The sequence below is a fragment of the Phycobacter azelaicus genome (assembly GCF_014884385.1).
In the GTDB taxonomy this organism is placed as follows: Bacteria; Pseudomonadota; Alphaproteobacteria; order Rhodobacterales; family Rhodobacteraceae; genus Phycobacter; species Phycobacter azelaicus.
The window spans coordinates 1,022,101-1,078,704 of sequence record NZ_WKFH01000003.1 but is presented as its reverse complement, the minus strand read 5'-3'; the positions used below and the strand labels follow the sequence as shown (position 1 = coordinate 1,078,704).

General features: G+C 59.1%; 55 protein-coding genes and 1 pseudogene (2 of these 56 cut by a window edge). 20 read left to right on the top strand and 36 right to left on the bottom strand.

Features of this window, described 5'->3' with window-relative positions; translation table 11 throughout:
• The 4 genes and pseudogenes from INS80_RS19395 to msrA all read right to left on the bottom strand — a co-directional run.
• On the bottom strand, window positions 1–209 hold the 5' end (the start) of the coding sequence (locus tag INS80_RS19395) for an EAL domain-containing protein (protein ID WP_255430520.1). Its footprint begins 325 nt before the window's first position; only the first 209 of its 534 coding nucleotides appear in the window; it begins with the start codon at window positions 207–209; its stop codon lies beyond the left edge, outside the window.
• Window positions 210–247: 38 nt separating this feature from the next.
• Window positions 248–1,840: pseudogene (locus INS80_RS06210) on the bottom strand (diguanylate cyclase domain-containing protein); the annotation flags it as partial.
• Window positions 1,841–2,047: 207 nt separating this feature from the next.
• Window positions 2,048–2,749 (bottom strand): substrate-binding periplasmic protein, encoded by a 702-nt coding sequence (locus tag INS80_RS06205; protein WP_192964806.1) that lies wholly within the window; start codon window positions 2,747–2,749, stop codon window positions 2,048–2,050.
• Window positions 2,750–3,011: 262 nt separating this feature from the next.
• Window positions 3,012–3,677 carry a peptide-methionine (S)-S-oxide reductase MsrA gene (gene msrA, locus INS80_RS06200; RefSeq protein WP_192964805.1) on the bottom strand — a complete coding sequence of 222 codons (666 nt, stop codon included), beginning with the start codon at window positions 3,675–3,677 and terminating at the stop codon, window positions 3,012–3,014.
• Between the two features lie 141 nt (window positions 3,678–3,818).
• Here msrA and INS80_RS06195 point away from each other — a divergent pair, with 141 nt between their 5' ends.
• Window positions 3,819–4,727, top strand: coding sequence for a D-amino acid aminotransferase (locus tag INS80_RS06195; RefSeq protein ID WP_192964804.1), 909 nt, complete (start codon window positions 3,819–3,821; stop codon window positions 4,725–4,727).
• Window positions 4,727–5,440: a sulfotransferase-like domain-containing protein gene (locus tag INS80_RS06190; RefSeq protein ID WP_192964803.1), complete on the top strand. Its 714-nt coding sequence runs from the start codon at window positions 4,727–4,729 to the stop codon at window positions 5,438–5,440. The genes INS80_RS06195 and INS80_RS06190 overlap by 1 nt, the downstream gene beginning before the upstream one ends.
• Before the next feature lie 22 nt (window positions 5,441–5,462).
• Here the strand turns inward: INS80_RS06190 and INS80_RS06185 are convergent, their stop codons facing one another.
• From INS80_RS06185 to INS80_RS06175, 3 genes are all read right to left on the bottom strand, one after another.
• Window positions 5,463–5,747: an SCP2 sterol-binding domain-containing protein gene (locus INS80_RS06185; RefSeq protein ID WP_192964802.1), complete on the bottom strand. Its 285-nt coding sequence runs from the start codon at window positions 5,745–5,747 to the stop codon at window positions 5,463–5,465.
• Window positions 5,748–5,827: 80 nt separating this feature from the next.
• The gene (locus tag INS80_RS06180) at window positions 5,828–6,292 is read right to left on the bottom strand and encodes a DUF1810 domain-containing protein (RefSeq protein ID WP_369411374.1); all 465 of its coding nucleotides are present in this window, start codon (window positions 6,290–6,292) and stop codon (window positions 5,828–5,830) included.
• Window positions 6,289–7,515: an argininosuccinate synthase gene (locus INS80_RS06175; protein WP_192964801.1), complete on the bottom strand. Its 1,227-nt coding sequence runs from the start codon at window positions 7,513–7,515 to the stop codon at window positions 6,289–6,291. Before INS80_RS06175 ends, INS80_RS06180 begins: the two co-directional genes overlap by 4 nt.
• Window positions 7,516–7,652: 137 nt before the next feature.
• Between INS80_RS06175 and INS80_RS06170 the strand changes: the two genes are divergently transcribed.
• Window positions 7,653–8,411 carry a hypothetical protein gene (locus tag INS80_RS06170; protein ID WP_192964800.1) on the top strand — a complete coding sequence of 253 codons (759 nt, stop codon included), beginning with the start codon at window positions 7,653–7,655 and terminating at the stop codon, window positions 8,409–8,411.
• 71 nt (window positions 8,412–8,482) lie between these two features.
• The gene (gene ilvA / locus INS80_RS06165) at window positions 8,483–9,721 is read left to right on the top strand and encodes a threonine ammonia-lyase IlvA (protein WP_192964799.1); all 1,239 of its coding nucleotides are present in this window, start codon (window positions 8,483–8,485) and stop codon (window positions 9,719–9,721) included.
• A 15-nt stretch (window positions 9,722–9,736) separates the two neighbouring features.
• On the opposite strand, the gene INS80_RS06160 is transcribed toward ilvA, so the two are convergent.
• Window positions 9,737–10,060, bottom strand: a complete 324-nt coding sequence (locus tag INS80_RS06160; protein ID WP_192964798.1) for an Hpt domain-containing protein — start codon at window positions 10,058–10,060, stop codon at window positions 9,737–9,739.
• 213 nt (window positions 10,061–10,273) lie between these two features.
• Between INS80_RS06160 and INS80_RS06155 the strand changes: the two genes are divergently transcribed.
• Entirely contained in the window at window positions 10,274–11,506 is a 1,233-nt protein-coding gene (locus tag INS80_RS06155) for a PP2C family protein-serine/threonine phosphatase (RefSeq protein WP_439650933.1), read from the top strand.
• Between the two features lie 183 nt (window positions 11,507–11,689).
• Here the strand turns inward: INS80_RS06155 and INS80_RS06150 are convergent, their stop codons facing one another.
• Window positions 11,690–12,127, bottom strand: coding sequence for an NUDIX hydrolase (locus INS80_RS06150; protein ID WP_192964796.1), 438 nt, complete (start codon window positions 12,125–12,127; stop codon window positions 11,690–11,692).
• Window positions 12,128–12,203: 76 nt separating this feature from the next.
• Here INS80_RS06150 and hslO point away from each other — a divergent pair, with 76 nt between their 5' ends.
• From hslO to INS80_RS06110, 8 genes are all read left to right on the top strand, one after another.
• Window positions 12,204–13,187 carry an Hsp33 family molecular chaperone HslO gene (hslO, locus tag INS80_RS06145; protein WP_192964795.1) on the top strand — a complete coding sequence of 328 codons (984 nt, stop codon included), beginning with the start codon at window positions 12,204–12,206 and terminating at the stop codon, window positions 13,185–13,187.
• Between the two features lie 26 nt (window positions 13,188–13,213).
• Window positions 13,214–13,825, top strand: a complete 612-nt coding sequence (locus tag INS80_RS06140) for a CoA pyrophosphatase (RefSeq protein WP_192964794.1) — start codon at window positions 13,214–13,216, stop codon at window positions 13,823–13,825.
• Window positions 13,825–14,988 carry a CCA tRNA nucleotidyltransferase gene (locus INS80_RS06135; RefSeq protein ID WP_192964793.1) on the top strand — a complete coding sequence of 388 codons (1,164 nt, stop codon included), beginning with the start codon at window positions 13,825–13,827 and terminating at the stop codon, window positions 14,986–14,988. The genes INS80_RS06140 and INS80_RS06135 overlap by 1 nt, the downstream gene beginning before the upstream one ends.
• Before the next feature lie 219 nt (window positions 14,989–15,207).
• The gene (locus tag INS80_RS06130; RefSeq protein WP_192964792.1) at window positions 15,208–17,052 is read left to right on the top strand and encodes an ABC transporter ATP-binding protein; all 1,845 of its coding nucleotides are present in this window, start codon (window positions 15,208–15,210) and stop codon (window positions 17,050–17,052) included.
• Window positions 17,046–18,899, top strand: coding sequence for an ABC transporter ATP-binding protein (locus INS80_RS06125; RefSeq protein ID WP_192964791.1), 1,854 nt, complete (start codon window positions 17,046–17,048; stop codon window positions 18,897–18,899). The genes INS80_RS06130 and INS80_RS06125 overlap by 7 nt, the downstream gene beginning before the upstream one ends.
• Window positions 18,900–18,967: 68 nt before the next feature.
• Window positions 18,968–20,215, top strand: a complete 1,248-nt coding sequence (locus INS80_RS06120; RefSeq protein ID WP_192964790.1) for a class I SAM-dependent RNA methyltransferase — start codon at window positions 18,968–18,970, stop codon at window positions 20,213–20,215.
• 30 nt (window positions 20,216–20,245) lie between these two features.
• Complete coding sequence (locus INS80_RS06115) at window positions 20,246–21,037, top strand: ion transporter (RefSeq protein ID WP_192964789.1); 792 nt, start codon at window positions 20,246–20,248, stop codon at window positions 21,035–21,037.
• Between the two features lie 62 nt (window positions 21,038–21,099).
• Window positions 21,100–21,618 (top strand): L,D-transpeptidase family protein, encoded by a 519-nt coding sequence (locus tag INS80_RS06110; RefSeq protein ID WP_192964788.1) that lies wholly within the window; start codon window positions 21,100–21,102, stop codon window positions 21,616–21,618.
• Window positions 21,619–21,695: 77 nt separating this feature from the next.
• Here the strand turns inward: INS80_RS06110 and dalA are convergent, their stop codons facing one another.
• A complete protein-coding gene (gene dalA / locus INS80_RS06105) occupies window positions 21,696–22,190 on the bottom strand; it encodes a divisome-associated lipoprotein DalA (RefSeq protein WP_192964787.1) in 495 nt (164 codons plus the stop codon).
• Between the two features lie 166 nt (window positions 22,191–22,356).
• On the opposite strand from dalA, the gene INS80_RS06100 reads away from it, so the two are divergent.
• Both INS80_RS06100 and INS80_RS06095 read left to right on the top strand, forming a co-directional pair.
• Complete coding sequence (locus INS80_RS06100; RefSeq protein ID WP_192964786.1) at window positions 22,357–22,974, top strand: L,D-transpeptidase; 618 nt, start codon at window positions 22,357–22,359, stop codon at window positions 22,972–22,974.
• A gap of 138 nt (window positions 22,975–23,112) precedes the next feature.
• On the top strand, window positions 23,113–23,295 hold the full coding sequence (locus INS80_RS06095; RefSeq protein ID WP_065272066.1) for a hypothetical protein: 183 nt from the start codon (window positions 23,113–23,115) through the stop codon (window positions 23,293–23,295).
• Window positions 23,296–23,384: 89 nt separating this feature from the next.
• Here INS80_RS06095 and INS80_RS06090 read toward each other — a convergent pair whose 3' ends face one another.
• The 4 genes from INS80_RS06090 to INS80_RS06075 all read right to left on the bottom strand — a co-directional run bounded on the left by INS80_RS06090 (window position 23,385) and on the right by INS80_RS06075 (window position 29,313).
• Window positions 23,385–26,387 (bottom strand): aminotransferase class III-fold pyridoxal phosphate-dependent enzyme, encoded by a 3,003-nt coding sequence (locus tag INS80_RS06090; RefSeq protein WP_192964785.1) that lies wholly within the window; start codon window positions 26,385–26,387, stop codon window positions 23,385–23,387.
• A gap of 157 nt (window positions 26,388–26,544) precedes the next feature.
• Window positions 26,545–26,937 carry a hypothetical protein gene (locus tag INS80_RS06085; RefSeq protein ID WP_192964784.1) on the bottom strand — a complete coding sequence of 131 codons (393 nt, stop codon included), beginning with the start codon at window positions 26,935–26,937 and terminating at the stop codon, window positions 26,545–26,547.
• A gap of 348 nt (window positions 26,938–27,285) precedes the next feature.
• Window positions 27,286–28,347 carry a ferrochelatase gene (gene hemH, locus INS80_RS06080; protein ID WP_192964783.1) on the bottom strand — a complete coding sequence of 354 codons (1,062 nt, stop codon included), beginning with the start codon at window positions 28,345–28,347 and terminating at the stop codon, window positions 27,286–27,288.
• A gap of 123 nt (window positions 28,348–28,470) precedes the next feature.
• A complete protein-coding gene (locus INS80_RS06075; RefSeq protein WP_192964782.1) occupies window positions 28,471–29,313 on the bottom strand; it encodes a methyltransferase domain-containing protein in 843 nt (280 codons plus the stop codon).
• A 14-nt stretch (window positions 29,314–29,327) separates the two neighbouring features.
• Here INS80_RS06075 and INS80_RS06070 point away from each other — a divergent pair, with 14 nt between their 5' ends.
• Entirely contained in the window at window positions 29,328–30,089 is a 762-nt protein-coding gene (locus INS80_RS06070; protein ID WP_192964781.1) for a ComF family protein, read from the top strand.
• A 102-nt stretch (window positions 30,090–30,191) separates the two neighbouring features.
• On the opposite strand, the gene INS80_RS06065 is transcribed toward INS80_RS06070, so the two are convergent.
• From INS80_RS06065 to INS80_RS06035, 7 genes are all read right to left on the bottom strand, one after another.
• Window positions 30,192–31,154, bottom strand: a complete 963-nt coding sequence (locus tag INS80_RS06065) for a pirin family protein (RefSeq protein WP_192964780.1) — start codon at window positions 31,152–31,154, stop codon at window positions 30,192–30,194.
• Between the two features lie 417 nt (window positions 31,155–31,571).
• A complete protein-coding gene (locus INS80_RS06060; RefSeq protein WP_192964779.1) occupies window positions 31,572–32,045 on the bottom strand; it encodes a hypothetical protein in 474 nt (157 codons plus the stop codon).
• Between the two features lie 26 nt (window positions 32,046–32,071).
• Window positions 32,072–32,878 carry a hypothetical protein gene (locus tag INS80_RS06055; RefSeq protein WP_192964778.1) on the bottom strand — a complete coding sequence of 269 codons (807 nt, stop codon included), beginning with the start codon at window positions 32,876–32,878 and terminating at the stop codon, window positions 32,072–32,074.
• 223 nt (window positions 32,879–33,101) lie between these two features.
• Window positions 33,102–33,860, bottom strand: a complete 759-nt coding sequence (locus tag INS80_RS06050; protein ID WP_192964777.1) for a proteasome-type protease — start codon at window positions 33,858–33,860, stop codon at window positions 33,102–33,104.
• A 29-nt stretch (window positions 33,861–33,889) separates the two neighbouring features.
• Window positions 33,890–34,693, bottom strand: a complete 804-nt coding sequence (locus INS80_RS06045) for a transglutaminase family protein (RefSeq protein ID WP_192964776.1) — start codon at window positions 34,691–34,693, stop codon at window positions 33,890–33,892.
• Between the two features lie 3 nt (window positions 34,694–34,696).
• Complete coding sequence (locus INS80_RS06040) at window positions 34,697–35,632, bottom strand: alpha-E domain-containing protein (RefSeq protein WP_192964775.1); 936 nt, start codon at window positions 35,630–35,632, stop codon at window positions 34,697–34,699.
• Window positions 35,632–37,065: a circularly permuted type 2 ATP-grasp protein gene (locus tag INS80_RS06035; RefSeq protein WP_192964774.1), complete on the bottom strand. Its 1,434-nt coding sequence runs from the start codon at window positions 37,063–37,065 to the stop codon at window positions 35,632–35,634. Before INS80_RS06035 ends, INS80_RS06040 begins: the two co-directional genes overlap by 1 nt.
• Window positions 37,066–37,297: 232 nt before the next feature.
• On the opposite strand from INS80_RS06035, the gene INS80_RS06030 reads away from it, so the two are divergent.
• Window positions 37,298–38,296 (top strand): aldo/keto reductase, encoded by a 999-nt coding sequence (locus tag INS80_RS06030; protein ID WP_192964773.1) that lies wholly within the window; start codon window positions 37,298–37,300, stop codon window positions 38,294–38,296.
• Window positions 38,297–38,364: 68 nt separating this feature from the next.
• Here the strand turns inward: INS80_RS06030 and INS80_RS06025 are convergent, their stop codons facing one another.
• From INS80_RS06025 to INS80_RS05990, 8 genes are all read right to left on the bottom strand, one after another.
• Window positions 38,365–39,186, bottom strand: a complete 822-nt coding sequence (locus INS80_RS06025) for an ABC transporter permease (protein ID WP_192964772.1) — start codon at window positions 39,184–39,186, stop codon at window positions 38,365–38,367.
• A complete protein-coding gene (locus tag INS80_RS06020) occupies window positions 39,179–39,946 on the bottom strand; it encodes an ABC transporter ATP-binding protein (protein ID WP_192964771.1) in 768 nt (255 codons plus the stop codon). The genes INS80_RS06025 and INS80_RS06020 overlap by 8 nt, the downstream gene beginning before the upstream one ends.
• 65 nt (window positions 39,947–40,011) lie before the next feature.
• Window positions 40,012–41,034: an ABC transporter substrate-binding protein gene (locus INS80_RS06015; protein WP_192964770.1), complete on the bottom strand. Its 1,023-nt coding sequence runs from the start codon at window positions 41,032–41,034 to the stop codon at window positions 40,012–40,014.
• A gap of 51 nt (window positions 41,035–41,085) precedes the next feature.
• A complete protein-coding gene (locus INS80_RS06010; RefSeq protein WP_369411373.1) occupies window positions 41,086–41,766 on the bottom strand; it encodes a GntR family transcriptional regulator in 681 nt (226 codons plus the stop codon).
• A gap of 161 nt (window positions 41,767–41,927) precedes the next feature.
• Window positions 41,928–43,349, bottom strand: coding sequence for a Hint domain-containing protein (locus INS80_RS06005; protein ID WP_192964769.1), 1,422 nt, complete (start codon window positions 43,347–43,349; stop codon window positions 41,928–41,930).
• Window positions 43,350–43,560: 211 nt separating this feature from the next.
• Entirely contained in the window at window positions 43,561–44,436 is an 876-nt protein-coding gene (locus INS80_RS06000; protein ID WP_192964768.1) for an ABC transporter six-transmembrane domain-containing protein, read from the bottom strand.
• The gene (locus INS80_RS05995) at window positions 44,430–47,561 is read right to left on the bottom strand and encodes an efflux RND transporter permease subunit (RefSeq protein WP_192964767.1); all 3,132 of its coding nucleotides are present in this window, start codon (window positions 47,559–47,561) and stop codon (window positions 44,430–44,432) included. The genes INS80_RS06000 and INS80_RS05995 overlap by 7 nt, the downstream gene beginning before the upstream one ends.
• A 3-nt stretch (window positions 47,562–47,564) precedes the next feature.
• The gene (locus INS80_RS05990; protein ID WP_192964766.1) at window positions 47,565–48,716 is read right to left on the bottom strand and encodes an efflux RND transporter periplasmic adaptor subunit; all 1,152 of its coding nucleotides are present in this window, start codon (window positions 48,714–48,716) and stop codon (window positions 47,565–47,567) included.
• Window positions 48,717–48,819: 103 nt separating this feature from the next.
• Between INS80_RS05990 and INS80_RS05985 the strand changes: the two genes are divergently transcribed.
• The gene (locus INS80_RS05985; protein WP_192964765.1) at window positions 48,820–49,443 is read left to right on the top strand and encodes a TetR/AcrR family transcriptional regulator; all 624 of its coding nucleotides are present in this window, start codon (window positions 48,820–48,822) and stop codon (window positions 49,441–49,443) included.
• Window positions 49,444–50,031: 588 nt separating this feature from the next.
• Window positions 50,032–51,192: a nucleotide sugar dehydrogenase gene (locus INS80_RS05980; RefSeq protein ID WP_192964764.1), complete on the top strand. Its 1,161-nt coding sequence runs from the start codon at window positions 50,032–50,034 to the stop codon at window positions 51,190–51,192.
• A 90-nt stretch (window positions 51,193–51,282) separates the two neighbouring features.
• Here INS80_RS05980 and INS80_RS05975 read toward each other — a convergent pair whose 3' ends face one another.
• The 7 genes from INS80_RS05975 to INS80_RS05945 are packed head-to-tail and all read right to left on the bottom strand — an operon-like array spanning window position 51,283 to window position 56,186.
• Entirely contained in the window at window positions 51,283–51,615 is a 333-nt protein-coding gene (locus tag INS80_RS05975) for a DUF8776 family protein (protein WP_192964763.1), read from the bottom strand.
• 2 nt (window positions 51,616–51,617) lie between these two features.
• Entirely contained in the window at window positions 51,618–52,004 is a 387-nt protein-coding gene (locus tag INS80_RS05970) for a response regulator (RefSeq protein WP_192964762.1), read from the bottom strand.
• A 33-nt stretch (window positions 52,005–52,037) separates the two neighbouring features.
• The gene (locus INS80_RS05965; RefSeq protein ID WP_192964761.1) at window positions 52,038–52,904 is read right to left on the bottom strand and encodes a CheR family methyltransferase; all 867 of its coding nucleotides are present in this window, start codon (window positions 52,902–52,904) and stop codon (window positions 52,038–52,040) included.
• Entirely contained in the window at window positions 52,901–53,389 is a 489-nt protein-coding gene (locus INS80_RS05960) for a chemotaxis protein CheW (RefSeq protein WP_192964760.1), read from the bottom strand. Before INS80_RS05960 ends, INS80_RS05965 begins: the two co-directional genes overlap by 4 nt.
• Window positions 53,373–55,526, bottom strand: a complete 2,154-nt coding sequence (locus tag INS80_RS05955) for a chemotaxis protein CheA (protein WP_192964759.1) — start codon at window positions 55,524–55,526, stop codon at window positions 53,373–53,375. The genes INS80_RS05960 and INS80_RS05955 overlap by 17 nt, the downstream gene beginning before the upstream one ends.
• A gap of 1 nt (window position 55,527) precedes the next feature.
• Window positions 55,528–55,902, bottom strand: coding sequence for a response regulator (locus INS80_RS05950; protein ID WP_192964758.1), 375 nt, complete (start codon window positions 55,900–55,902; stop codon window positions 55,528–55,530).
• The gene (locus INS80_RS05945; protein WP_192964757.1) at window positions 55,899–56,186 is read right to left on the bottom strand and encodes an STAS domain-containing protein; all 288 of its coding nucleotides are present in this window, start codon (window positions 56,184–56,186) and stop codon (window positions 55,899–55,901) included. The genes INS80_RS05950 and INS80_RS05945 overlap by 4 nt, the downstream gene beginning before the upstream one ends.
• Window positions 56,187–56,596: 410 nt before the next feature.
• Between INS80_RS05945 and INS80_RS05940 the strand changes: the two genes are divergently transcribed.
• Window positions 56,597–56,604, top strand: the start of a protein-coding gene (locus INS80_RS05940; protein WP_192964756.1) for a methyl-accepting chemotaxis protein. The gene runs 2,332 nt beyond the window's last position; the window shows 8 of its 2,340 coding nt (coding positions 1–8); the start codon lies at window positions 56,597–56,599; its stop codon lies off the right edge, out of view.

Here is a 56,604-nt window from a genome sequence, read left to right as displayed (position 1 = left end):
AGCGCGACGGTCACGCCAAGACGTTGCAGGGCTTCGATCTCGCGTAGGGCGGATTGTCCGCTGGACAGAACCACGGTTTCGGTGATTTCCGCTTCAACGGCGCTGGCGGGGCAACCGGTTTCATAAAGGCAGTCGTTGACGAATTCATCCACCTGCGAGCCGAACAGCTTGGGGGAAAGATTGACGGCGACACGGCCCTTGAAGCCCATATCGTGCCAGCGCGCCGCGGCGGTGGAGCCTGGGTCATGATCTGATATGTCAACTCCCGAATCAAACCGCATTCCTCGGCCACCGGGATGAATTCGGCGGGCGACACGCTGCCCAGATGTCGGTGGTGCCAGCGCGCGAGGGTTTCGAATCCGATGATCTCTCCTGTGCGCAGGTCGGTCTGGACCTGATAAACGGGTCGTATCCCGTCTTCATTGAGCGCCGCGCGCAGCTCCCGTTCCAGCAGCGCTTTGCGTTTGATGGCGGTTTCCAGATCGTTGTGAAAAACCTCTACCCTGCCGCGTCCGCTGTTCTTGGCCTCATACAGCGCAAGGTCGGCGCAGCGGATCCCGTCGGCGGCCCTGACGTTCTTGCCTCCAATCGTGGCAATACCCGCGCTCATACCGGTGTGCAGCACATTGCCGGAAATCGTCAAAGGCTTGGACAGATCGTACACAAGCGAGTTGGCAATATTGGTCAGGCGTTCTTCGCTCGCGGCGCCTTTGACGATGATCGCGAACTCGTCGCCGCCCAACCGTGCCGCCAAGGCTCCTGTCGAGGTGCTGGCGGAGAATTTTTCTGCAACAACCTTGAGAAGGGCATCGCCGGTCGGATGACCCAGGGTGTCGTTGATGGTCTTGAAATGGTCGAGGTCGGCCAGAAGTACTGATACCTGGTCGCCAGCCTCAAGCCAGCTTGCCAGAGTTTGTTCCAGAAGTCGCCGATTGGGCAGGCTGGTCAGGCTGTCATGCTCTGCCATGTATTTCACGCGCGCCGCCTGACGTGCCTGATCGCTATGATCTGTCGCCAGAAGAAGCGTGCCGAGGTAAAGCCCATCTTCATCGCGGATCGGCCCGCCCCTGACCAAAAGGTTCAACTCCTCGCCGCTGTTGAAATGTGTGACGCTTGCTTCGGCCGCGAAATCTTCATTGGCGGTGACGCGCTCCTCAACCTGCTCGGCAACATCGTCTGGCAGCCACGAGCGGAAGTTCAGCTTGTCTCCAACACGGGCATCGGCAAAGAAAATTGAGGCATTGGCATTGGTAAAGACCACGGTCCCGGTTTCATCTGTCACGATTACGCCATCACGGGTGGATTTCAGCGCACGGTGGATCCGATTGCGTTCGCGCCGCGCCGCTTCTGTGCTTTGAGCGCGCAGATCAGCCATTTCGATCTCGTTGCGGCGCATCTGTTCAAGCGCCTGGGCTAGCAAGCCGACCTCGTCCTGGCGCTGTTGGTACGGGATGGAGATATCAAGGCGACCGTTGCGCAGGTCGGAGACCGCCTCACCAATTTCTCCCAATGGTTTGGACAGCCGTGACAGCACAAAATATGCAGTGCCGGAGACCAGCACGAAAATGATCAGTGAGATCAGAATATGATGCCCCGTCGCCTCTATGAGCGGGGCCGAGATATGCGCAATCGGAATGACGAGGTTGAGATGACCAAGCAACTCGGTCTCAGTGCCCAGAGTGTAGGTTATCGGGTGGCTTTTGTAGACATCCCCTTCGGTGGGGATGTAGTCTGGCGCCGTGGTGGATGCGATCACAGTGCCATCTGACGCGACCAACTCTGCGTGCCCCACGTGGGCCACCTCGACGATCTGCTTCAGCGTCTCTTCCACCTGTGGCATATCGAAGTCCCAGATGGACTGGGACAGGGTGCTTGCGGCCAGACCAGCCATCATTTTGGCACGTTCGTGCAGGCCTTGTGTCAGATGCACCCGGTGATCAAACGCTTCATACGCCAGACCTGCGGCCAGGATCAGGAAGACAGGCGCCAGAACTCCCACAAGGATGCGGGAACGGAGGTTTTTGGGTCCAGATAACCTCATTCCGTTTTACCCCGACAATCCATAACGTGCGAGGATTTCGGCGTAGCGACCAGAGGCCTTGAGCCGCTCAATCCCTTCCGCAAGTTGCCGGGCATAAACCTGGGAGCTTTCCAGGGCCGGAGAAAAGGCGATGAACAGATCGGTCGTGTCGCTATTGGGCATGATCTCGACCGCATCCGCGATGCCCAGTTGCGCTACGGCATATTCCAGCACCGATCTTTCATCGATCGTCAGATCGATGCGCCCGGCGATTAGTTTCTGCAGGTTGCGCTTGAGCGCACTGTCCCCTCCAATCAGCTGCACGCGGGTTGGATCCCGTTCATGCTCGTCGGCGTAGGCCTTTATCATGGACTGGTATTCGTAGTCCACGATAGCGCCAATCCGCAGACCTTCGAGGTCCTCAAAGGTGGAGATCTCGCGCGCCTCACCTTTGCGGAAGACCAGGGTTTCCTGATACCCTGCCATGGGAGAACCAAAAACGAGGTCAGGGGACTCGTCCTGATCCGTGCCGATCACGCCATTGACCTCACCGTTGCGGGTTTTTTCGAGGCTCCGGCCCCAGGTCAGCGTTTGATAGCGAACCTCGTGATCGTAGAACGCCAGTGCTTCCTGCGCCAGTTCGACCATGAAGCCGGGGCGGTCGCTGTTCGGCTCGCAATTGAACGGGCACCAGACATCAGCGCGCAGTTCGATCGTGTCAGCGCGCACGCCTGTGCACGGCACTGACAGAACTGTCAGGCCAAGGATCAAGTTGAGGACGCGAAAGAGACCTGAGTTGAACATCTACCTGTACCACTGAAACCGAACACATCTCAGGGTGAACAAGATCGGTTAATTGAATCTCAGCGCGGCGGCCAAAGCCCCGAAAAACTAGACCAAAATCCCAAGGTTTATCGCAACAAGTTTAGTAGAAATCGGCAAGACCGGCCCGCGAGCTGGAAGCGGTCTTGCCGGGCGGGTGCAGACCCTCTCAATAACCGGCTGCAAAAGGTGCTGCTGTCCCCCATAGTTGCCGCACACGTGCATCGCGGCCACAAGCCTGCCTGTAGCGCTTATAGGCTGCTGCCTGCCGTTTGGGACCAAAGCGGGTGAAGACCAGCTTGTCTCCCTTGTAGTAATCCTGGTGGTAGTCTTCTGCCGGATAAAACACGCTTTCCTCCAGAATCGGCGTCACAACGGGCTGTCCAAGCTCTTGCTGAGCCATGGTTTTTGATTTCTGTGCGAGGGACCTTTGCTGCCCGTCCGAGACAAAGATGGCGGTGCGGTAGCTATCGCCGCGATCGCAGAACTGACCGCCTGTATCCGTGGGATCGACCGAGCGGAAGAACAGGTTCAGCAGCGTCGCGCGGCTGACTTTAGCAGGGTCAAAATGGATTTGAACCGCCTCATAGTGGCCGGTGCCGCCCCGCGTCACCTCTTTGTAAGTGGGGTTTTGCGTCGTTCCCCCAGTATAACCTGAGACAGCCTCGATCACGCCCGGCACCGATTCGAAATCGCTTTCCACACACCAGAAGCAGCCCCCTGCGACGGTCAACACTTCGGTGTCTGCTGCCTGCGCCTCATGGCCGCGCACAAGGCCCGCCGTCAGGATGAGGATGGCCAGGGAAACCTGTTTGATCTGATGCAGTGTCTTCATCATAGCCTCCGTTTTCTTCAGCCTGCCGTCCGCCTCCTTATTGCTCAAGTCCGTGTCATCAAATGTCACGCAGAGGTGAGTGCAAGTTATCACTTGGAAATTGGATCCAATCTGGCTAGCGTGCCGCAAAAGGAGGGTCCGATGACTGAAAAAATGAGTACCCATCAGGCCGAAGAAGACCTGCGCAACGAAGAGATCCTCATCTATGTGAATGGTCGCATCGTGCCCAAGGCCGAGGCCACCGTCAGCGTCTATGACAGCGGTTTCATGCTGGGCGATGGCGTCTGGGAAGGCTTGCGGCTTTACAACGGAACCTGGGCCTTCATCGACGAGCATCTCAATCGTCTGTTCGAGGCGGCCAAGGCCATTGATCTGGACATTGGCCTCACCCCAGAAGGCGTCAAACAGGCGGTGCTCGACACGCAAAAGGCCAATGGCATGACCACGGACGCCCATGCCCGGCTGATGGTGACGCGCGGTCCGAAAACGCGGCCCTTCCAGCACCCGAGCCTGTCGCAGCAGGGTCCGACCATGGTGATCATCATGGAGCATTCGCGCCCCAACCTGCCGCGCCCGATCAACCTGGCCACGGTGCCCCATATCCGGGGCCTGCCGATGAGCCAGGATCCCAAGCTGAATTCTCATTCCAAACTGAACTGCATCCTGGCCTGTATCGCCGCTGAAAAGGCCGGTGCGGACGAGGGGCTGATGCTGGATGTGAACGGCTTTGTGAACACCACCAACGCCTGCAACTTCTTCATTGTGCGCGGCGGGGAGGTTTGGACCTCGACCGGAGATTACTGCATGAATGGGATCACCCGGCAAAAGGTGATCGATCTCTGCCGTGCCAATGACATTCCGGTGTTCGAGCGTAATTACTCCTTGGTCGATACCTATGGCGCGGATGAGGCCTTTTTGACCGGCACCTTCGGGGCTCAGACGCCGGTGGGGATGATCGACGGGCGCCAGATCGGCACGGGCGAGATGGGCCCTATGACCAAACGGATCCGGGCGCTTTACAAGGCATTGATCGAAAAGGAGTGCGCCTGATGCGGATTGCAATGTGGTCGGGGCCGCGGAACCTGTCGACGGCGATGATGTATGCCTTTGGCAACAGGGGCGATTGCGCGGTGGTGGATGAGCCGTTCTATGCCGCCTATCTGAAGATGACCGGGCTGGACCATCCCATGCGGGAGGAGATCCTGGAGAGCCAGAGCCAGGATCCGAACGCGGTCGCCGATATGCTGCTTGGCCCCATACCGGCGGCAAAACCGGTCTATTATCAAAAGCATATGAGCCAGCACATGATTCCCGGAATGCCGCGCGACTGGATGCGGGATGTGACCAATGTCTTCCTGATCCGCCACCCGGCGCGGGTCATCGCCTCTTATGCGGCGAAACGCGAAAACCCGACGCTGGACGATATCGGGTTTCGCCAGCAAGCCGAGCTGTATGATCTCTGCCGCAGCTGGGGGCAGTCGCCAGTGGTGGTGGACAGTCATGACATCCGCCACGATCCCGCCGCCAAGCTGGAACAGATGTGCGAGGCGATCGGTCTGCCTTATTCGCCGAAAATGTTGTCCTGGCCCAAGGGCGGTCACAAGGACGACGGCGTCTGGGCCGAGGTCTGGTACGGTGCGGTCTGGACCTCTACCGGATTCGCAGGCCCCGAAGGCGATCTGCCCGAGGTGCCTGAGCACCTGCAACCGGTGCTGGATGCCGCGATGCCTTACTACGAGCAGCTTAAGGCGGCGAAAATCTGAAGCCGCCAACCGGGCAGGCTGGTTATCCGATCAGCTTGCCCAGTTTCATCGCGACGCCCATGTCACCAGTGATCTTTATCTTGCCCATCATCACGGCGGTCATCGGGTTCAATTTGCCGGTCAGCAGCTTTTTCAGGTTCTCCTGCGACAGGCGCAGGGTGCAGTCCGTCTCGCGGTCTTCGGTGGTTGCGGTGCCATCGGCCAGAACGATGACACCATCCTCGCCGCAGTCGAATTTCAGCGAGCCGTCAAAGCTTTTGCCGGACAGGCCGGACTGGATACCGGCGGCGATGTCTTGAAGGGCCATCAGGGGATCTCCTCTTGCTTGACCTTCGGGTAAAGCAAGTGACACGCGCTGGGCAAGCATGACCACGCGGGAGGTGGGCCTCAGGTGTTTGCCAGTGCTTCAATCGTGAGCGGGCAGGGGGTGCCGCCGTAAAAGGCGTCGATCACCTGCTTGAACGCATCGGGCGCATCCGGCACGGCGGCAAATAGCGTCATGGAAGAGCGCAGTTTCTTGGCGTCCACCTTGCCAAGGATCTCAGCCGCGTCCTGCCCCTGATGGGACAGCATAAGCCCGGCGACCTCTGCCAAGCGCGGACCCAGAACCTCGTGACCGAGGTAGGCTTTGGCCTCGGCCAGGTCTTCAATCCCGTATAGCTGCGCCATGTGAGATTTGCCAAGCTCGGCCAGTTGCGGGAAGACGAACCACATCCAGTGGCTCGTCTTTTTACCCGCAGAAAGCTCGCTCCGGACATCGGACCAGACCGTGTCCTGGGCTTCGACGAACATCTCCAGCTCTTCTTCGAAATCGTCCTCGAAGTCGCCGTCTATGTCGTAATCGTCGCTCACTTCTTCAGGCGGCGCTCGCGCGCGGCCAGCAGTTTCAGGCGCAGGGCGTTGAGCTGGATAAAGCCTGCGGCATCTTCCTGGTTGTAGGCGCCGGCGTCCTCTTCAAAGGTCACATGGGCCTCGGAATAGAGCGAGTGTTCAGAGTCGCGTGCCACAACAAAGGCCGACCCTTTGTAAAGCTTCAGAGTCACGGTGCCGGTGACATGCTCCTGGCTCTTGTCGATCAGGGCCTGCAACATTTCACGCTCGGGGCTGTACCAGAAGCCGTTGTAGATCAGCTCGGCATAGCGGGGCATGATCGAATCCTTCAGGTGACCTGCGCCGCTGTCCAGGGTGATCTGCTCGATGCCGCGGTGCGCGGCCAGCAGGATGGTGCCGCCGGGGGTTTCATAGATGCCGCGGGATTTCATGCCGACAAAGCGATTTTCCACGAAGTCGAGGCGGCCAATACCGTGCTTGCGGCCGTATTCGTTCAGCGCGGTCAGGATGGTGGCCGGGCTCATCGCCTCGCCGTTGATCGAGACTGCATCGCCCTGCTCGAAACCGATAGTGATCACTTCGGGTGTATCCGGCGCGTCCTCGGGGCTGACGGTGCGCTGGTAGACGTAATCCGGTGCCTGCTCGGCGGGATCTTCCAGCACCTTGCCTTCGGAGGAGGTGTGCAGCAGGTTCGCATCGACCGAGAAGGGCGCCTCGCCGCGCTTGTCCTTGGCAATCGGGATCTGGTTCTTTTCGGCAAACTCCAAGAGGCGCGTGCGCGAGGTGAGGTCCCATTCCCGCCAGGGCGCGATCACCTTGATGTCGGGGTTCAGCGCGTAAGCCGCGAGTTCGAAGCGCACCTGGTCGTTGCCCTTGCCGGTGGCGCCATGGGCGACAGCATCGGCGCCGGTTTCGGCGGCGATTTCCACTAGACGTTTGGAGATCAGCGGGCGCGCGATCGAGGTGCCCAGCAGGTACTCGCCTTCATAAAGCGCATTGGCGCGGAACATCGGGAAGACGAAGTCCTTCACGAACTCTTCGCGCACGTCTTCGATGTAGATGTTTTCCGGCTTGATGCCCAGCATCTCGGCCTTCTTGCGGGCAGGCTCCAGCTCTTCGCCCTGGCCCAGATCGGCGGTAAAGGTCACCACCTCGCAGCCATATTCGGTCTGCAGCCATTTCAGGATGATCGACGTATCAAGGCCGCCAGAGTAGGCCAGCACAACTTTCTTGGGCGCGGACATGGGTTTTCCTCTTGATCAGAACGTCTGCGGCGTAACGGGTTTTGCCGGCAAGGGCAAGGTTCGCCGGGTTTTCCTTGTCTTGCCGCCCGCAAAACGTGCATTAACGCTGCGATGACTATTTACAGGAGATATTGCCCGTGACCGGCTGGAAGCTATTTTCGCATTCGATTGGAATGATCAGCAGGAACTTTCAACAAGCCGTACAGATCTTCCTTGTGCCGCTGGTTCTCATCGCCGTGGTGATATTTGCCATGGTTGGTCAGATGGCAAGCGAACTGACGATGCATGGAAATGGAACCACCGTGCCAATCGGCATGGTTGGGCCGGGGATATTACTGCAGATCTTTTTGCTCTCACTGGTCGTCGCCCTGATTAGCATGTGGGGTGTTGTGGCGTGGCACCGCTATGTGCTGCTCGAAGAAATGCCGAAAGGGTGGATCCCGCGGCTCAACCCGTCAAACATGCTTATGTATCTGTTGCGCAGCCTTCAGCTGATGCTTGTCTCTATGATCTGCATACTTCCGGTTGCGTTCATCGGTTCTGCAATCATGCAGGCTGGGGGCGTGATCGGTGCACTTCTGATGGCGTTCTGTTTCGTTGCTGTTTTGGTATTTGTCAGCCGAATGGTGCTGGTCTTGCCAGCGGCGGCAATCGGGGCGTCCTTCGGGCTTGGTGAGGCTTTGCGCGCAACAAAAGGCCAGTGGCCGACCTTCCTTGCCGTGGGATTTTTCATATTCCTTGCAAATGTCGCCGCGTCTGTAATTCTTCTTGGTCTGTCGTCGATTCCATGGCTGATGAGCGTTGTCCAACTCGGCTTTTCGGCCGTGCTAAGCCTGCTGAACATCAGCATCCTGACGACCCTCTACGGCTATTTTGTGGAAAAGCGCCCGATCTGATTTCCGGTATTCTTTTGCATGCTTTGCGCCCGCCCCTTGCCTTGGGGGCGGGCTTGGGCCACTGAAAGGGTATGAGCGATTTTCAGACCCGGTTCAAAGATGCCGCCCGCGCCGCCGAGGCGGCCATGCGCGAGGTGTTTCCCGCGACGCCCCTGCAGCGCAATGTCCACCTCTCGGAGCGGTTCGAGGCGGATATCTACCTCAAGCGTGAGGACCTGAGCCCGGTCCGTTCCTACAAGATCCGCGGTGCCTTGAACGCCATGCGCAAGCAGCCCGATCAGGAACTGTTCGTCTGCGCCTCGGCTGGCAATCACGCACAGGGCGTGGCCTTCATGTGCAAGCATATGAACAAGCGCGGCGTGATCTTCATGCCGGTCACAACGCCGCAGCAGAAGATCCAGAAGACCCGCATGTTCGGCGGCGACAATATCGAGGTGCACCTGACCGGGGACTATTTCGATGACACGCTGGCCGCCGCGCAGGCGTGGTGCGCGCGCGAGGGCGGGCATTTCCTGTCGCCCTTTGACGACAGTGACGTGATCGAAGGGCAGGCCTCCATCGCGGTGGAGATCGAGGAACAATTCGGCGGCACGCCGGACCATGTGATTCTGCCGGTGGGCGGGGGTGGCATGTCCTCGGGCGTTGCGACCTTCTTTGGCGATGCGGTGCATTGCCTGTTTGTCGAACCCAATGGCGGGGCGTGCCTGCGCGCGGCCATCGCGGCGGGGCATCCGGTTGCGCTCGATAAGGTCGATACCTTTGTCGATGGCGCGGCGGTGGGCACCATCGGGGCGCAGCCTTTTGATCTGCTGAAACACATTCCCTTGCCGGATGTGATCACCATCTCCGAAGACCGCATCTGCTCTACCATCATCGAGATGCTGAATGTCGAAGGCATCGTGCTGGAGCCCGCCGGTGCGCTGGCGGTCGAGGCGCTGAATGATGTGCGATCCTGGATCCGGGGGAAAAGCGTGGTCTGTGTGACCTCGGGCGGAAATTTCGATTTCGAGCGCCTGCCAGAGGTCAAGGAACGGGCGCTGCGCTATTCGGGGATCAAAAAATATTTCCTGTTGCGCCTGCCCCAGCGGCCTGGCGCGCTGAAGGAGTTCCTGAACATCCTCGGTCCCGAGGATGATATCGCCCGGTTCGAGTATCTGAAGAAATCAGCGCGCAATTTTGGCTCGGTCCTGATCGGGATCGAAACCAAGCGGCCAGAGAATTTCGCTGCGCTGTTTTCGCGTCTTGATGCAGCGGGGATGACCTATACGGACATCACCAATGACGAAACACTGGCGCAGTTCCTGATCTAGGCTCTTTAGACGTATTCAGGCCAGGGCTGGAAGCTTGGCAAGAAACTCGGCCTTGGATTGCTCGTAGGAGACGAATACGGCGTCGAGGTCAACCGAAGCGGCCGCCCCGGCAGCAGAGTCACGCTCGCCTTTCATGCAAAGGACAGAAAAGTCGTCAAAGCCAAGGTTCATGGCGCTGCCTTTCAGAAAGTGCAGATCCTGCTCAAGCGCGCTACGATCTCCGGTGCGCAGCTTGCCGATGACACCTTCCACCTCTTCCAGGAACAGTTCCACGACTTCGTCGAAGTCCTCTTCACCAACTTCTTCGCGGAGTTCTTTGACACGTAGCCAATCGATCATGGCAAAAGTTCCCGGTTTTCTTTGCTTCGTAAGTATTTCATAAGGCCCAACCCGTAAATTTTGAGTGAAGCGATGGTGTGTTTCAAATTTTAGGTTTCACGTCCCATTAAAGAACCGGCTTGATACTGTTCCCATTGCGAGCCAATTCGTTGCTAGTGTATGAGGTATCGATAGTTGCTGCCAGACAGTCCAGTGGACCATGAGGAAAACGCCATGAGCGGCTCGATCAACCGTGTTCTGGTTGTCGATGACAGTCGGCTTCAGCGCCGGATCCTTGTCGCGTCCCTGAAAAAATGGGGTTTCAACGTCCTGGAGGCCGAGAGCGGCGAACAGGCGATGGAAATCTGTTTGGCTGATCCACCCGACCTGATCCTCAGCGACTGGATGATGCCGGGGATGAACGGTATCGAATTCTGTCGGGCGTTTCGCAAGCAATCTACTGATAACTATAGCTATTTTATCCTCCTGACCTCAAAGAGCGAAAAGAATGAGGTGGCTGAAGGGCTAGATGCGGGGGCAGATGATTTTCTGACCAAACCCGTGAGCTCGGACGAGTTGCGGGCCCGGATTTCTGCGGGTGAACGGATCCTGCGCATGCAGCGGGAGCTTTCAGAGAAAAATCGTATCGTCTCGGAGACCTTGGGCGAATTGCAACGGGTCTATGATGCAATCGACAAGGATCTGATTCAGGCCCGGAAAATTCAGGAATCACTTGTCCCGGAGTTGTCAAAGAAATTCGGCTCCTCGACCGTCAGTCTCCTGCTCAAGCCCTGCGGCCATATTGGTGGCGATCTGGTGGGCATGTTCTGTCCCGGGGTCAACAGAATCGGGTTCTACTCGGTGGATGTGTCCGGCCACGGGATCACTTCGGCGATGATGACTGCGCGACTGGGCGGGTATTTGTCTTCGACATATTTTGATCAGAACGTGGGCATGGAGAAGCGATTCAATCGGTTTTATGCCCTGCGTCCACCGGAAGAGGTCGCCAGCCTGCTGAATGCGCGTCTGATCGCTGACACCGGCATCGAAGAATATTTCACCATGGCCTATTGCACCGTCGATCTGCGCAGTGGGGTTTTGAAGATGGTGCAGGCGGGGCATCCACATCCGCTGCTCTTGCGCAAGGACGGTAGCGCGGAATTCATCGGCAAAGGCGGCGTACCTGTCGGTCTGGTGCCTGATATCGGCTACAGTCAGGAAGAGTTGGTTCTCGAAAAAGGCGACAGGTTGCTGCTTTATTCCGACGGTTTCACCGAGGCGCGTCTTGAAAGCGGTGAAATGCTGGAAGCGGAGGGGCTTCTTGAATTGGTCAAGAAGTGCGACGGTCGTCAGAGCGGTAAGGAGTTCCTTGACGACCTTTATTGGAACCTGACCCAGATGTTGTCGCAGGAACATGGCCTTGAGGATGACGTCTCGGCCACGCTGTTCGAATATGAAGGCCCCTGAGCAGCGCTTTTCGACTGAACCTCTCGGCCGATACCTAGGTGCTTGAACGAAATACTCCTGCGAATGGCGCGATGATCAAGGACCTTTTCCTCTTATTGGACCAGGCTGCACGCTGTTGCGTGCAGCGGTTGCACCGGATGCTTTCGTAGGACGATCGCTGCCGACGCCCAAGGCGGTGGAGTGTTAGGCGAAAAGCTGCTCTGCGAAATGACGGTCACCGGGGTTGCCAAGATGATGCACGGCTTCCTGAGTCGTCATCCACAGCGCTTCGTGACCTGCTTCTGTCGGCGGGCCGAGACGGCGCAACGGGCGGGCCATGTAGATATGGCACAGCTTTTCAGCCCAAAGATCATACTCCGGCATAAAGACGAACCGGCGAAAGGCGCCGAGCCTGCGCGGACGGCCGATGCTCCAGCCGGTTTCCTCAAATACCTCACGGTGCAGGGCCGGAATGGGTGCTTCCCCCGGATCTATCCCGCCTCCGGGCAGCTGGATGTCCGGCCCCGGATCCATCTGGCAGGTCAAAAGCAGCCTACCATCCCGCGGCAACAGCGCGTAGATCCCCGGCCGCAACCTGTAATCCCGCCCTGCCTCTGGCGGCTCACCAAATCGCCTGATCACTTGCGCCCCCTTCACTCCAAATGGGAAAACCCTATATAGGCTCGATATGCCAACCTCCGGCGTGTAAGGAAACCCCATGACTCTTGGTTCGAAAATCGCGTGGGACGATACGGTCCTGCCCTTCCAGCTTGATGCCTCCGACATGCGGGGTCGCGTCGCGCGTCTTGATGGCGTGCTCGACGGTATTCTGAAACAGCATGACTACCCGCCCCAGGTCGAAGCGCTGGTGGCCGAGATGGCCCTGCTGACCGCTCTGATCGGGCAGACGATCAAGCTGCAGTGGAAACTGTCGCTGCAGGTGCAGTCCAAGGGCGCCGTGCGGATGATCGCAACTGACTACTACGCCCCCCAGGCCGAGGGCGAACCGGCCAAGATCCGCGCCTATGCCAGCTACGACGCCGCACGGCTGACACCGGGGCTGCCCTTTGATCAGGTGGGCGAGGGGTATTTTGCGATCATGATCGACCAAGGCAAGGACATGCAGCCCTACCAGGGGATCACGCCTTTGGCGGGTGGATCGCTGTCCTCCTGTGCCGAAGCCTATTTTGCCCAGTCCGAGCAGCTGCCGACGCGGTTCAGCCTCAGCTTTGGTAAATCCTCCGAGCCGGGCGTCGCGGAACATTGGCGCGCGGGCGGCGTGATGCTGCAGCACATGCCAAAGGCCTCCCCCTTTGCCGCTGAACTCCAGGGGCGTGGCGATATTCTGAATGCCGATGATCTGGTCTCGGGTGACACGCAGGAGAACTGGAATCGGGTCAACATGCTCTTGGAGACGGTCGAGGATCTGGAGCTGATTGGCCCGACCGTCACCCCGACCGATCTGCTGGTGCGCCTGTTCCACGAGGAGGGCCCACGCGTATTTGATGCGCAGCCGGTGGAATTCGGCTGCACCTGTTCTGAAGAGCGCGTGCGCAACAGCCTGTCGATCTACTCGGCCAAGGATCTGGAGAAGATGACGACCGAGGATGGTCGGGTTACCGCCGATTGCCAATTCTGCGGGGCCCATTACGATCTTGACCCAAAGACGCTGGGCTTTGATGCAGAAAACCCGCCGACGTAACGCCCGACAACCGAACAGGCCCACAGATGTATGACACCCCCGAGGAGCTGACAGGCCGCCTGCGCCGGGCCATCGTGACCGGGCAGGGCGATGGCTCCTCGGATTTCGACCTCAACCCTGAGTTCGAGTTGCCACCGGGGCGCAAGCTGCGCCCAGCGGGAGTTCTGGTGCCGATCTCTCTGGTTGGGTCTAAGCCACACCTGATCCTGACGAAACGCTCCTCTGCGCTGAAACACCATCCGGGCCAGATCGCCTTTCCCGGCGGCAAGGTGGACGAGGGCGACCGGGATGTGACCCACGCCGCCCTGCGTGAAGCCTGGGAGGAAATCGGCCTGCCGCAGGACCTGCCAGAAGTGATCGGCCATCTGCCGACCCATGAGACCGTCACCAGCTTTCAGGTGACCCCGGTGGTGGCCGTTCTGCGCTCCGAGTTCGAGATCCGTCCAGAGGCGGGAGAAGTGGATGAGGTCTTTTCTGTGCCGCTGTCCCACGTGCTTGATCCTCGAAATTATATTGTCGAATCCCGCCGCTGGCGGGGGACACGGCGCCGGTACTACACCGTGCCTTTTGGCCCCTATTACATCTGGGGTGCCACTGCACGAATGCTGCGCCAGTTCGCGGATCGGATGGGGGCGTGATGCGGATCGACCAGCCCTGGCTTTCTGCACCAGAGACTCAAGCCGTTTTTGCGGCCCTGACAGCCGATGGAGCGGACGCCTTTGTTGTGGGGGGCTGCGTGCGCAATGCGCTTCTGGGGGTGGCTGTTTCAGATATAGACATCGCGACTAATGCAACGCCTGAGACTGTGCTTGACCTGGCAAAGAAGGCCGGGATCCGCGCGGTTCCAACCGGGATCGAGCATGGCACCGTTACCCTGATCGAAGGCGGTATCCCGCATGAGGTCACCACCTTTCGCAAGGATGTCGCCACCGATGGCCGCCGCGCGGTCGTGGCTTTTGCAACCGACATTGCCGAGGATGCCGCGCGGCGCGATTTTACGGTGAACGCGCTCTATGCGCGCCCAGATGGCAGTATTGTCGACCCGCTGGGCGGCATGCAGGATCTGAAAGCGCGTCGCATCCGTTTCATTGGCACTGCCCAAGACCGTATCCGAGAGGATTACTTGCGTTCGCTGCGCTATTTCCGCTTTCATGCCTGGTATGGGGATCAGGAGGCAGGTTTTGACCCAGATGCCTTGGCGGCGATCGCGGCCAATTTGGATGGGCTGGAACGGCTCTCACGTGAACGTGTAGGGGCCGAGCTGCTGAAACTCCTTGGCGCGCCCGACCCGGCACCCGCGATTTCCGTGATGCGGCAGACTGGGGTATTGGGGCAGATCCTGCCGGGGTCCGAGGACCGCGCGCTGGCGCCGCTGATCCATCTCGAGGAGGAGGCCGGTCTGAAACCTGATCCGATCCGGCGTCTGGCGAGCATCAGTGGCGGTGCGGATCTGCAAGGCGCCCTGAGACTCAGCAAGGAACAGGTGCGCAAGCTGGATCGTATTTATGAGGCCGCGACGGGTACGATGGGTGCGGGCGAGCTAGGCTATCGTCTTGGGGCAGAGCAGGGGTGCGATGCGCTGCTGCTGCGCGCGGCGCTGATGGAGCAACCGCTTGAGACTGCGGCTCTGGAAGAGGTGGGCCAAGGGGCGTCCCAGACCCTCCCGGTGGCGGCGCGGGATCTGATGCCGGACCTGAGCGGCGCTGCGCTAGGCGCTGCACTAAAACGGCTGGAGGCTGAGTGGATCGCATCGGATTTTGCCCTTGATCGCAGGGCGCTTTTGAATCTGCTGAGTGACTGAGGAACCGCAAAGTTACATATTGAGACATCAAGGGGTGACAAAGCCGATTTGCACCGGAATCCCTGTGTCCGAACGAAAAGCTCCGGGAGGAATGCGCATGTATTACGGGATCTGGTACAGCTAACGCCGATACCGCCCGTTTGTCAGGGGCCCTTCGGCACCCCTCTGATGACGCATGTTTTGCATTTTGAATTCGCTCAATGACTTGGAGCACCCGCCATGTTTCGTTTCTTCGAAAACCTCATTGATCCTTATTGCGACTATCCTGAGACGGACACGCCTCCGACCCGGCTGTGGCCGTTTTTGCGCGACTATGCGCAGCCCTTCAAACGTATATTTGTTCTTACCGGCCTGATGTCCGTTGTGGTGGCCGCGATCGAAATCGGGCTGATCTATTATATGGGCCGGGTGGTGGATCTGCTTGGCGGATCCCCCGCGCAGGTCTGGCAGGATCACGGGAGCGAGCTGATCATCGTGGCCCTGTTAATCCTGTTCATTCGGCCCGCCTTGCAGCTGGTGGACGTGCTCCTTCTGAATAACGCGATACTGCCCAATTTTGGCACGCTCATCCGCTGGCGGGCGCATCGCCACGTGCTGCGCCAGTCGGTCAGCTGGTTCGAGAACGATTTCGCCGGACGCATCGCCAACCGGATCATGCAGACGCCCCCCGCGGCAGGTGAAGTGGTGTTTCAGGTCTTTGACGCCATCACCTTTGCGCTGGCCTATCTGGTAGGGGCGGGCATCCTGCTGCTTGCTGCCGATGCGCGGCTGATGCTGCCACTGGCGATTTGGTTTGCGCTTTATGCCCTGCTGGTGCGCTGGACGATCCTGCGCGTGGGACCGGCTTCCGAGGCGGCTTCGGATGCGCGTTCGACCGTGACGGGGCGGGTGGTGGATAGCTACTCCAACATCCACTCGGTTAAGATGTTCGCCCATAACAGCCGCGAGCTCAGTTATGCGAAAGAAGCGATCGAGGATGCGCGTACCACCTTCCAGGCCGAGATGCGGATCTTCACCGTTATGGACGCGGTGCTGGTGGTTTTGAATGGGCTTCTTATCGTCGGCGTTGTCGGCTGGGCCTTCCTGTTGTGGATGCAGGGCGCGGCTTCGGTCGGGGTGGTGGCGGCCGCGACGGCGCTTACGCTGCGGCTCAATGCCATGACGGGTTGGATAATGTGGGCGCTCACATCCTTTTTCCGCCAGCTTGGCGTTGTCGCCGAGGGCATGCGCACCATTGCCCAGCCTATTGATCTGGTGGATCGCCCGGATGCGCAGCCTTTGCAATTGACCAATGGCGAGATCGAGTTGCGGGACTTGTCGCACCACTATGGTCGCGCGGCCGGCGGGCTGGATGCCATCAGCCTGACCATTCACCCCGGCGAAAAGATCGGCCTGATCGGGCGCTCGGGTGCGGGGAAGTCGACCCTCGTTAAGCTGCTTCTGCGGTTCTACGATCCGGACAGGGGCCAGATCCTGATCGATGGGCAGGACATCGCAGGCGTTGCACAGGATAGCTTGCGCAGCCATATTGGCATGGTTCAGCAGGACAGCGCGCTTTTGCATCGTTCGGTGCGGGAGAACCTCCTTTACGGGCGTCCCGGTGCCAGTGAAGCGGAGATGATCGCCGCCGCGCGTCAGGCCGAGGCACATGACTTCATCCTGGACCTTGAGGATCCGCAGGGCCGAAGGGGCTATGATGCCCATGTGGGCGAGCGCGGTGTGAAACTGTCCGGAGGGCAGCGCCAGCGGATCACCCTTGCAAGGGTCATCCTGAAAGATGCGCCGATCCTCTTGCTGGACGAGGCCACCTCAGCGCTCGATTCCGAGGTCGAGGCTGCGATACAGAAGACCCTATACGGGATGATGGAGGGCAAGACGGTGATCGCCATTGCCCATCGCTTGTCCACCATCGCCCAGATGGACCGGATCCTGGTGCTGGATCAGGGCCGAATCGTCGAAGAAGGCAGCCATGACGCGCTTTTGCAAAAAGATGGCCTATATGCTCAGTTCTGGGCGCGCCAGTCGGGCGGGTTCCTAAATGCAGAGGCGACAGAGCAATGCTGAAATCCTTTCTTGACCGGCGGCTGGATCCATTTCGCCCTGCCTCTGGCCCGCCACCGAACACTCTTGTGGCCTTCACGCGCTGGGCGCTGGCGGGGGCTTGGCCGGTGCTGGGAATATTTGTGATCCTGTCGATCCTTGCTGGGGGGATGGATACGCTCAACGCCTTCCTTCTGGGTTATATCATCGACACGGCGGTGGAGGCGGGACCGGAGGCGTTCTTCACGCAGCACATGCCGGTGGTTATTGCCTTTGTCGCATTCTTCCTGCTGTTGCGCCCGGCGATCCTGGGGCTTGGAGCCTTTGCCAATTCGGTTCTGGTACAGCCCTTTATCTCTCCGCTGATCCTGTCGCGGCTCAACACCTGGGTTTTGGGCCAGTCGGTCAGCTATTTCGACGACGATTTCGCAGGCCGTATCGCGCAAAAGCAGATGCAGACTGCCAACGCTATGACACAGGTCGCTGTCGAAGGGATCAACGTGGTGATCTTTGGCCTTGCGGCCCTTGCCAGCACCTTTGTCCTTCTGGGTTCCATCGACTGGCGGATCACCCTTTTGTTTGCGGTCTGGCTGATCGGCTATTTCGCCCTGATCCGTTATTTCCTGCCGCGCATCAGGCAGCGCTCGGGCAAGATGGCGGGCGCGCGGGCGATGGTCTCGGGGCAGGTGGTCGACACGATCACCAATATCAAGACGGTGAAGCTGTTCGCCCATGCCGGCAATGAAGAGGAAAGCGCCAAGGGCGCCATGGCCGGTTATCGCGAGGCACGGCTGCATCTTGGCACGCTGTCCGCGAGTTTCCGGTTCTTCCTGATGGGCTGCGCCGGGATTCTGCCGGTTATGATGATCGGCGCTTCACTGATGCTATGGCAGGCGGGGCAGGCCACCGAAGGCGATATCGTCGCTGCAGGAACCATCGCGATCCGGCTTGCTCAGATGACCGGCTGGCTGAGCTTTGCATTGATGGGGATCTACGCCAACGTGGGTGAGGTCGAAAACGGCATCAAGACGCTGGCCCGCTTTGACCGGATCACCGATGCTGACGATGCGCGCGATCTCACCGTGCGCGAAGGGCAGGTGACATTTGATGGCGTCGACTTCTCCTATGGTCGTGACATCGGCGGTGTGCGCAGCGTCGATCTGACCATCCACCCCGGTGAAAAACTGGGCATCGTGGGCGCTTCGGGCGCGGGGAAATCCACATTGGTTTCGCTGCTCCTACGCCTTTACGACCCTGAAGGCGGGCGCGTGCTGATCGACGATCAGGATGTGGCCCATGTGACGCAGGACAGTTTGCGGCGCCAGATCGGTATGGTCACGCAGGAAACCGCCATGTTCAACCGCTCAGCGCGTGAGAACATCCTTTATGGACGCCCGGATGCGACCGAGGAAGAGCTGATCGCAGCGGCGAAAAAGGCCGAGGCGCATGAGTTCATCCAGGACCTTGCCGATGGGCAGGGGCGCAGCGGCTATGACGCGCATCTTGGGGAGCGGGGCGTCAAGCTTTCGGGTGGGCAGCGCCAGCGGATCGCCCTGGCCCGCGCCATTCTGAAAGACGCGCCTATTCTGGTGCTGGACGAGGCGACCTCGGCGCTGGATTCTGAGGTTGAGGCTTCGATCCAGACCGCGCTGGAACGGGTGATGGAGGGCAAAACGGTTCTGGCCATCGCACACCGGCTGTCCACCCTCAGCGAGATGGACCGGATCATCGTCATGGATCAGGGCGAGATGGTCGAGAGCGGGAGCCATGAAGAGCTTTTGGCGCTGGGCGGGCGCTATGCCCAGTTCTGGGCGCGCCAGTCCGGTGGCTTTATCGGGACGGATGAACAGACACCCGAGGCGGCTGAGTAAGTCAAAAGCCGGTTGATTTGCGAGCTTTGTCCCTTTTGCAAAGGACAGGTGCAGTCTATCTAGACCCCATGACAGACGCAGCCAGAACCACAGCCACGATCCTGCGCCTTGGCGCGCAGGGAGACGGGATCGCCGACGGTCCGCTTTTCGCCGCCCGTACCCTGCCGGGTGAGGTCATCAGCGGCGTGGCGAGCGGCAGCCAACTGACCGACATCCGTATCGAAACGCCCTCTGATGCGCGGGTGCAGGCACCTTGCCGCCACTATAAATCCTGTGGTGGCTGCCAATTGCAGCATGCCAGTGACGACTATGTCGCCGATTGGAAGGTCGATGTGGTGCGCAACGCGCTGCGGGCGCAGGGGCTCGAGGCGGAGTTTCGCCCGATCCACACATCACCTCCGCGCAGCCGCCGCCGCGCCACCCTGACCGTGCGCCGCACCAAGAAGGGCGCGATGGCGGGCTTTCACGGGCGCGCATCGGATGTGATCACCCCGATCCCCGATTGTCACCTGCTGGATGCCGTGCTGATCAAGGCGATCCCCTTCGCTGAGGAACTCGCCATGGCTGGTGCCAGCCGCAAGACGCCCCTGTCGGTGACGCTGACCACCTCCGAGGTGGGGCTTGATGTCAGGGTACGCGATGGCAAGCCGCTGGATGGCCCCCTGCGGGTGGAGCTGGCGCGGATCGCCTGGCAGAACGGCGTTGCGCGCCTCACCTGGGCGGACGAGCAGGTGGCGATGGAGCAGCCACCGGTGCAGGCCTTTGGTGCGGCCCGCGTCTGCCCGCCGCCGGGTGCCTTTCTGCAGGCCACCAAGGATGGTGAAGCGGCCTTGCTCGCGGCGGTACGGGAAATCACCAAAGGCGCCAAGCGCATCGTCGATCTTTTTGCGGGCTGCGGCACCTTTGCGCTGCCGCTTGCCAAAGACGCCGAAGTGCATGCGGTCGAGGGCGAGCGCGCGATGATCGCCGCGCTTGATTCGGGCTGGCGGCAGGCGCAAGGCCTCAAGAAGGTCACCAGCGAGGTGCGTGATCTCTTCCGAAACCCGCTTTTGCCGGAAGACCTCAATCCCTTTGGCGCCCACTTCGAGGCCGCAGTGATCGACCCGCCCCGCGCCGGTGGTGAGGCGCAGGTGGCCGAGCTTTCTCGGGCGCGCACGCCAGTGATTGCCTATGTATCCTGCAATCCGGTGACCTTTGCCCGCGATGCCAAGGTACTGGTGGATGCGGGCTACCGGCTCAACTGGGTGCAGGTGGTTGACCAGTTCCGCTGGTCCGCCCATACGGAACTTGCTGCCAGTTTCACCCTTCCTTCCTGATTGCCAAACGCACGTGGAGTGACAACCGTAATGGATACCCTTCGCAAGATCCTTGATAGCGCTCGTTTCAGCCGCTTTATCACGGCGGTCATTCTGGTCAACGCCGTGACGCTGGGGATGGAGACCTCACCGGCGATCATGGACCGGATCGGTCCTTTGGTTCTGATGATCGATAAGATCTGCCTCTCGATCTTTGTGGCGGAAATCCTTTCTAAGCTTATCGTCTCGCGACACCGTTTTTTCCTCAGCGGCTGGAACATCTTCGATTTCGTGATCGTCGGCATTGCGTTGCTTCCGGCTGGACAGGGCCTTTCGGTCTTGCGGGCACTCAGAATTTTGCGCGTGTTGCGAGTCATCTCTGTCGCGCCGCGCCTGCGCCGGGTGGTTGAAGGCTTTATCACCGCGCTGCCTGGTATGGGCTCAGTTTTTCTGCTGATGGCGATCATTTTCTACATCGGCGCAGTCATGGCGACGAAACTGTTTGGGAACAGTTTCCCGGAATGGTTCGGAAACCTTGGCCTAAGCGCCTACTCCCTGTTCCAGATCATGACCTTGGAAAGCTGGTCCATGGGGATCGTGCGCCCTGTGATGGATGTCTACCCCTATGCCTGGGCCTTCTTCGTGCCCTTCATCATGGTCACCACCTTTGCTGTGGTGAACCTACTGGTGGGTCTCATCGTCAACTCGATGCAGGATGCCCATGCCGAGGAAGACAACGAACGTACCGACGCCTATCGCGATCAGGTGCTATCCCGGCTTGAGGCCATCGAGCGACGCCTTGCGGGAACCGCGAGCGCGGGGGCAGAGCAGACGAAGAAGTGATTTTGCCGAAGCCGTGAATCAGTGTATTTTCGATCGAAACAAACACAAAGAGCGGGCAGAAAATGGACAGGCGGCAATTCGGGATTGGGGCAGCATCCTCTTTGGCTTTGGCCGGATGCAGCCAGGCCGACAGCAAGTTCAAGGCGTATAATGGACCTGAAGTGACCTCGATCGTGGTCAACAAGGGCGCGCGCAAGATGTACCTTCTGAACAATGAGGAGGTGCTGCGTTCATATGATGTGGATCTGGGCTTTGCTCCGGTCGGACCAAAGCGGGTCGAAGGCGACGGGAAAACGCCGGAAGGCACCTATCTGATCGACCGGCGCAATCCCAACAGCAGCTTTCACCTGTCAGTCGGAATCTCTTACCCGAACTCGACCGATGTGGCGCTGGCCCAGTCGATGGGTAAAAAGCCTGGTGGAGAGATCTTTATCCATGGGGAGCCGAACGACCACAAGGACCGCAAGCGCGCGCTGCGTGTGCGTGACTGGACCGCAGGCTGTATTGCCGTGAAGAACCACGAGATCGAAGAGGTCTATGCGATGGTCAGAACCGGCACCCTCATCACGCTGCGCGCCTGATAGGGCTGTTTGATCATCAGTCTGTGGGTGTGCCCGGTTCCTGTTCCCGGGTCATGCAGACCGCGCAGGCCTGGGCGTCACCCGCCCATCACCAGCGTCCACCACAGCTTGCCATTCGGCTCCTGGAACCAGGAAAAGCCCATGTTCGTGGCTTTTGGGTCAAGAATGACAGCGCGGGTGCCGCGATCTTCCATCCAGGCGGTCAGGGTCTGCAGCTCATTCTCGTAGGTTTCCGAGATCGCTTCGCCCAAAAGGGTGCCCGGATACCCGGTTCGTGCCACCCGATCCAGCGGCGAGGAGCCGTCCGATCCAAAGTGCCAGGGACGGTTCTGCACTGACATGTCACGAGAATGCGTCGCGGCGGCGGCGTTCAACTGGGCGTTCAACTGAACAGCTGGAGCGCCTGCTGCTTGCCGCAGAGCGTTGATCGAGTCGAGCATGCGAACCTGAACCTTGTCGGCGTTGCGAATGCGATAGACCTGTCCGCTTCCTTCGCCGCTGTGCGGAACGGGAGTGCAGGCAGCGGCAAGGGTTACGAGGGCAGCGGCCAGGATCAGAAATACGCGCGTCATTGGGCTTCTCGTTCAAGTCACGGTGACCTTGCACTTAGCGTCCCTGTGGCACAGGTGCAAACCTGTCGGGCTCAATCGGCGGATCCTAGGGGTGGTTTGATTTGCGACTGAGGCTTTCCAGCCATATTATGTGGCTGATCTAGTTTTATGTGCAGGACCGAATTCCATGACACGTCGCTTGTTTGATACCCCCTCCCGGCGCCAATTTCTGGCCGGTTCCGCCGCGCTGGTGTCAGCGCCAGCCTTCGCCGAGGAAATGGCGGAAGACGCTGAGGTCGCTTATGATCCTTTGCGTCCGCCTCCAGAACCTGAACCCCCTGTAAAGCGCAACATCTCATCCTTTCGGGCCAAAAACTGGCGCCCCTATTTTGACACTCTGCGCAACGGGGCGATCCTGGTCGATATCGACAGCCGCGCGCTGCACTACTGGTCCGAGGACGAATCGGTCTACCGGCTGTTCCCCTCATCTGTTCCCTTGTCGGATGATCTGACCCGGCGTGGCCGCACCAAGGTTGTTCGAAAGGTAGACGGGCCAAGCTGGGCACCGACTCCGAACATGCTTAAGCGTAACCCGGAATGGCCAAAGTTTATCCCGCCGGGTCCGGATAACCCTCTTGGGTCACACGCATTGTACCTCTCGTGGAAGTATTACCGCATCCACGGGACCCATGATACGCGCAAAATCGGGCGAAAATCCTCCAACGGCTGTATCGGCCTGTATAATGAACATATCGCCCAGCTGTTCGAGATGACCAAGGTAGGCACTCAAGTGTTGCTTATTTGACGACATTTCGGCGCCTGCGCGGCCAACTTCGGAAACAAGCATTTGCATTCCCGCAAGTTAGCTGTTTAGAAAAAAACACGAGATATGTCTTGGGTGCGTTGGGTATAGGTATGCCCGGCGCGAATTCTGGAGGTTAACATGAAAAAACTCGTTATCGCTGCTGCTCTGACTGCTGCTGCTTCCACCGCTTCTGCCGGCAACCTGGCAGAGCCCGTCATCGAAGCACCGGTGATCGTTGAGCAGGCCGAAAGCTCGTCTTCCGGCATCCTGCTGCCGCTGCTGCTGCTGGTTCTGGTTGGCGCAGCTGTCGCAAGCAACTAATTGCTTCGTTAGAAAATTTAAAAAGGCGGTGGGTTTTCACCGCCTTTTTTATTTGCCTGTTTTTTGCCTGGGTGTCTTTGCGGCCCCTGTTAGGAGGCCGCAATCTCGTTCAGGATCAGATCCAGCGTCGCAACGATCATCTCCACGTCCTCGGCATCAATGGTCAGAGGCGGGCGGATCTTGAGGATATTGTCCTTGGGACCTTCGCTGCCGATCAGGATCCGGTGATCGCGCATCCGGTTCTTGATGTAGGAACAGACCTCGGTGGCCTCTGAGCCATCATCGCGGATCAGCTCCACCCCCAGGAATAGTCCCATCCCGCGCACATCGCCCACACTGGCGTGTTTCTCCTCCAACTGCCGCAGGCCCGCCATGAGCCGCGCGCCCATGGCTCTGGCGTTCTCCTGCAGCCCCTCATCATCGACGATGTCCAGCACCTCCTTGCCGATGCGGCACGAGAGGGTGGAGCCGCCGAAGGTCGAGAAAAACTCCGGACCCTTGGCGAAACTCTCGGCAATGGCGCGGGTGGTGACCAGCACCCCCAGGGGATGTCCGTTGCCGATGGGTTTGCCCATGACCACGATATCGGGCAGCGCGCCTTGGTGTTCGAAACCAAAGTAATAGTCACCAAGGCGCCCCAGCCCTGTCTGAACCTCGTCTGCAATGCAGACACCGCCCGCGGCGCGGATCTTTTCATAGACGGCTGGCAGGTACCCCTTGGGCGGGATGATCTGACCGCCGACCGAGGGGAAGGTCTCGGCGATGAAACCGGCCAGCCCGTGTCCCTTGTCCTTTAGACGGGCAATGGCCGGGTCAACCAGGTCTGCAAATTTCTGCGCGCGATCCGGGTCATCGCGTTTGAAACTGCCCCTGTAATCGTCTGCGACCTCGACGAGTTCGACCCAGTCTGATTGACCGATGCCGCCCTGTGCGTTGAACTTGTAGGCGGAGATGTCGATCACCCCGGTGGTATTGCCGTGATAGCCATGATCCGGCGTCACCATCCCCTTTCCGCCGGTATGGGCTCGGGCAAGGCGCAGGGCCAGCTCGTTCGCTTCGGTGCCCGAGTTGACGAAAAAGCAGACCTCGAAGGGGTCCGGTAGTTTCGACAGCACTTTTTCCGCGAAAGCCACCTGCGCGGGGTGCAGATAGCGGGTGTTGGAGTTCATCCGCTTCAGCTGATCCGCTGCCACCGCCTGAATGCGCGGATGTGCGTGGCCGACGTGGGGTACGTTGTTGTAGGCATCCAGATAGGGCCTGCCCCATTCGTCGAACAGATGGTGCTTCCATCCGCGCAGCAGCATCACCGGATCCGAATAGGTCAGGCGCAGGTTTTCCCCGAAATGAGCGCGTCGCGCGTTCAGAATCTCGCCCTTGTCGGCAGGTCGGTAGCAGGTCTTCTCGTCCGGCAGGTTCATCAGCGCCGCCGGGTTGGGGCAGATCGCGTGCCAGAGGTACATCTCGTCCGGATCCCCCACACCGGGCCAGTCGGCCTCGATCCCGTCGGTGGTCATGGCAAGCTGGAAATGCACATGCGGTGCCCAGCCGCCGTTCTGCGTCGGATCGCCTAGACGGCAGAAGGCTTCGCCCCTTTCCACGGTATCACCGGGTTTCAGGCGGTTGCAGCACTCCGGGTCCAGATGTCCATAGAGAGTATAGAAACTGTCGCCAGCCGGGGTTTCATGGCGCAGGATGATGGTGCCGCCATAATCGAGGTGATGTGCGCGGTTCTCGACGATGAAGACCTCGCCCGCTAGCGGCGCATATAGGGGCGCTCCTGCAGGAGCGAACCCATCCACGCCCAGATGCACCGTGCGACGATTGCTGGCCTTCCAGCGCCCCTTGCGGAAGGCGGGCGCGGTGTAGATCAGCCGGGGTTCGTTGTAATAGCCAAGCCAGATGCCGCTGCCGTATTCCTCGCTCACGCGTGCGGCTTCAGCGAGGGGCATGTCAAAGGGGTTCAGCGGCCAAGTGGAGTTTTCGACCGAAAGCGATCCCATTGGGGTCTCGCTCAGATCCGTGCCCATCAGCGGGGCGAAATTGCCGCGCTCCGCATCAAGCCACGCCAGAACCCGGTCAGCGCCGTCGACCACGGGCAGGCCGCAGGCGGCGCGCAGGCGGGCGTTGACCAGCTTGCTGTTCAGGTCATGGCCTTCCAGGAACCGCCAGGCAGGCGCCTGAGAGATGGTCACGTAAGGGTCATCCGGGTTTTCAGCGGCCATCAGGGTGGAATTTACCACCGAGACTGCCAGCCGCATCCGCAGCAATGGCCAGACCATGTCCACCTCTGCCGGGGTCAGCGGATTGGCGGCGTGATAGCCCGCCACAAGGGCGGCAAGGGCGGCTTCGGGTTCGGGGTGGTCCAGCACGATATAGGCCGCCGCAATCGCCAGATCGCAGACACGCGGCGCGTTGCACATATCGCCAAGATCGATAAGGCCGGACACCCGGCGCGGCTCGCTCAGGTTGCCCGCGACGATGATGTTGTAGCCATTGGCATCATTGTGGATGGCCTGTGCTGGCAGCTGTGTCAGGGCCGGAAGCAGGTCGGAAAACTTGGCACTGATCTCTTCCAACAGGGAGCCGCGCGCCGGATCGGTGATGCAGTCCAGTTCATCTGCAATCCAACCTGCCTGCATGAGGTTCCATTTGAAATCGCGTTCAAGACCTGAGTGCTGGAAATCCGCCAAGGCCTTGCCCATGCGGCCCAGAACCGCGCCCACCTCGTGGATGAGGGCCGCGCTTTTGGGGGCAGCCTTGGCATAGCAGCGACCGGGGAGTTCGTTGATCACCCAGACCAAGCGTTTGGCGCCACTTTCGTCGGCGATGGACAGCATCGCAGCGCCATCGCTGCTGCGGATCACGCGGGGGCAGGGCAGGTCAGGTGCGGCATTGACGACATGTTCGAACGCTTTAACCTGCAGATCGACCAGCTCTTCCGGACATCCTGGACGCATTGCCTTGACGATATAGCCAGCGCCATCCGCCGTGCGCGCAAGGAAGTTCAGATCATACTCCCCATCAAGGCGCGTCAGCTCTGCCTCGATCCCCCAATGCGCCGCCAAGGCAGCTGCCCAATGTCTGTTCGTCATCAAATCCCCCGACAAGCTTATTCGTATATTGGATCCCTAGAGCAAAACGTGGAAGAGCAAAACACCCTGCCGGACCTGCGGAGGTGTGATGATATGAAAACTGTTCTGGGATGCGGGGCGCGTGTGGATGGCAGTGCACAAACCCGCCCCGGGGCATTCAGGTATCCAGTCTTTGAATAGTCCCATCAAACAATACTTTGATGGGCAGAAACTGACCGCATTCTTTGAACCGAAAGCTGTTTCTGTTCATGCCGCCAAGCAAAATTGGATAAGGTCTGGCATAGTGAAATGTGTAGGTCCATTTTTCGTTTCCAGCCTCGGTTCTTCTTATTAGACACGTCTTGAATGTGTAATAGTTGAACTCGTTGCCAAATCGTTCGAAGTAACGTTTTCCTTGTTCTGCACCAAGATCGACCTCGCTGAGGTGTTGGTCCAAGTAGTGGACGACACGCTGGATGCGCTTGTCAGCCAGATGGGCAAAGAAGACGTCCAATCCCAAGGCAAGGATAACCAGGGCAATACATGTTAATTTTATTTGTTTGGCACTCATGCCCTAGTGGTTTCCCCTAGTGTCAACATGACCTAAGCGAGGGCTCCAATTATCAAGAGGTAAACAAGCCAATGAAGGGCCATAAGTGGCAACACCAATTTGTCGCGAAAGCTGCCTAAGTCATTCCAAAACTGCAGAACCCCTTTTCTATCAGGGTTTCGGAAGCGCCAAATCTTGTACAGAGATACGTTGACCGCCGCAGTCACAGCGATGATGGCAACAACGGTGAAAATGCCGTGTGCCATCTTGTATTTTCCTCGGGTTCGATTGCTTAAGTAGTTTCACAACCAGATCAGCCTGTCACGTTTATTGCATGAGGCGACGTGAAATAGAGCAAGTCTCCAAACCTCAGTCCAGCCAACCCTTCAAATTCTGCTCGATCACGCCTGCCAGCGCCGCGATGTGATCGGCGTCGTCGTTGAGACAGGGGATATAGAGGAACTCTTCCCCGCCTGCCTCTTCAAAGCTTTCCTTGATCTCCTCGTTGATCTCTTCCAGCGTTTCGATGCAATCGGCGGAAAAGGCCGGGGCGATCACGGCGATGTTCTTTTTGCCTTCCTTGGCGAGCGTGGCGACGTGGTCGACGGTATAAGGTTTCAGCCACTCCTCGGGGCCGAAAACCGACTGGAACGTCGTGGTGATCTCGGTGTCTTGCCAGCCAAGGCGTTCCTTCAACAGGCGCGTCGTTTTTTGGCACTGGCAGTGGTAGGGGTCGCCCTGCATCAAATAGCGTTTCGGCATCCCGTGGTAGGAGACGACAAGGATATCGGGGCGTTTCTCGGCCTTGGCGTAGGCCTCTTCGACAGAGCGGGCCAGCGCCTCGATATAGGGGGGCTCGTTGAAATAGGGGGCGATGGTGCGGGCGGCGGGCTGCCAGGTCTCTTCCATTAGGGCGCGGAAGAACTGGTCGTTCGCGGTGGCCGAGGTCGCACCGGCATATTGCGGGTAAAGCGGCACAAAGAGGATTTTCTGACAGCCGGCCGCCACCATCTCGCGGACCTTGGACTTGGTCGAGGGGTTTCCATAGCGCATGCAGAAATCGACCATGACCTGATCCCCGTAGCGATCCGTCAGGACCTTGGCCATTTCTGCGGTCTGATCTTTGGTGATGGTCATCAGCGGGCTTTCGCCCTTGTCGTGGTTCCAGATGGATTTGTAAGCCTCGCCCGAGCTGAACGGGCGTTTGGTCAGGATGATGAGCTGAAGCAGCGGCTGCCACTTCCACGACGGATAGTCGATCACCCGTTTGTCCGACAGGAACTCGTTCAAGTAACGGCGCATGGGCCAGTAGCTGTAATCGTCCGGCGTGCCGAGGTTCGCCAACAGGATCCCCACTTTCTCCGGCATGACCTTGGGGTGGTCGGCGGGAGCGTGGACGGGGCATTTGGCGGTTGAGGTCGAATCCAGCATTTCGGAGTCCTGTGCGGTTGGCATCTTTAGTTGCGGTGGAACAGTAAAGGCATACGCGGGCAAAGACCAATCGGATCACATTTGCGCATCCAGAAGGTTCCCCTATCGTCTGGGTCAGTCGGGCTATTCCGGCAGCTTCGTCTCGGGCACCTTCAGAGCATCGGCAAGGCGCATCTGCGCCGAACCGGGGCGCAGCGGTTTCTGCTGGCTTTCGGATGGGGACCAGCCGGTGAGGCAGATAAGTTCGAAACTGGCGGGCAGGCGGCCCTCTTCGGTTGCAAAGTGATCGCGATAGATTTCTTCGGCGCGGGTGAACAGGCGCCGCGGGACAGGGCGCCGCAGGCGGCTTTCCAGTGCGTTGGCCTCGCCCATCGCGCGCAACTCGTGCATCAGGTGGGTCAGGTCGCGGTATTCGGCCGTCAGGGGCACCACATCGGCAACCGGCAGTGCGAACCCGGCGCGTTGCAAAAGGGCGCCCAGATCGCGCACTTCACCCATCGGGGCGATTCGCGGAGACAAGCCGCCCAGCACCTCGGATTCAGCCCCAGCGAGGGCGACACGCAACTCTTGCAGGGTCTGTCCTCCCAGCAGAACGGTTAGCAGTAGCCCGTCTTCTTTGAGAGCGCGGCGACATTGGATCAACTGTCCCACAGGATCGTTTGCCCAGTGTAAGCCCATGGAATGTATCACGAGATCATGAGCGCCGGGCTCCAGATCCAGAACGTCATCGTCAGGAACCAGCTTGGCGCCCGCCAGCGATCCGGTCAGACCGGCATCCCACACTTCCGCAAAAGGAGTCACCACGGCTGGGGCGGTAAAGGTTCTGTTAACCAAGAGGAGTCGATCCTCGACCTCGTTCCTGGCCATCTCGTGCAGGAACAGAGCCTTTAGCTGCCGCCGGGCTCTATTCGCGACCAGTGCTTTCCTGTCAAACAGCTTTGGCTGTGCTGTGGGAGTGTGCGTCATGGGGAGCTATTTATATGCTACACGCCCGGTTTCAAACCGCTGTTTCAATGATCTATCCACCGCAATGCCTGGGCTGCGGGGGGCTGGTCAATCAGGAGCCGGGTCTGTGTGGCCCCTGTTGGCGGGAAGCTGAGTTCATTTCGGGCACGGTCTGCGACGGGTGCGGGGTGCCACTGCCGGGAGACTACGATGGGTTTCGTGTTGAATGCGATGATTGCCTTTCAAGTCCGCGCCCGTGGAGCCAGGGCCGGGCGGCGCTGATCTATGAGGGAAAGGCCCGGCAACTGGTGTTGGCGTTGAAGCACGGAGACCGGCTGGATATCGCCACCCACGCGGCAGCCTGGATGGAGCGCGCCGCTTTGTCCTTGTTGCGGGACAATCCCCTGATCTGTCCGGTGCCCCTGCATTGGAGCCGTTTTTTGAAACGGCGGTATAACCAATCGGCCCTGCTGGCCGAGGCATTGGCAAGGCGGGCCGGGCTTGATTATTGGCCCGATCTTCTGCGGCGCGCCCGCAAGACGCCCTCGCTGGATGGACGCTCGCGGGCCGAGCGGTTCGGGCTCTTGGCGGAGGCGATACACCTGCCTGTGCGCTATGAGGCCCTGATCAGGGGGCGTGCCATCTTGCTGGTAGACGATGTGATGACTTCGGGCGCGACGCTTTCGGCCTGCGCGGATGCCTGCCTCAAGGCCGGGGCATCGGAGGTGCGGGTGGCGGTGCTAGCACGGGTGCAGCGCGCGTATCGTGAGCCTGATTGGCAGAAAGCGGGTGCATGAGCGGGATGTCCGAACCGTTTTGGATGCGCTTTGAGATACAAAACACAGCGTCGGACACGGCACTGTTGGTACCGCGCCCGGTAGGGACCAATACCGAAAGGATCACTTGCGCAGAGGCAGCCGTCCCTCAAGCTGGTCGGTAATGGGGATGAACTCCTCGTTGTCGCCGGGAGGCAGGCGGAAAGGGCCATTTGCCCAGTCCGCAGCTTTCCAGGCGTCCTTCGCCTCTTCGATCCGGTCTTTTGAAGAAGAGACGAAATTCCACCAGATATAGCGGCCTTCATTCATTGTTGCGCCGCCAAGCGCCATCAACCGGGCCCCTTCCGGACCGGCCTTTACCGATATCCGGTCACCGGGGCGGAACACCATCATGCGGCCTGCCTCAAATGTATCGCCCGCGACCTCGATGCTGCCTTGGGTCACATAGAGACCGCGGTCCTCATGGTTGTCCGGCAGGGGAAACCCCGTTCCCGGCTCCAGCACCACATCAAGGTAAAAGGTTTCCGACTGCATGGTCACGGGGCTGCGTTCCCCATAGGCATCGCCCAAGATCAGCCGCGCGGTTGCGCCTTCGCTCTGGATAACTGGCAGGGCGGCTTCCTTGTGGTGCTCGAAATCGGGCGCCATCTCTTCCTTGTCTTCGGGCAGGGCGATCCAGGTCTGAATGCCGAACAGCTTGTGACGTGTGGCGCGGGTCTCCTCGGAGGTGCGCTCCGAGTGGGTGACCCCGCTGCCTGCCACCATCCAATTGACCTCGCCGGGATAAATCATCTGATGGGTGCCGATGCTGTCGCGATGCTCGAACTCTCCCTGATAAAGATAGGTCACGGTGCCCAGCCCGATATGCGGGTGTGGGCGCACATCAATGCCGCCGTCGGTGATGAACTCAGCCGGTCCCATCTGGTCGAAAAAGATAAAGGGGCCGACCATCTGGCGTTTGGGCGAGGGCAGGGCACGCCGCACCTCAAAGCCGCCAAGATCGCGGGCCCGTGGAATGATCAGTGTCTCAAGCGCGCTGCATTCCGCATCAGGGCAGTTTGGATCTTGCGTTGGGTTCCAGCTCATTCGGGTTCTCCGGGAATTGCTGTGGGGATCAGGTCATCCATATCCAGCGCTTAATCGTAGAGCAGTTGCCGAGCCTGTCGAGCGGGCTCTTGGCAATACGTTTTTTCCGCAAAGGCAGGCAAAATCTCAACTGAATACGTCGGCCGTGTCATCCTTGTGGCGTGCGATTTAAGCGCCAAAGAACGGGCGCAGGGGTATCATCTTTTGACCCGCGTCCCGTGCATAGGTGATGATCCGCTCTGCCAGCGCTGCGGCAACGCTCAGGCCGGGTATGTACGCGACATAGCAAACTTTGCTGTCGGTGTCTTCGCAGGTGATGGTCAGATCGGTGACATCGCAATCCTGTCTCGAGTGCGGGTTCCCTTTTCGTGGTCAGGCCCCGCTCTCCGGCCGCAACGGACAGTCGGGGCCGACCCGTCAGTTGGTAACCGTATCGATGGCATCAAGATGAGCATCGATCGGCGGCTCGACAAAGCTGAAGGGCACTCCGGAAAACTCTTTGTTAACAAAATCCCATCCAGCTTTTATGGCTTTCTCAGGGTTTCTGAATCCGGCTTTTCTTGTATTGGAGAATTGCCCGCTCTCCGTGATTTCGCCCTGCGGAACGAAGACAACGCGGTCCTGGCCATTGGCGTCTGTGATCGTGATGCGAGTTACATAGGCATCGAAAGGTTCGCGGTCTGAAGGGTCAATACTGGATACGATGGTCACGTGGCGGGTCAGAGCCTCGACAGTGACGGAAAAGGTCTCGCCATTTGCTGTTTCGATCTGGCGGGTTTCACTGGCAGCGGTGCCGGTGATCGGGCCGCTGTAGGTCGTACATGCCGCCATCCCAAGCACAAGAAGCAGCAGGAATGGACGGGTCAAGCGGGTCAGAAAAGATTGTGTCATAAGTCGCATCCTTTTGAGGGACGTCATCAGAAGCGGCGCATCAGGTTGATCTGCAAGCGCTGGTGGGTGTCTTCGGCACCGATGCCCTCCATCCAGTTCAGGGCAATCGCCGTGTCCTGGTTGAAGCGGTAGATCGCGCCGATCTTGCCGCGGGTCAGGCCGCGATCACCCGTGATCGTGATCACGTTGTTGGCGCTGGCACGGTGGATTCCAGCCTTCAGCACCAGATCGGGTGTGGCCACGTATCCAACTGTCAGCGATCCATCATAGCGGATCGATGTGGATGAGTTGCTGATGCCTGGGGTGTCATATTCGCTTTTGCTGACGGCACCGGAGACCGCCCCGGTTAGGAAAACCTGCTCCGAAAGGGGTATTGTCTGGCTGAAGCGGAGCGAGGCCGTCAGCGTGTCGCCGTCGCCGCGCGTCGTAGTTCCGCCCGAGGTGTATTCCTCACCGATGTCGCCGTAGATCAATGATGCTCCGATCTCGCGGCCCGATCCTAGACTGTAGGTCATGCCGACGCCGACAAGCGGATTGTCCGTTTCCTGCCGATCTGCCGGGGTCGGCGGGAAAATGCCTTCGGTGCGGCTTTGGCCGATATAGCCCGTGAATGCCATCTGCGTGGTCCGCTGATAGGTGTAGCTGATGATGGCCGTATCAGCATTGCGTTCGGTTCCCGCGTCCTCGCGCTGCAGGTTCGTGTAGCTGAAGGCCAATAATCGCTCGCCGGGCTGCAGCGACTGGGCCTTGGCATTGGTGAAAATGGTAGAAAACAGAACTGCGCCACAGACGGCTACCGCAGAGCGCGACAATTGTCGTTTTTTGGTAATCATGGTCTCTCCCAAATTTCCGCGAGCCTGCGTGCTGGGCAGTTACAGGTCAACGCGTTCTCAGGGATCGGGGGCTGACTGTGTCTTTTCAACAATCAGGAATAGAAGAAAAGAACGGCGGGATCACCATGTGCGGCCTGGCTCCGCCGATTTTTCCAAATGCCAAGACCAGCGGAGCGCTGGGCTGGGTGTCTTGTGTAAGGATTTCAGCGGCCTGCGCTATGGGTCAGCGAGGCTCACCATCCTGTTCAAGTGAATAGGCGGGCAGAGCCTGAACCGCTTCTTTCAGGGCCTCGCCCCAACCCTGCGAGAGGGCATCGAAATAGGGATCACCCACCTCAATCCGCCGCTGCGCACCGATCTTGAGACTGTCCTTGCGATAGACGTGGAGATCGAGAGGTAGGCCGACCGACAGATTTGCCTTCAGGGTTGAGTCAAAGCTCAGCATCGTGATCTTGATTGCATCCTCAAAACTCACCTCCGGGTCAAAAGCGCGCACGATGATGGGCTTGCCATATTTTGTCTCGCCGATCTGAAAAAAGGGTGTCTCCTCGCCGGCCTCGACGAAATTGCCTTCGGGATAGATCATGAACAGGCGCGGCTCGCCGCCCTTGACCTGTCCGCCTACGATGAGACTGGCCGAAAACTGCGCCTCGGCGCGGGGGCCATCCTGCCCAGCCTGATCCCGGATCACTTCGCGCAGGGTCTCCCCGACCAGTTTGGCCACCTGATACATCGAAGAGGCCTGCAGGATCGAAGGCATTCCCCGCTCTTCGGCCGGCAGGGTGCGTTCGTTCAAGAGGCTGATCACCGCCTGGGTGGTGCCAAGGTTGCCGGCGGTCATGATGGTGATGCAGCGTTCGCCCTCGGCTTCCCAGTGGAACATCTTGCGAAAGACGCTGATGCTGTCGACACCCGCATTGGTCCGGGTGTCGGACATGAAGACCAACCCGCGTTTCAGTTTCAGACCAACACAATATGTCATGGCGACGCTCCGCTCTTGTTGCGGACCTGTTATTGCTCTTGCACGGCCACGTCCACCGACAAGGTTTCACTGCCCGCGCCAAACCTGAGCCCCGAAATGGGCGCGGCTTCACGATAATCAAGTCCCGTTGCAACGCGAATATAGCGAGCATCTGGTGATATTCCGTTAGCAACGTCGAAGCCGACCCAGCCAAAGCCATCGATATGGGCTTCGGCCCAGGCATGGGTGGCGTCCTGCTGTTCGCGGTCCTCCATCATCAGGTAGCCCGAGACATAGCGCGCCGGGTAATCCATCGCCCGCGCGGCCGCGATGAAGATATGCGCATGGTCCTGGCAGACGCCGTAGCCGTGTTCGATCGCCTCATCGGCCGAAGTGGCCGCATGGGTTTCGCCAGTCGCATAAGGCACCGCCTCTAAGATGCGCGCCGACAGATCGTGCAAAAGCGTGATGTCGTTGTCATGGGCATCCCGCAGTCCCTTGGTCAGGCGCCGCACGTTGGCACTTGCGCGGGTCAGATCGGTCGAGCGTTTGAACAGCCACAATGGCAGAAAACCGCGGTGCTTGCCGACAATGCCGTGCTGATCCTCGGTCTCGATCTCGCCAAAACAGCGCACGTGGATTTCAAGCGCTCCGGGCGCAAAGGAGATCAGAGACACCCGATTGGCGTTCTGGTCCTCAAACTCGGTCTCGATCCGGCCGCCCTCGATCTGCGTTGACCAGCGTTCCACCTTCTGACCCACGCGGCTTTTGGGGGTTAGTCGCAGTTGTTGCAGACCATAGCGCGTGGGGTGATCAAATTTGTATCGGCTGGAATGTTCGATCTTAAGTCGCATTTGTCACTCCGTGAACCTGTAGTCGGCCTCAATTTCGGCCCCAAGGCGCGCGATATTCGCCAAAAATTCCGTCAGGAATTCGTGCAAGCCCTCTTCAAAGACCTCTTCGACGCTGCTGGTGCTCAGACAACGATGCAGCTTTTCCACCGTTTCATGGCAGGAGTGCTGTTCAAGGTATTCGTTCTCCAACATCGTTAGATTGCTGCGGATCTTGTTCACTGAAGAGCGCAGGCTTCGGGGCATTCTAGGGTCGAAGATCAGGAAATCCGCAATCCCCATGGGGGTTGCCTTGCCCTGATTGAGCCAGCTGTAAGACCGTACCCCCGACACCGAGCGCAGGATCGTCTCCCACTGCACATTGTCGAGAGAGGACCCGACCTGCGTGACCGAGGGCAAAAGCACGTAGTATTTCACATCCAGAATGCGGGCGGTGTTGTCGGCCCGCTCAAGAAAGGTACCAAGGCGGCAAAAATCGAAGACGTCATTGCGCAGCATCGAGCCATGCAGCGCACCGCGTACCAGTCCTGAGTGCTGCCGGATCTGTGCCAGAACATCCGGCAGGTCCCGTTCGGCAACCGGGCGTGCAAGCCGTTTCTTCAGGGTGATATAGGCGTCATTGACCGCCTCCCAGACTTCCTGCGTGATGGCCGTGCGCACTGTGCGCGCATTCTGGCGGGCCTGCGCATAAGAGGACATCACCGAAGAAGGGTTCTGCGGATCACGCAGTAAAAAGTCGATCACCTTTGATTGCACCACCTCGCCGTGAGCCTCCCGGTAGGCCTGCTCAGCGGCGGCGGTTTTCAGAACGCTTGTCCATTCCTCGCTGCCCGGCCGTGTCAGGGCAATGCGAAAGCCTGCCTCGATCAGCCGCGCCGTGTTTTCGCTGCGCTCCAGATAGCGGAACATCCAGAACACGCCTCCTGCGGTTTTTCCCAGCATCAGTCGTCCTCCAACACCCAGGTGTCCTTGGTGCCGCCTCCCTGGCTGGAGTTGACCACAAGGCTGCCCTTTTTCAGCGCCACACGGGTCAGGCCGCCTGGTGTAATATTGATGCCCTGCGGACTGAACAGAGCAAAGGGTCGAAGATCCACATGGCGCGGTGCAAGGCCAGCCTTTGTCAGGATCGGCACTGTCGACAGCGCCAGCGTCGGCTGGGCGATATAGCCTGCGGGTTTCGCTTCCAGTTTTTTTCGGAAGGCCGCCAGTTCCTTTTTCGAGGCCGCAGGGCCGACGAGCATCCCGTAACCGCCAGATCCATGCACTTCCTTCACGACAAGGTCGGCAAGGTTGTCCAGAACGTAGGCGAGCGAGTCCGGCTCAGAGCATCGCCATGTCGGAACATTTTGCAGGATCGCTTTCTCACCTGTGTAAAACTCAACAATATCAGGCATGTAGCTGTAGATCGCCTTGTCATCGGCGATGCCGGTGCCGGGCGCATTGGCAATAGTTATGCGACCCGCGCGGTAAACGTCGAAAATACCGGGCACCCCAAGTAGACTGTCCGGCTTGAAGTTCAGCGGATCAAGGAAATCATCGTCCACCCGCCGGTAAACAACATCAATTGGCTTGTAGCCGCGCGTGGTGCGCATGGCGATACGTCCGTCGACGATCTTCAGATCCGTTCCCTCGACCAACTCGACGCCCATATGGTCGGCAAGGAAGGCATGTTCGAAATAGGCCGAGTTGTGAATGCCCGGCGTCAGCACCGCAACGGTCCGATCAGGGCTGGGGTCGGGCGGCATGCAATTGGCAAGAGAGTTCAAAAGCGAGGCTGGATAATCCGAAACGCGCCGCACTTTGACTTTGCTGAACAGTTCAGGGAACATCTGCAACATGGTTTCGCGGTTTTCGAGCATGTAGGACACGCCAGACGGTGTGCGGGCATTGTCCTCAAGCACGAAAAACTCATCGTCTCCGGTGCGCACCATGTCGATGCCAACGATATGCGTGTAAATTCCGCCGGGCGGCTGGACCCCTACCATCATCGGCAGAAACGCTTCGTTTCGGGCAATCAGGTCGACCGGAACACGGCCCGCGCGCAGGATTTCCTGCCGGTGATAGATGTCGTGCAAAAACGCGTTGATTGCCCGAACCCGCTGTTCGATCCCTCTGACAAGACGGCTCCATTCCTTTGCGGAGATGATCCGCGGGATGATGTCGAAGGGGATCAGCCGTTCTTCGGCATCCGCTTCCCCGTAAACATTGAAGGTAATGCCGGTGCGGCGAAAGAAGTCTTCGGCCTCGCGAGCTTCCTTGATCAGGTCTTTGGGGTTTTCGCGGCTGAACCAGTCAGCGTATTGCGCATAAGGGGCACGTGCTGTGTCCCCATTGCCGTACATCTCATCAAAGAAAATAGGTGCTTTTTCTGTCATGGCATCTCCCGATGAGGTCACGCTAGCAGCCAGCACAGATAAGGGCCAATTGCAGGCGGATCTTAGCTTGGACATTTCAGATTTTTGCACAAATATTGGGCATAGAAGTGCTTGGGACGCTGTGTCGAAAGCCGTGCAAGAGGGCCTACACAGTTGCAAAGGTTCGACAAACGGGGATGATTGCCCCACGATAGGAGTAGCACTTTTATCGGCAGAATGGGGAACTATCCGCATGAAAACCCGCAAATTGGGCGTCAACGGCCCCGAGATCGGCTGTATCGGCTACGGGGCGATGTCCTTTTCGGACATGTACGGCCCCACGACCGAGACTGAAAGCCACGCGATCCTGAACCGGTGCCGCGATCTGGGTGTCACCCATCTGGATACGGCAAATGTCTATGGCATGGGCAAATCCGAAAGCGCTATTGGCACCTATCTCAGGGCCAATCCCGGTGCACGAGATGCGTTTGTCATCGCCACCAAGGCCACGATCACGAAAGACGCCGATGGCAACCGCTGCTTTGACAACTCCGCCGAACACCTTGAGGCAGAACTGGATCAATCCCTCCAGCGCCTTGGCGTGGACTGTGTCGATCTCTTCTACGCGCACCGCCGCGATCCCCGTCTTACGCCAGAAGAAACTGCCGAAAATCTGGGCCGGTTGGTCAAGAAGGGAAAGACCCGCGCGATTGGCCTATCCGAAGTGGCGCCATCTACTCTGAGGCGCGCGATGAAGGTTCACCCCATTGCTGCGGTTCAATCGGAGTATTCGCTTTCAACGCGTTTCCCTGAGCTTGGCCTTGTGCAGGCCTGCGCCGAACTGGGGGTGGCGATGGTTGCGTTTTCACCTGTGGGGCGGTCCTTGCTGACGGACAATCCGATCCCTAAGAAGCGGATTCCGAACCTGCCCTTCCTGGCTGGTAATCCTCGGTTTATGGAACCGAATCTTTCAGAGAATTTGGCGATAACAGATGGGTTCCGTCAGCTTGCCGCCGAGATGGGCACCTCGGCGGCGGCGCTGGCCAATGCATGGCTTCTGAGCCGCGGCGAGCATGTAATTCCGATCCCAGGAACTCGCAGCATTGATCACCTCAATGAGTGCATGGCGGGCGCTGATCTTGTGCTGTCCGAAGCTGATCTGGCCCGGATCGACGCGATTCTTCCGGTGGGCTGGGCTCATGGCGACCGGTATTCAGACGCGCAATGGATCGGGCCAGAGCGCTATTGCTGAGCCGACTTTGTCCTGTTCAGCCTGAGGCGGGGCCGACGGACCTTGTCGGCTCGCAGCCTTTGAAGGGGTCAGGAACGCCAGCTGAGCAGGCGGCGCTCGACCAGACCAATGGCTCCAGAGGTCAGAACACCAAGCAGGGACAGGATGACCACTCCGGCAAATAGCCGCTCTAGATCATAGAGCGAGCCTGCCTCAAGGATATAGGCCCCGATCCCGTATTGCGCGCCCAGCATCTCGGCTGCAACCAGCAGGATAATGGCAATGGCCAGGCTGATGCGCAGTCCCGACAGGATTCCGGGCATCGCGCCTGGTAATACGATTTTGCGCACGATGGATAGCCAGCTGAGGCCGAAGCTCTGTCCCATACGGATCAATGAGCGATCAACATTGTCCACCGCCCCATAGGTGGCAACCACCGTCGGCGTGAAGGTTCCAAAGGCAATCAGAGCATATTTTGAGCCCTCGTCGATGCCAAACCAGATCACAAACAGCGGCAAAAGTGCGATTTTCGGGATCGGAAAGATGGCTGCGACCAGTGGAACAAGGCCTGAGCGGACGTATGAGAAAAGCCCGATCAGCACCCCCACGCAGATCCCGATGCCTGCTCCGATGGAGGCTCCGACGGCCAGCCGGGTCAGCGATGGGGCAAGATGCTGGAACAGCATGCCCGACTGCCAAAGCTCTCCAAAAGTGGCCAGCACATCCGAGGGTTTGGGCAGGGTAAGCGCCGAGATAAAACCCGTGCGCGTGCCCCATTCCACGATTGCGACCAGCACCACAAAAACCGCAACGCCCACCCATTTCTGAGGCCGCGGGGCAAAGCCTGCGCCGCGAAAGCGGATTTCTACTGGGTCTTGGGGGGGCGCCGTGCCTTGTGCCAGATCAGACATGTAACAGCTCCTCGTCTGCGGCGCGGGCCTCGTCGCGCATCAGATCCCAAAGGTGCTTTTGCACCTCTTCAAGATCAGGGTCCGCATAGCCGCGCTCGGCCAGCGGTTTGTCGATTTCCACCACCTCGCGAATGCGGCCCGGGCGCCGGGACAGGACGACTATGCGATGGCCAAGGCGCACCGCTTCGGCCAGGTTGTGAGTCACGTAGACAGCGGTAAAAGGGGCCCGTGTCCAGAGGGTGATCAGATCGTCCATCAACAGCTCTCGGGTCTGACTATCAAGAGCTGACAGCGGCTCGTCCATCAGCATCACCGCCGGGTTCACCGCAAGGGCGCGGGCGATGGCAACCCGCTGTTTCATACCACCCGACAGCTGTTTCGGCAGCGCCTTCGCAAAATCGGTGAGCTTGGTGCGACCCAGAACGTCCTGGATGATGTCCTTCGCGGCTTTGCCCTTAATGCCATGATCCTCCAGCACCAAAGAGATATTCCCTTCGACACTGCGCCAGGGCAGCAGGGCGAAGTCCTGAAAGACATAGGTCAGTGGATTGAGGCAGCCCTCGGGCGGCGTGCCGATTTGCAGCACACGCCCCGCCTCGGGCTTTTCAAGGCCGCCCATGAACCGAAGAAGGGTGGATTTGCCGCAGCCCGACGGACCAACAAGGCAGACGATCTGCCCGGAAGGTACGTCCAGCGAGATGTCACGCAGCACCTCTGTGCTGCCATAGCGATGGCTGACCCCGTCCAGTCGAATATCCATGGATCCTGGCCCTTGATCAATACGCGGGGCAAGCCGTGTGCTGCCCCGCGATGGTTTCAGTTGCCTCAGGCGCCGATGGTGTCGACGTAAGAGGTGTCAAGGAAGGTGTCGAGCGTGATGGCGCTGTCTACCAGCCCTGCCGATTGCATCCACTCCAGTTGGTCGCGCACCGAAGCGACATTGATCGCCGCGCCTTTATTGATGCGCATGGCGCCATTGATGATCGAAGGCGCCGCCTTTTCCAGCGGCCGGTCGGTGTAGACGTATTTGTGGATCAGTTGCACCATCTCGTCGATCGCCGCATCGCCCTGGGATTTTTCAACCATGGTGGCGTTGAAATCGCTCACGCCGCGGGTAAAGCCCGAAAGGAAGGTCTCGACCAGCGCGCGGTCGCTGGATGCGTTCTGCGCCGAGGTGAAGACAGTTGTCACCTGATAATCCGGTAGGTAATCGGCCACGTCTCCGATAATATGAACTGCACCCGAACCTGCCAAAGCCTTGGCGATATGCGGCACGATGGACCAGGCATCGATCTGTCCGGACTTGAGGGCGCCAATGATCGCACCGACCTTCTGCAGGGGCACGAACTTGAGATCTTCTACCCCATGTGCGGCGGCGATCTTCGATCCCATGTAGTGGAAGGACGACCCGGCTGTTGTCATGCCAAAGCGTTTGCCACCCAGCGCCTCTGGGCTGGTCAGGCCGGCCTGGAACGCGGCGTCCGAGGCTAGGATCTTTTGACCGTCGATACCGGCCTCTTCGGACAGGGCGCCGCCGATCACCTTGACCGCGCCTTTCTGCGCGAGGCTGAGCAGCCCGCCGGAAATCGCAGTCACGCCGAAATCCACGTCTCCGCTGGCAATGGCAACCGCCATCGGCTGTGCCGCCTGGAAAAACTTCAGCTCAACATCCAGCCCGGCTTCGGCAAAGTAGTTGCGCTCCACGGCGATGAAACTGCCAGAGTGGCTGGTGAGGCTCAGCGCGCCAACCACGGCTTTGCTGTTCTTGGCGATGGCCGGGGCGGCAAGGCCGGTTGCCGCTGCTGCGCCGAGCAGGCCAATGGCCTGACGTCTGTTGAATGGTGTCATTGTGGTGCTCCTCCCTAAATAGCAACCTGTCGTTCAAATCCCCTGTCGCGCCTACGTCATCTCGGCGCGGATATCATCTTCGAGCAAGGCCAAAGCCGTAGCTTCATCCCTCGCGATAATGGCATTCTTCAAGGCCACCCGCCGCCTGCTACGTTCTGCAAAATCGATCCGCCCTTCACGCAAAAGAGCCAGGCGAAACCGGCGCGATTGATCGAAGTGGCGACCGATGGTGTCGAGCATGCGTGGGCTGTCGCAGGCACCCAGCACAGCAAAGGAAAAGGCGCGGCAGGTCTCGTCCCATTCCAGCGCGGTGACATCGTCGGGGCTGCTTTGAACCGCGTGATCCGCTCTGTCCAGACGGTGCGCGGCGGCCATCACCGAGGCCTCCCAGTCCACATCGCCATGCTGCAACGCGCGCGACAGTGCCAGCGCTTCGAGGCTGAGGCGCATCAGCAGAATATCGTTGCGGTCCTGATCGGTGGCCGAGGTGACGCGAAATCCGCGCTGGGCGGTAGCCTCAACCATGCCTTCGACGGTGAGCATCCGCAGCGTTTCACGCATCGAGTGGTTCGACCCACCATAGCGCTGTCGCAACTGCTCGATCTTGAGTTTCTGATCCGGGGCCAGGACACCAAAGGAAATGTCGCGCCGCAGGGCGGACGCCAGCATTTCGACGACGGTGTCGTCCTCACGATATCTCCCCCCAAAGATCAAAACTATCCACCAGTCCACAAAACGTTGGAGATTTTGCTAGGTGCTGGAGGATCGGGAGTCAAGCGCCTCACGGTGGTATAATCAATGGTCGCACTTTGGCACCCAAGGGATACCAATCGCCCCTGCGTGATCCACGCGATTCTGTGGCGCCGGAGCGGATACTCCGGTTTGCGGGAAGATCACGACAGAAGGAAGCTTTCGTGGGCCTTGAGCGCAAGTCGTGCCGCAGGGCCGTGGCCGTCCATCGCAGCCATCAGTTCCAGAACTTCGGCGCGGGTGGCCGCATCGAAGCTCTCCAGCGTTTCTGCGCCCGGGTGATAGCTTTCGCTGAGGAAACCGTCGCAGGTAACGATTTCGTGCTGATCAAACAACAGATGTATATAGGTTACCGGACGGCCATGGGCGTCACGCCGGATGGTTCGGTCATTCAACAGGTATTTGGCCTTTACCAGCACTTCGCTTTGACCAAATAGCAGCTCAGCAAGTTCGGATTGCAGCAGAACGCGGTGATTTGGTGAGACGGAGATCGGGCCGTGCTTACCGATGGCATTGGCGGCAAAGGCAACCGGAGCATTGCGTCCTTCAGCCCGGCGGCGACAGCGTCCGATCCAGCGCAAGGGCTGCGGGCCATGATCACGGGTAACAACTAGATCGCCGATCTGCAGGTGCTCGACCGCGACGTTGCCTCGCTTGGTTTGGATGAGCGTTCCAGCCACAAAACAAGGTGGCGCCTTGACCTGTGTTGTGACCGTGACGGACCCGATATCGGAAAGCCCGGCCCCATCGTCTACCGTGTAGGAAAATGAGTTGGTTTCATTCACCGAGCTGGCATTGGTGATCGATAGGGTTCCATTTCCGTTCAGCGTCACGATTTCGCCGCTGGGCAGGGTTACCGTTCCACCGGGCACAACCTTTTGGCCGTTGATCTGAGTGATTCTCAGCTCAGTGCCGTCGCGGTGCTGGTCGTTGTCCAGGATATTGAGCTGCTCAGAGCCATCGCCCGATACCGTTAGGACGTCATCCACAGCATCCAGGGTGTCTTTGAACGGGCCTGTCAGCGTATCGATATCAGAATTCCAGTCCAGCCGACCCAAAAGCCCGCCTTCGGGCAGGCCGGAAAAATCGACTGTCATCACCGTGTAGAGATCGCCGACTGGGGCGCTGCCGGAAAGATTCACGATCCCCGAATATGTCGTCGTGATAACGCCGATAGTCTCTTCATAATCCGGCCCCAGCTTGAACGGAAAGCCGTTGAGCGAGCCTGGGGTGGAAGGATCACTTGGATCGTCTCCCATGGCCGTGGTTGTATCGAAGACCGAATTTGCCGGCGCCAGATCTATGCTGAGCGATGCAAGCGTTTTTGTCGTTGTCAGCTCGTGCCAGCTGTAGCCAAAGAACATGTCGATGTCTCTGCCGCTGGCCCCACCGGTCGTATAGGGATCAAGTGCCTTCCAGGTCAGCGTTTCGGTGCTGCCATCGGCATAGGTCGCCGTGATCTGGGCGCCGTCGAGGTCGACACCTCGTGACGATGTATCCGAGCGAACCCCATGATCGGTTTCGCGCGGCGTGCCATCCATCCGTATAATATCAATGCGGGCCATCGGCCTCGGCCTTTTGCAAATGGAGCGCGCGACGGTGACAGCCGCATCGGTCTTGCGGCTCGCTTCTGCGGGTCTGAACAGCGTTTCGAACTGGTGACGCGGTGATCCTGCTTCGTTCAGTCATCACGGGTAGGCGGGCAAAATGGCAAAATAACAGCCTCTTTGGGGCATTTCCGACCGGATTTGCCTCAAGTGTCGAAGTCTTCGGACATCAGCTCTTGTCGCGGCTCGCGACTTGCTCGCCTTTGTTGATCCGGCACATGATCTCCGAGAGGCGGGTCCAGCTTTGCAGAGTGACGGGCAGAGCCAGAGCGCTTTCGACGTATTCCCAGGAATAGCTGATCACGGAAAACAGGATGCCTGCCGTGACGTCCGGAAGGGCTGTCGCAATGCGCAGGTTAAACAGGATCATCCCCAGAAGGATTACGAAAATTCCACCATAGAGCAGTGCCTCGCTGTCCGATAGGCGCACCTCAAGACGGCGCAGACGCAGAAAATGGGCAGTCATGGCGCGCAGTTTGCGACGTTCCAGCAAGGCGACCTGCTGCTCGCTGCGCTGGTTGATGGCGGAATTGAGAGCATAGAACCTGCGGTGAAACAGGGCGTATAGGGCGATCATGGTGAGCGTCGCGCCCCCGGCCACCAGCGCCAGATGCGGTGAAAAGAATGACAGCACCAATACCGATATGACCAGTTGCACCCCGGCGGCGATGGCCTCGGGCAGGGTATCCTCAAGGAAGTCGACCAACTCGCGCCCCATGGCGATGCGCGCATTCAGGGTTGAGACCTTCTGGCCTGTCGCCCGCTGCACCTGTGCCTTTCCAAGCTCCACTCGCATCGTGCCATAGATCCGTGTGTCATAGGCCCGCCGGGCCACCGTGATTGCTATGAGCAACCCCATGATCCCGGCTAGTTGCCAGAATGCAGCGCGGCCTCCAGCCAGGAGATCATCAATGGCCAGTCCGATGAACAGGGGGATCAGCGCCAAAAGCGCGGTTTCCCCAAGAACCATGCCCCAGGTCACAAAGATCCGAAGCCGGAACACCCGAAAGAGGCTGCCAACGGTTAGGGGAGTGTCGTTCAGCATGCGCCTACACGTCGTGGTGGAAGGGCTTTGACAGGCGTGCGAAACAGCGCGATCACATCCTCGGTTATGGCAATCAGAACCGGCAGAAGGATTAGCATCAGCGCGGTTCCGAACAGCTCTCCAAAGGCGAGCGAGATCGCCGCCGGGATCAGGTATTGCGCCTGTTCTGAGGTCTCGGTCAGCAGGGGAAGAAGGCCGATCACCGTGGTGGCCGTGGTCAGGAAGATCGCTTGGAAGCGCCCGATCCCGGCCTCATGCAGAGCCTTGGTCACGCTGCCGCCCTCATCGCGGGCCTGATTGTAGCGGGTGATCATCACCAGGCTGTCATTGACCACCACCCCGGTGAGCGCGAGCATCCCAAAGAACGAGAACAGCGACAGCGACACCCCCATGATAAGATGCCCCATCGCGGCGGCGATGAACCCAAAAGGCACGATGGCGAGGATCACCACCGGCTGCCAATAGCTTTTGAGCGGCACGGCCATGAGTACGTAGATCAGCACGGCCGCAAGGATCAGGGCACGGATAAGGTCGCTCTGTATCTCTCCAATTTCCTCCAGCTCTCCGGCTGCAACGACTTTGACGCTTGGGTAGGTCCTGGCGAGCTGCGGCACGAGCTGTTCAAACACGGCCTGTCCTACCTCAGACGGGGCAACCACACTGCGGTCGATCGAGGCCATCACCGTGTTCATCCGCTGCCCATCCCGGCGATGCAGTGCGGCGGAGACGTAGCTGCCTTCGACCTCGGCCACGGTGCCGAGCGGCACCCAGACGCCGGTATCGCTGCGCAGGCGGGTCTGCATCAGATCGTGGATGGTGTCACGCGCCGCGCGGGCATTCTGCACCACCACGCGCACTTCGGCTCCATCGCGGCGCACCCGCGTCACTTCGGCGCCGCCAAAGCCATAGCCGATCTGGCTGGCGAGGGTTTCAGCCGTAAAGCCAAGGTTGCGAGCATCGGAGCGCAGGCGCAGGCGCAGCTCGGGCTGTCCGCCCAGCAGAACATCGCGAACATTGCTCACGCCGTCGATTGCGCCGAGGAAGGCGCGCAGGTCCTGGCTCGCAGCGCGTAACAACTCATCATCCCTTGATATCAGGCGGATGCTGAAGTCTCCGGCCAGATCCTCGGTGCCGGTGAATTCCAGCTCGCTCGCGCCTTCAACGGCTCCGACGTGCGTGCGCCACTGGCGCACCACATCAAGGATCGGCACATCGGGGCGCTCTGCTACGGGCAGCATCTCGGCATAGATCTGGGCGCTGCCCGCGCCATTCACGATGGTAAAGAAGGTGCGGATCGGCAGATCCTCCATACCCGCCTTCGCTGCCAGTTCTTCATTGAGGCGTCTCCCTTCGGCCTCAATCCGGTCCACGTTGTCGCGCGTCAGAGAGAAAGGGGCGCGGCCGTCCATCTCAAGGTTCATACTGATCACCTGGCCCGGAACATCCGGGAAGAAGACGGTCTTGACCTTGCCTTTCTCCAAAAGGCCAAGACCCAGCGCACCGGCGGCAATGAAGAGGATCAGAACCGCGTATCGATGCCGCAGGGAGAACCCAAGGACAGGTTGGTAGAGGCGGTTGCGCACCCACATCAGCGTGCCGCGCGCGCCGTCCTGCATCCGCCCCCAAAGACGGGCGGGCAGGTGGCGGCGCTGCCGATCCAGCGGCACATGCGCGAGGTGTGCGGGCAGGATGAACTTGCTTTCCAACAGCGAGAACAGCAGTGCCAGAATGACAATGCCGGCAAATCCGGCCAGGGCCTTGCCCAGCGGATGGTCGATCAGCAACATTGGATAAAAGGCCGCAACCGTGGTTAAGACACCAAAGACGGTGGCTGTGGCGACGCGTTTGACGCCAGCCTCGGTTTGCTTGAGTGGATCGCCCCCTTTGCGGCGCTGTTCGAAGACGCTTTCGCCGACAACAACCGCGTCGTCCACCAGAATGCCAAGGGCAATGATCAGGCCAAATGTTGTGACGTCATTGAGGGAGTAGTCCACCCATCTCGACCCGGCGACGGCCAGTGCCCCCATGACCGAAATCGGAATGCCCATGGCCACCCAGAAGGCGAGGCGCAGGTTTAGGAAAATCGCGAGGAGCAGCGTGACCAGCAACAGCCCCTGCACGCCGTTCGACTGCAGCAGCGCCAAGCGGTCGGCGATATAGCCTGCGCTATCACCCCAAACCTCGGCCTTGATCGAGGTGGGCAGCTGACGTTCGAAATCGCTCACCACGCGGCGCACCACGCGGCTGATGTCCAGCAGATTTTCCTGTTGCCCCACCAGTACCTCCATGCCGATGGTGGGGTTTCCGTTCAGGCGAAAAAGAAACTCTCCCTCCGCAAAACCATCTTCGATCCTGGCGATATCGGACAGGGGCACAAAAGAGCCGTCGGGCCGCTGGATGATCGGCAGGGTGCCATAGTCTGGCGCATAGCGAGCGCGATTATCGGCGCGCAGGTAGATGGTGCCGCCTTTCGTGCGCAGTTCACCGGCCTGAAAATTGAGAGAGTTGGCCTGGATAGCGGCGCTCACATCTGAGACCGTCAGCCCGTATTGGCGCAGGGTTTCGGGCTCGACCTCAATCCGTAGCTCACGCGGGATTAACCCCCAGATCTTGAGACGCGATAATTCTGGTTCAGCCAGAAGGGTCTCCTTCAGCCGCTGCGCCACGGTTTGCAGGGTGGCCGGATCTGTTTGGCCATGCAGATTCACATAGAGCGCCGGGAAGTCATAGCCCGAGGCCTCAATCACCGGCCGTCGGGCCTTTTCGGGCAGATGGGTCAGCCCATCGATCCGGATGCGGACCCGGTCCAAAACATCCTCAAGCTGCGCGCCTCCGGCCCGGCGCACCGTGACCGCTGAATACCCATTGGAGGATTTCGAGGTGATCGAGCGCACGCCTTCGACCCCCTCGAGGGCCTGTTCGACCTTCTGCGTGATCAATTCGTCCACCTGCTTGGCGGTTGCGCCGGGGTATTCGACGGTGATCTCGACGCTTTCCGGCGGAATGCGGGGGAAGCCTTCGATGCGGATGGAAAAAAGGGCCTGTACGCCAAGAAAAAGGATGAGCAGCATCATCAGGTTGGCTGCGACAGGATTGCGTATGAACCAGGCGGTCAGAGCATGCATGGATCAACGCTCCACCTTTTGTGGCGTCACTCGCTGCCCCGGTAGGAAAGACCCCAGTGGTGTTCGAACAACCCGCCAGGGAGGCGCCACGTTCGTTGGTTTTGCTATCGTGATGGTGCCGTCACCGCGAAACAGGAGCTCGGGGCTGTGCCGCAGCAAAACATCCTCCTCGCTCACCAGCCAGATGTAACCGGCGCGGGTCAGCGCAGTTTCCGGCAGAGTCAGGGTGTTCGCAATACGCTGCCCGTCAAAGACGACGCGGAGAAAGTCCCCGGCCAGCACCCCTTTGGCTGGATCCGAAACCTCAAGAAAAATGCGCATCTGCCGGGTTTGTGGATCTAGGAAACCGCCGCCCTGCCGGATCTTCGCCGTCCCGAGGGGACGCCCGTTCCGATGAAACAGCTGCGCCGTGCCGTCTGCGATGGGGTGATCGAGCAAGGCCCAGTCTGACCTGCTCAATTCCACTGTCATCTCGAAGTGGGTATCATCAGAAAGAGTCACCAGTGCCTCTCCGCCGCTGACGGTTTGCCCAAGGCTGGCAAGCCGGGCGGTCACGAACCCGGAAAAGGGTGCCTTGATGACGGTATCCGCCAGCTGCTCATGGGCAGCTGCGAGTTGTGCCTGCGCCGAAGCAAGCGACTTTTCGGCAATCCGCAGATCCGGCAGACGCAGTGCCAGGTCGTTGGGCGGCTTGGTTCCATCCCGGGCAAATTGCCGCCGGGCTACGGTTACGTTGTTCTGCGCGTGCAGGCGGGCTAGTTCTGCTTCTTCCACCGCCATCTCGGCTGCTGTAACAGCGGTTTCATAGGAGGTGCGCTCCACTTCGAACAGCGGTGTTCCGGCTGTGACACGGGTGCCTGCCAGCGCGGCTTTATGCACTGTTCGGATGCGCCCCGACACCGGAGCACGGATTTCAGCGTTCCAGCGCGGACGCAACTCGGCAAAGACGGAGATCCGGGCCCTGGCGTCCTGTGCGGTCACAGGCAGGACCGAAACAACCGGTGCAGCGGGCGCAGCAGTCTTGCGGGAGACATCCACTGTATCTTCGGTATCCGAGAGCAAAACCACCACGGCTGCCAGTGCCCCAACAGACAATGCGATGAACATCCAGCGTCTGAACGGGGAGGCGCTGATCTCAATTGGTGTGTTCGGCATGGGGTGTCCTTACGGCGGTGAAGCTGCGAATCGCGATCTCTGTTGCGACCTGCGAATACATGGCATATATAATGAACGAACGTTCGTTCAATAGGTAGGAGCAATGGAAACACCATCTGGATCAGCGCGGGGCACGAAGCGCGACACCGACCTGGCGGACCGCAGGTTGATGATCCTGCAGGCTGCAGTGATGTGCTTTCTGGAGAACGGCTTTCATCAGACCGGCGTGCGCGACATTGCGGCGCGGGCAGGGGTGAGCCTTGGCAATCTTTACAATCATTTTCCGGGCAAGCATGACGTCTTGCTGGAAATTGCGCGGCTGGAACGATTGGAGCTGGACCCCTTTGTCGCGCAACTTGAAAAGGACGGTTCGGCGCCGAAGAGGTTCAAACAGTTCGTCGCCGCCTACGCAAAACACCTGGCGGCTCCGGAGAATGTGATCCTGTCCATCGAGATCACCAGCGAGGCCATTCGCAAGGACGACCTTGGTGATCTGTTCTGGCAAAACCGCAAGGCGCTGGTTGCAGCCTTGAGCCGCCTCTTGGACCGAGGGGCGGAAACCGGGGATTTCAAACTGTCGGCGAGTTCGGAAGAGACGGCCCATATGGTTCTCGAACTGATCGAAGGCCGCGCCTATCATAGTGTTCTGGGCGAGGCGAAAATGCGAAAACTCCTCCCCGGTCTTCAGGCCTTCTTGAGTGCAGCCATTGGGGCCGCGGCGCGCTAGCGGTTACTGTCGTGCAGCCAGAAAGAACAGACTGGCGATCGGGCAAGAGCTGAAGCTGTGCGACAGCAAGCCGTGTAGGCAGCATCGTTCACGATGGCTTGGCCAGCATCTGGCCGGGGCGCGTCGATGCGCCGCCGTCTGACCACGGCGTGTCTACACGCTCCGCTGCCGTTTGCAGCTCGGTGTCGGGTGCTGGCCTCTGCTTGTCGGGCCTGATTGAGCATGTGTTTCCGCGGCACAGATAACAGAACAGATAACACAAGATGTGGTGCCATACTTCCTGCTCCATGGCTATTGCTGCCTTCTCAATAAGTGGATACGGGGAGGGGCAGGATGAACGCCTCTTTTTGTCGGGACCAAGTCTATTGTATCGTGGCCGCCAACAAGAAGGAAATCGTCCGTCTGTGGCTGGATCGCAAAGATCCGTTGCGTGCACCCACGTTCTGAACCTAGGGTGCGCGGTGCCGAAATGATTGGCTGATTGCGACATACTCGCGATGGTGGGGGTAACCAAGCCGGGCCGAGAAAGAGGTGGCGGTTGATGCAAGACAGACGGCGTTGAAGGCAACGGACCAAAAGGGCAGGTAAATGAAGATCGTGGTTGTGGGTCTCGGGTATGTGGGCCTGTCGAATTCGGTGCTTTTGGCGCAGAACCATCCGGTAACGGCCGTGGATATTTCCAAGGACCGCGTGCAGATGGTGAACGCAGGCCAATGCCCGATCATTGATCCTGAGCTGGAGGCGTTTCTTGCAGCACGAAAGTTGTCTTTGACGGCGACGACTGAACCCGCCTACGAGGACGCGGATTTTGTAGTTGTGGCCACGCCCACCGATTATGACCCCCGATCAAACTACTTTGACACCTCCAGCGTTGAGGCTGTGGTTGGCGATGTGATTGCAGTTAATTCGCGGGCCACAATCGTGATCAAGTCAACAATCCCGGTCGGCTATGTTCGCAAACTGCGTGCTGATCTGGGAACCGAGCAGGTGATCTTCTCGCCTGAGTTTCTGCGGGAAGGAAAAGCACTTTACGATAACCTTCACCCATCACGGATCATCGTCGGCGAACGATCCGAACGCGCCCGAATTTTTGCTGATCTTCTGCTAGAGGGCGCCGAAAGCAAGGATGTTTCGGTGTTGTTCACCGACCCGGATGAAGCCGAAGCGATCAAGCTTTTCTCGAACACATATCTTGCTATGCGGGTTGCTTTTTTCAACGAACTGGACAGCTATGCTATGGCGGGGCACATGAATACCCGGCAGATCATCGAAGGGGTGTCGCTCGATCCGCGCATCGGCAATCACTACAACAACCCGTCCTTTGGCTATGGCGGCTATTGTTTGCCCAAAGACACCAAACAGTTGCTCGCAAACTACAGTCATGTTCCTCAGAACCTGATCCGTGCCATCGTGGATGCAAACCGGACTCGAAAGGATTTCCTTGCTGACCAGATCCTGATGAAGGGGCCACGCACGGTTGGCATTCACAGGCTGGTGATGAAATACGGCAGTGACAATTTCCGGCAGTCTTCAATCCAGGGGATCATGAAGCGCCTGAAAGCAAAGGGCATTGATGTCATTGTTTACGAGCCCGAGTTGCAGGAGGAGGAGTTCTTCCGCTCACCCGTGTATCAAGATCTGGATGCCTTCAAGAGCAAGGCGGATCTGATCGTTGCTAATCGGCTTACTCCAGAGCTTTCAGACGTCAGGGACAAGGTCTTCACCCGAGATCTTTTTGGGTCTGACTGAAGTGGCGGCAAAGCAAGCTGCCTCGTGGTGATATCTGCAATTCATGCCTTGTCCCAAATGAAAACGCCGCCCCACCGGGCGGCGCTTATTTCAAGCGTTCTGTTTTTGCAGAGAACCTGGCGAAAGAAGTCGTTCGCGCAGTTTTTCAAGTGTCACGCCCTTCGCTGCAGCAGGCAGATCGGCAGGGCCGGAAGCGTCGACTTGATCCTGAACACGATCATAGAAACCCGACAAACCTGAGAGGGTTTGGATCACCAGATCGAAATCCTGCAGTGCTTTTAGCTCTTGACTGGTCGGGCGCGTGCCGCGCTCTAAAACCGTTAACGCAACATCTTCTAACTCTTGAATCTTTGCTTTCAGCTGCTGCATTTCCCATGAGGAAATGGCGCAGAGATCTCTCAGGGCTTTGTCGGGATGCTCCATGACTACAGGCGCCCAACCACTTGCTCGATGGCCTGCTTCATGGTCGCGACCGTGAACGGTTTACGTACGATGTTGTTCAGGCCGAGCTTCTTGCCGACTTCGATGATTTCGGGAGTCGGCTTGCCTGTCACCAGGATGAAACCGACACGCTGGGTCACTTGGTGGCCACGTACGGCCTGAAGAAGGCCGAGACCATCCATGCCGGGCATGTTGTAGTCCGAAAGGACGAGGTGCACCGGCGTTTTGGTCATCTTTTGAAACGCGGACTGGCCGTTGTTTTCCACCATGTAATTCTTGATACCCAGTTCGTCCAAGGACTGCGTCAAAATCCCCCGGCTTGTCGACATATCGTCCACAACCATAACGCGCAGATTGTCTTTCAAGCTCATGTTTTTTCCTCGTGTTTCTCTTTACTGCTCATTCTATCGAGCATCCCCACCCGACGGAGTGTGAATGTATGTGGTGATCCCTGCCGTCTTCATGTGTTGTGCGGCAGGTCCGGACATCCGTTCGGAGTGGCCGATGAATAGGTAGCCACCCGGAACCAGCGATCTTTGGAACGCCTGCCAGACCTTTTGCTGGGTCGGTGTATCAAAGTAGATGGCCACGTTTCGACAGAAGATTGCGTCAAACTTTCCCTTAAATGGAAAGGGTTCGATCAGATTCAGGACACCAAGCGTGACCATGGATCGGATGCTTTCCGGCATTCGACCATCCGCATCCATCTTGGGCACATACTTGCGATACTCCGCAGGAATTTGCGCCAGCTCATCTGCTGGATACTTTGCTGCTGTGGCCGTTCTCACGACAACAGGATCGATATCGGTGCCAAGGATCTTGAAGTTCAGACGGTTCACGTCGGGGCACATGTCCTGAATGATCATCGCCAGGGTGTAGGGTTCCTGGCCATTGGAACATCCTGCCGACCAGATGCGAACCCGTCCGCCTTCCCGCGCCTTTTTGATCAGATCGGGAAGCACATCTTTTCGCATGGTTTCGAAATGATGAGGCTCCCGGAAGAACTGGGTCACGTTGGTGGTCAGCAAGGACAGCAGGTTGCTGCGCTCCGCGTCAGAATTCGGCCCGTTCAGGCGGGCAAGATAGTCCTTAAAATTCACGACGTTCTGCTGGCGCAGGCGCCGCGCCAAGCGTGCAGAAACCAAAGGTTTCTTGCTGCTCGACATAGACAGTCCAAAGTGCTTGTAAGCAAATTGGGCGATGGCTTCGAAGTCCTGATCAGTCAGGGTGAAGCCTTCTGTCTTGGGATCTATAGGACTGCTTGCGTTCACATCATCACCTGCTCAGGCACCGAAATTACCGCATCCAGATTGATAATACGCACCATGGTTTCATCGTGTGAGATGATCCCTTGGATGTACTCCATGGTGTAACGGCTATCGACCGGCGGCGTATCCTGGATATCATCCGGATTGATCGAAATGATCTCCGAGACGGATTCCGCCAACAGGCCAACGGGCTTGCCCTGGACCGCGACGACGATAACGACATTGCGTTCGCTGGCCTCGGTCTGCTGAAGGCCGAACCGTGCCGAAAGGTCGTAGATCGGGATCACCGCACCACGCAGGTTCATCACACCGAGCACGTCCGAAGGGGCATGCGGCAGGATTGTGACCGGCGACCATCGGCGAATCTCGCGGATCTGAGTGATTTTGAGACAGAAAGCCTGGCCCGCCACAGTGAAGCTTACGAATTCACTGAACTGGGCGTGTTTCACTTCCTGATCGCCGTGCTTGACTTCAACTTGCGACTGCATTGTTCATTCTCCGCTCAGTGTCAAAGGCGGCTGCCGAGGGCGAGGCCGCGATAATGCTTTCCGGATCAAGGATCATGGCGATCTTGCCATCTCCAAGAATGGTGGCGGCTGCCACACCGGCAATCTCCCCGCACACGCCATCCAGGCTCTTGATGACCACCTGGCGCTGGTCATGAATGTCATCCACCGCAAGCGCACTGCGTTGCCCGGTTTCAGTTTCTACCAGCAGATAGACGCCAGGCGGCTGGTCATCCTGTTTCTCCAGGCCCAGAGCACCAGCCACATCGCAGACCGGCACAAAGTTCCCACGGATCGACAACAACGTGCCATCGGCACCAAGGTTGTTGATCATGTCGTCACTGCCACGCATGGTTTCCACAATGGAGGTGATAGGCACCACCATGGTCTGGTCTGCGACCGACACAACCATTCCGTCCATAACCGCAAGGGTGAGTGGCAGGATAATCGTGAAGGTCGACCCCTTGCCCGGAGAGGACGAGATGTTGATGCGGCCGCCAAGTCCGGTCACCGCGTTCTTGACCACGTCCATGCCGACCCCGCGACCAGAGAGGTTCGACACCTCCTTGGCAGTCGAAAAACCAGGCAGGAATAACAGGTTGTCGATCTCGCTGTCGGTCAGCTCTGCGTTCTCGGGAATCAATCCCTTGTCGATCGCGATCTGTTTGACGCGTGGGCGGTTCACACCGGCACCATCGTCCTTGATCTCGATGCAGACACTGCCCGAACGATGCGAGGCTGACAGACGGATCTCGCCTACCTTGCCCTTGCCCGCACTTTCGCGATCCTCGGGCTTTTCGATCCCGTGATCTACCGCGTTGCGCAGGATGTGCGTCAACGGGTCCGAAAGACGCTCGATGACAGTCTTGTCGACTTCGGTGTTTTCGCCCTCGGTCACCAGCTTACAGCTTTTGCCGGTCGCGCTGGAGGCCTCGCGTACGATCCGGGCCATGCGCTGGAACAGCGGCTTGACCGGCTGTGCGCGGATCGACATGACGCCTTCCTGGATATCACGGGCCAGGTTCTTGAACCCTTCCAGCTCGGTCTCGACATCGCGCATGTCGGCGACATCAAGGTTGGCAATTTGCTGAGCCAGCATCGAATGGTTGATGATCAGCTCTCCGACCGCGTTGATAAGCCGGTCCACCCGTTCAAGCTCTACGCGCAGAGTTGGCTTTGGCCCCCCGCGCTGTTCCGCTTTTGCGGCGTCTGCCTTGGGAGCGGGAGCCTTGTCGGCAGCAGGTGCAGCATCTGCCTCTACCGTCGGAGCGGGGGCCGGCTGGTCAAAAGGGGCTGGAGTGGGCTCCCCGTCCTCTGCGGACGGAGCGGCACCGAATGCAGCTTCCAATGCAGCAAGGGCGGCAGCATCTGCCTCGGCATCGCCATCTCCCTCGATCGAAAGCTCGCACAGGCCTTCGACAAACTCAAAGACTGCCTCCACCTTGTCGCGCGGCTCGGATGTTGTCAGGACAAGATCCCAGGCAAGATAGCTTTCAGCAATGTCAATTGCGTCAAACCCGGGCAGTTCCGTATCGTCCAGCTTGATCTCAAGCTCGCCCAATTCCTGGAGAGCCTGGAACAGGAAGAATGGTTCGTTTCCGGTCCCATACATCTCTTTCATCGGGTGGAACCGAATGCGGTAGGTCTCCTCCGCGGGCGCGCCGGGAATATCGATCGCCGCGGGCGCAAAGCCGCCACCGCCACCGAGGCCCATGGGCTCGAACGTGAGATCCTCTTCCTCTTCCGGGATGTATTCATCCAGTGCTGCGATCAGCATGTTGTGATGCGCTTCGTCGGTCTCACCGCCGTCGCGGGCGGTGGCAACCAGGTCGCACAGATGATCGCTGGACCGCAGCAACAACTGAACCAGTTTGGGCTCAAGTTCCAACCGGTTGGCCCGAACTTCGTCGAAAACGGTCTCGAACCTGTGGGCAAACGCCACCAACTCGTCCAAGCCAAATGCCCCGGCGCCACCCTTGATCGAGTGGACGGCACGGAAGACGGCATTGACCACCTCTGGATCGTGATTGCCACCCTCGATGGCAGTCAGACCCTCATCCGTCGCTTCAAGGAGCTCTTCGCACTCCTCAAAGAAGGTATCTTGAATCGACCCCGACATCTTATGCCGCAGCTCCAGTAACGCGCTTGAGCGCAAAAATCAGCGATGCGTCGTCAAAGGGTTTGGTAATCCAGCCAGTCGCACCGGCATTGCGGGCACGCGCCTTCATCTCGGCGGCACTTTCGGTGGTCAGAACCAGAATCGGCACCTTGGAGTTGATACCCTCGCCGCGCAGCTCTTCGATTACGCCGAAACCGTCCAGGTTGGGCATGTTGATGTCTGTGATCACCACGTCGGGCGCCACTTCGGGATACATGTCCACCCCTTCGCGGCCATCAACCGCACAGTGGTATTCAAAACCGGCCTCCTCAAGAGTGGCCGCAAGCAGATTCCGAATCGTGCGGGAATCGTCGATGGCAAGAACTTTGGTTTTCATGCTGTTTCCTCGTCTTCAAACCGGTTGGACTCTAAACCCAAAAGCGACAGAGACTTTCGGCACGATTCACTAATGTTAGTGACCGCAAAGCCCAGTTCCTCAGAGCGCCACTGCTGCTCTGCGCTCAGCAGAAGCTGAAGGCAGCGCGATGGCATGGCTGCAACCCCCTTGCAGTCGATTTCGACCGCTGAGGAGCGCGCGCCGCGCAAGAATGCAATCAGCGAGTCTAGGTCAGAGAAAGCATTCGGCAGTTCCAAAAGGTGTTTTTGCGTTTCCGTGGTCATCTTCCGCGAGTCGCACCCCCGTTGTCGGTCACATGTTAGAGTTCGATAGGGCCATTCTTAGGGGCGGGGACTTAATAATTGATTGCCGGAGGTCTGACCCAAAGCCGTTTTGACACCCTCCACGCCCCTCTTGGCCCTGTCATTTCCGAAAAATTTTAGGCGCTCGGTCGGGGACTCAATCCAGATGGTGATCACCGCGCAGATGCCCGCACACAGTTAGAATCCACACGCGCGCGAAGCAGGCGACGAACGTGGGTGTGGCACCGCATTGACCCTGAAGCGCGTTTCTAAAATTTGAGAGAGCACAACGAATTTAAGCAGCAAATTAACCCCTGACAGGCATTCATCGAATTGAAGTGGGTCCGAACAGGGCCTTTACGGAACAGGATGACTGGAAGGCTCTAAGAACGATGAAGAT

Bases quoted from the DNA above. Each gene is read 5' to 3' on its own strand.
- INS80_RS06025 (WP_192964772.1), bottom strand. From the start codon at position 39,186: ATGTCTGATCTGGCACAAGGCACGGCGCCCCCCCAAGACCCAGTAGAA.
- INS80_RS06120 (WP_192964790.1), top strand. From the start codon at position 18,968: ATGACAGACGCAGCCAGAACCACAGCCACGATCCTGCGCCTTGGCGCG.
- INS80_RS06110 (WP_192964788.1), top strand. From the start codon at position 21,100: ATGGACAGGCGGCAATTCGGGATTGGGGCAGCATCCTCTTTGGCTTTG.
- INS80_RS05985 (WP_192964765.1), top strand. From the start codon at position 48,820: ATGGAAACACCATCTGGATCAGCGCGGGGCACGAAGCGCGACACCGAC.
- INS80_RS06065 (WP_192964780.1), bottom strand. From the start codon at position 31,154: ATGAGCTGGAACCCAACGCAAGATCCAAACTGCCCTGATGCGGAATGC.
- INS80_RS06100 (WP_192964786.1), top strand. From the start codon at position 22,357: ATGACACGTCGCTTGTTTGATACCCCCTCCCGGCGCCAATTTCTGGCC.
- INS80_RS06175 (WP_192964801.1), bottom strand. From the start codon at position 7,515: ATGTCCGCGCCCAAGAAAGTTGTGCTGGCCTACTCTGGCGGCCTTGAT.
- INS80_RS06195 (WP_192964804.1), top strand. From the start codon at position 3,819: ATGACTGAAAAAATGAGTACCCATCAGGCCGAAGAAGACCTGCGCAAC.
- INS80_RS06090 (WP_192964785.1), bottom strand. From the start codon at position 26,387: ATGACGAACAGACATTGGGCAGCTGCCTTGGCGGCGCATTGGGGGATC.
- INS80_RS05975 (WP_192964763.1), bottom strand. From the start codon at position 51,615: ATGGAGCATCCCGACAAAGCCCTGAGAGATCTCTGCGCCATTTCCTCA.
- INS80_RS06070 (WP_192964781.1), top strand. From the start codon at position 29,328: ATGCTACACGCCCGGTTTCAAACCGCTGTTTCAATGATCTATCCACCG.
- INS80_RS06035 (WP_192964774.1), bottom strand. From the start codon at position 37,065: ATGACAGAAAAAGCACCTATTTTCTTTGATGAGATGTACGGCAATGGG.
- INS80_RS06045 (WP_192964776.1), bottom strand. From the start codon at position 34,693: ATGCGACTTAAGATCGAACATTCCAGCCGATACAAATTTGATCACCCC.
- INS80_RS05945 (WP_192964757.1), bottom strand. From the start codon at position 56,186: ATGACCACGGAAACGCAAAAACACCTTTTGGAACTGCCGAATGCTTTC.
- hslO (WP_192964795.1), top strand. From the start codon at position 12,204: ATGACTCTTGGTTCGAAAATCGCGTGGGACGATACGGTCCTGCCCTTC.
- dalA (WP_192964787.1), bottom strand. From the start codon at position 22,190: ATGACGCGCGTATTTCTGATCCTGGCCGCTGCCCTCGTAACCCTTGCC.
- INS80_RS05980 (WP_192964764.1), top strand. From the start codon at position 50,032: ATGAAGATCGTGGTTGTGGGTCTCGGGTATGTGGGCCTGTCGAATTCG.
- INS80_RS05960 (WP_192964760.1), bottom strand. From the start codon at position 53,389: ATGCAGTCGCAAGTTGAAGTCAAGCACGGCGATCAGGAAGTGAAACAC.
- INS80_RS06140 (WP_192964794.1), top strand. From the start codon at position 13,214: ATGTATGACACCCCCGAGGAGCTGACAGGCCGCCTGCGCCGGGCCATC.
- INS80_RS06030 (WP_192964773.1), top strand. From the start codon at position 37,298: ATGAAAACCCGCAAATTGGGCGTCAACGGCCCCGAGATCGGCTGTATC.
- INS80_RS05990 (WP_192964766.1), bottom strand. From the start codon at position 48,716: ATGCCGAACACACCAATTGAGATCAGCGCCTCCCCGTTCAGACGCTGG.
- INS80_RS06130 (WP_192964792.1), top strand. From the start codon at position 15,208: ATGTTTCGTTTCTTCGAAAACCTCATTGATCCTTATTGCGACTATCCT.
- INS80_RS06060 (WP_192964779.1), bottom strand. From the start codon at position 32,045: ATGACACAATCTTTTCTGACCCGCTTGACCCGTCCATTCCTGCTGCTT.
- INS80_RS06125 (WP_192964791.1), top strand. From the start codon at position 17,046: ATGCTGAAATCCTTTCTTGACCGGCGGCTGGATCCATTTCGCCCTGCC.
- INS80_RS05995 (WP_192964767.1), bottom strand. From the start codon at position 47,561: ATGCATGCTCTGACCGCCTGGTTCATACGCAATCCTGTCGCAGCCAAC.
- INS80_RS06185 (WP_192964802.1), bottom strand. From the start codon at position 5,747: ATGGCCCTTCAAGACATCGCCGCCGGTATCCAGTCCGGCCTGTCCGGC.
- INS80_RS06115 (WP_192964789.1), top strand. From the start codon at position 20,246: ATGGATACCCTTCGCAAGATCCTTGATAGCGCTCGTTTCAGCCGCTTT.
- INS80_RS06075 (WP_192964782.1), bottom strand. From the start codon at position 29,313: ATGACGCACACTCCCACAGCACAGCCAAAGCTGTTTGACAGGAAAGCA.
- INS80_RS06000 (WP_192964768.1), bottom strand. From the start codon at position 44,436: ATGCTGAACGACACTCCCCTAACCGTTGGCAGCCTCTTTCGGGTGTTC.
- INS80_RS06055 (WP_192964778.1), bottom strand. From the start codon at position 32,878: ATGATTACCAAAAAACGACAATTGTCGCGCTCTGCGGTAGCCGTCTGT.
- INS80_RS06095 (WP_065272066.1), top strand. From the start codon at position 23,113: ATGAAAAAACTCGTTATCGCTGCTGCTCTGACTGCTGCTGCTTCCACC.
- INS80_RS06190 (WP_192964803.1), top strand. From the start codon at position 4,727: ATGCGGATTGCAATGTGGTCGGGGCCGCGGAACCTGTCGACGGCGATG.
- INS80_RS06050 (WP_192964777.1), bottom strand. From the start codon at position 33,860: ATGACATATTGTGTTGGTCTGAAACTGAAACGCGGGTTGGTCTTCATG.
- INS80_RS06005 (WP_192964769.1), bottom strand. From the start codon at position 43,349: ATGGCCCGCATTGATATTATACGGATGGATGGCACGCCGCGCGAAACC.
- INS80_RS06020 (WP_192964771.1), bottom strand. From the start codon at position 39,946: ATGGATATTCGACTGGACGGGGTCAGCCATCGCTATGGCAGCACAGAG.
- INS80_RS06015 (WP_192964770.1), bottom strand. From the start codon at position 41,034: ATGACACCATTCAACAGACGTCAGGCCATTGGCCTGCTCGGCGCAGCA.
- INS80_RS06040 (WP_192964775.1), bottom strand. From the start codon at position 35,632: ATGCTGGGAAAAACCGCAGGAGGCGTGTTCTGGATGTTCCGCTATCTG.
- INS80_RS06085 (WP_192964784.1), bottom strand. From the start codon at position 26,937: ATGAGTGCCAAACAAATAAAATTAACATGTATTGCCCTGGTTATCCTT.
- INS80_RS05970 (WP_192964762.1), bottom strand. From the start codon at position 52,004: ATGAGCTTGAAAGACAATCTGCGCGTTATGGTTGTGGACGATATGTCG.
- INS80_RS06135 (WP_192964793.1), top strand. From the start codon at position 13,825: ATGCGGATCGACCAGCCCTGGCTTTCTGCACCAGAGACTCAAGCCGTT.
- hemH (WP_192964783.1), bottom strand. From the start codon at position 28,347: ATGCTGGATTCGACCTCAACCGCCAAATGCCCCGTCCACGCTCCCGCC.
- INS80_RS06155 (WP_439650933.1), top strand. From the start codon at position 10,274: ATGAGCGGCTCGATCAACCGTGTTCTGGTTGTCGATGACAGTCGGCTT.
- INS80_RS05955 (WP_192964759.1), bottom strand. From the start codon at position 55,526: ATGTCGGGGTCGATTCAAGATACCTTCTTTGAGGAGTGCGAAGAGCTC.
- msrA (WP_192964805.1), bottom strand. From the start codon at position 3,677: ATGAAGACACTGCATCAGATCAAACAGGTTTCCCTGGCCATCCTCATC.
- ilvA (WP_192964799.1), top strand. From the start codon at position 8,483: ATGAGCGATTTTCAGACCCGGTTCAAAGATGCCGCCCGCGCCGCCGAG.
- INS80_RS06160 (WP_192964798.1), bottom strand. From the start codon at position 10,060: ATGATCGATTGGCTACGTGTCAAAGAACTCCGCGAAGAAGTTGGTGAA.
- INS80_RS05950 (WP_192964758.1), bottom strand. From the start codon at position 55,902: ATGAAAACCAAAGTTCTTGCCATCGACGATTCCCGCACGATTCGGAAT.